Source organism: Streptomyces sp. NPDC050759 (assembly GCF_044456945.1).
Classification (GTDB): domain Bacteria; phylum Actinomycetota; class Actinomycetes; order Streptomycetales; family Streptomycetaceae; genus Streptomyces.
On sequence record NZ_JBITGI010000003.1, the window covers coordinates 696,539 to 754,209 of the forward strand.

Sequence of the window (57,671 nt, forward strand, 5' to 3'; positions counted from 1 at the left end):
CACGGCCACGCCCCGCCCCACAGGCGTGAAGGTCTTGTCCATGACGAGCGGGCCGCCCTTGCGCTGCGGCTTGCTCCAGCGGGCCGCGGCCGGGTGGCGCTTCTGCTCGTTCCATGCGTGCGCGACCGCTTCGAGGCCTCGGTCCTGGGCGTGCGGACCACCGGCCTGGAACGCCATCATGAAGGGCTGGCCGGTGGTGTGCTGGACGGCGTGCGCGATCTCGAAGCTCGCCGCGTTCAGCCGGGCGAGGATCTCGGCCGCGACGCCGGCCCGGGTGTCGGGGCTTGCACGGCGCCATGTCGCCGCGGCGGCCCTGGCCGTCGCGACGGCCACCTCGGGTACCAGGGCCGGGTAGCTGACGCCGAGCGGGAAGCCGTAGGGCGAGATCTCGGTCGCGGGAACAGTGCCGGTGGCGGGGTGCCCTTCGAGGCGGAAGGGGTGGTCGAGGAGGTCGCGGAAGGCGGCCTCGCCCAGGTCGGGCGCCCCGGCTCCGTACGCGGAGGCGCTGGGGGTTTCGGGGTACGGCGTCCAGTAGCCGCGGTCGGCGGCACGGGCCACCGCCTGGTCGAGCAGTTCCGCGTGGCGGACGAAGAAGTCGGGGTGTTGGGCAGTGGTCACAAGGAGCTCCAGGCCGAACGTTCGGTAGGTGAGGGGGTGTGGTGCACCCAGGTTGACGTGAGGGAGAGGGGGGCGATCAGGCGTCGGCGAGCAGGATCGCGGGGCGTTCCACGCAGTCGGCCACATAGCGCAGGAACCCGCCGGCCACGGCGCCGTCGCAGACCCGGTGGTCGAAGCTGAAGGAGAGCTGCATGACCTTGCGGACGGCCAGCGCCCCGTCCACCACCCACGGCTTGTCCACGATGCGACCCGCTCCGAGCAGGGCGGCCTCGGGGTGGTTGATGATGGGCGTGGATCCGTCGACACCGAACACGCCGTAGTTGTTGAGGGTGAAGGTCCCACCCGTCAGACGATCGGGCGGCAGGCTTCCTGCCCGGGCGAGCTCGGTCAACCGGGACAGTTCGAGAGCCAGTTGTACGGTCGTCATGAGATGGGCATCGCGGACGACGGGGACGATCAGGCCGCGTTCGGTCTGGGCGGCGAAGCCGAGGTGCACCTCGTTGAAGCGGAGGATCTCCCGCCGATCGGTGTCCACCGTGGAGTTCAGCTCCGGGAAGCGTCTCAGTCCGGCGACGCAGATGCGCGCCAGCAAGGCCAGCAGCCCGATGCGGCGGCCGGGTTCGGCGGCCTCGAGTGTCTTCTTGGCCTGCAGCAGTCCGGTCGCGTCCACATCGACCCAGGTGGTGGCGTCGGGGATCTCGGTCCGGCTGCGGGAGAGCTTGTCCGCCACGGCGCGGCGCACTCCGCGCAGCGGGATGCGTTGCGGGCCGTCCGCTGCCGGCCGCTCCTGCGGCGCGAGGGCGAGGTCCGCCGACGGCTGGGCAGGAGCGACCGGTGCGATCTCGGGGTCCGTCGCCGCTCGCCGGACCTGCGCGAGGGCCTGCTCCACGTTTCGTCGCAGGACAACGCCTGCTGGACCGGAGGGCGCCACCGCGGCGAGATCGATCCCGTGCTCCCGCGCCATCCGCCGGACCAGGGGCGAGATCACCCGGGGAGCGTGCGGCCCGAAGGGCTGCGCCGCCTCGGTGCCCGTGCCGCCTCCTGTCGCGCCACCCGTGCGCCGGCGGCGGCGACGCGGTGCCGGGCCGTGGCCGGTGCCGTAGCCGATCAGAACATTGCCGGACCCGGCCTGTTCCTCCTCGCGGTATCGCTCCTCGGCGGCCGAGCCCCCAGCCGTGCCCTCGGCCTCGCCTGGGACTGCGGCGCCCACCGTGATCAGTGGTTCTCCCACGGCCAGCGCCGTGCCCGCCTCCGCATGCAGTCGCAGCACCGTGCCGGCGTACGGGACGGGCACCTCCACCGCGGCCTTGGCGGTCTCGACCTCGATGACGATCTGGTCGATCGTCACCGTGTCGCCGACCGCGACCTTCCACTCGACGATCTCGGCCTCGGTCAGGCCCTCGCCGAGGTCGGGCAGCCGGAACAACTGCTCCTGGAGCGTTGCGGTGGTCATGCGACCGCTCCCTTCAACAGGTGCCGGGTGTCCGGCTCGTCGTCGAGCTGGAGGCGGTCGACGGCGTCGAGGATCCGCTCGACGCCGGGCAGGTGCGCGTGCTCGAGCTTCGGGGGCGGATACGGAATGTCGAAGCCCGCGACCCTCAGGACAGGTGCGGCCAGCGAATGAAAGCAGCGTTCCTGTACCCGCGCGGCGATCTCCGCCCCGACCCCGGCGAAACCCTGGGCCTCCTGCACGACCAGGCAGCGCCCGGTCCGGCGGACGGATGCCGTCACCGTCTCGTCGTCGAAGGGCACCAGCGTCCGCAGGTCCACGACCTCGAGCTCGATGCCCTCGACCGCTGCGGCTTCGGCGGCGGCCAGGGCCACCGGAACCGACGGACCGTACGCGACGACCGTGGCGTCGCGGCCCTCCCGCCGGACCGCCGCCCGCCCGAACGGCTGCGCGGCGCGCTGCTGCAGGTCGGTGTCCTCCTTGGACCAGTACAGCTTCTTCGGCTCCAGGAAGACGACCGGGTCGGGGTCGGCCACGGCGTCGCGCAGCAGCCAGTACGCGTCCTCGGTCGTGGCCGGGGTGACGACCTTCAGACCCGGGGTGTGTGCGTAGTACGCCTCGCTGGAGTCGCAGTGGTGCTCGACACCGCCGATCCCACCCGCGTACGGGATGCGAATCACCATGGGCAGCGTGAGCCGCCCCCGGGTCCGGTTGCGCAGCTTGGCGACATGCGAGGCGATCTGCTCGAACGCCGGATACGCGAAGGCGTCGAACTGCATCTCCACCACGGGCCGGAAGCCGCCCATGGCCATGCCGACAGCCAGTCCGACGATGCCGGCCTCGGCCAGCGGGGTGTCGAAGCACCGTTGCTCACCGAAGTCGCGGGTCAGCCCGTCGGTGATCCGGAAGACGCCGCCGAGCCGGCCGACGTCCTCGCCGAAGACGAGCACCCGCTCGTCCTCGCGCAGCGCGTCACGCAGTGCGGTGTTCAGCGCCTGCGCCATCGTGACCTTGGCCATGGCCGTCAGCTCTCCTGGGTGTGAAGTACGGGGGAAGCGGCGTCCTCGGCCAGCTCGGCTGCCAACAGGGCGCGCTGCTCGCGCAGTTGAGGAGTCGGCTCGGCGTAGACGTGGTCGAAGAGTTCCAGCGGGTCGGCGACGGACTCCGTGTTCATGCCCGCGCGCAGCTCGGCGGCCCGGGCCTCCGCCTCCTCCCTCACCGCCGCGACGAACTCGTCGGTCAGTACGCCGCGGCCGCGCAGGTACGTCTCCAGGCGGTCGACGGGGTCGGCGGCCCGCCACTGCTCGACCTCGCCGTCCTCGCGGTAGCGGGTGGCGTCGTCGGCGTTGGTGTGCGCGTCCATGCGGTAGGTGTGCGCCTCGACGAGCACCGGACCGTGGCCCGCCCGGGCGTGCGCCACGGCCGCGGTCAGCACCGCCAGCACCGCCACCAGGTCGTTGCCGTCGACCTGCTCGGAGCGGACCCCGTGACCGATGCCCTTGTACGCGAGTGCGGGCGCCGCGGTCTGCCGGGCCAGCGGCACGGAGATCGCGTACTTGTTGTTCTGCACGAAGAACACGACCGGGGCACGGAAGACGGCGGCGAAGTTCAGCGCCTCGTGGAAGTCCCCCTCGCTGGTCGCGCCGTCGCCGGCGAGCGCCATGGCCACGCCGTCCCCGCCCGTGCGGCGCAGGGAGTCGGCCATGCCGGTCGCGTGCAGCACCTGGGTGGCCAGCGGGGTGCACTGGGGCGCGACCCGGGTGGCGGCGGGATCGTAACCGCAGTGCCAGTCGCCGCGCAGCAGCGTCAGCACCTCGACCGGGTCGATGCCGCGGGTCACCAGGGCGACGGAGTCGCGGTAGGTCGGGAACAGCCAGTCGTCGGGGCGCAGTGCCAACACCGCCCCGATCTGGCAGGCCTCCTGGCCCCGGCTGGACGGGTAGACGGCGAGGCGGCCCTGCTTGGTCAGGGCGGTCGCCTGGGTGTCGAACCGGCGGCCCAGGACCATCTGCCGCCAGGCCTCGAGCAGGGCCTCGACCGGGGGCTCGGCGTAGTCGGCCGGCCGCCTGGCGACGGGCGTGCCGTCCTCGGCCACGAACCGCACCGGCACGAGGGACGGCAAGAGGCCCTGGACCGTCTGGCGGAGGCTCTTCACGGACATCGGAGGGCACTCACTTTCTCTGGACACTTGACAGGAGAATGGTGGCCACCACGGAATATGTGTTCAATAGCTCCGCCGAACTGGCGATGAACTGCCGAACACCAGCGTCCGGGAGAACAAAGTGTCCGAGGAAAACTCGCCGTCGGCGGCAGTGGCCGGACGAACTGCCGTCCCGCTCGACGACATCGACCGGCAGATCCTGAGCCGGCTCCTCGAGGACGGCCGGATCTCGGTCCGCGCCCTCGCAGAGCAGGTACACATCTCCCGGGCGAACGCCTACACCCGCATCGGCCGGCTCGTGGCGGAGGACGTCATCACCGGCTTCACCGCGCAGCTCAACGCCCAGCGGGCGGGCCTCGGCACCAGCGCCTACGTCATGCTGGGAATCGAGCAGAACGCCTGGCGCGACATCTCCCGCGAGCTGTGCAAGATCCCCTACGTGGAGCACGTCGCCCTCGTCACCGGCGACTTCGATGTCCTGGTGGTCGTGCGCACCCCGGACAACCTGGTGCTGCGCCAGGTCGTGCTGGAGAAGGTCCAGGGGATCCCCGGAGTGCGTTCCACCCGCACCTGGCTCGTCTTCGACGAGGTGCGGGGGCCCGGCGCCGTCTGGAGCGGCTGAACCCGACCGGCCCGGTCATACGTCGACCAGCGCGGCGGCGACACCGGGGTCCGGCACGGGAACCTCGTACCCACCCGGCACCGGCACCGCCGGGGTCGCGTGCCGCCTCGAGCGCACCACCCGGAACCGTCCGGTGACGAAGTGGGCGCCCGCCCCCGGCAGTTCGGCGTGAGCCGAGGACGGGTCGGCGGGCAGGTCGTCGAGGTTCTCCACCAGATGCACACCGGCGTCCAGCGCCGCCGTCTCGGCCGCCGCCAGCACCAGCGGGTCGGTGGAGTGCACCGAGGCGTACAGCGCGCCATGCCGCGCCACCGTACGGCGCAGGATCGCCAGGCTGTGCGAAGCCGAGTCGGTGCCCACCAGGAAGGAGACCGGCCCGGGCCACTCGCGCGTGTAGACCTGCTCGTCCGAGGCGCGCAGCCGCACCAGCAGCGGGCTGCGCAGGTCGGCACGCGCGTGGTCGGGATGGGCCACGCGACCGGAGGCGTGCAGGACGGGGCCGTAGCGGGCGGCCTCCGCCAGGACGTCACGCACCTCGCCGAAGGGGATCGCACCCAGCACCCTCGCGGCGCGTGCGGGATGCCCGAGCAGCCGGTCCACGGCGTCGCCGAGGTCGGCGCCGAGGTCCCGCAGCGTCTTGTGCCCCTCGTCGGTGCTGAAGCCCGACTCCGGCACCAGGATGTTCTGCGGCGTGGTGCGCGCCATTCCGTTGCACCGGCACAGGGAGAGGCCGAGCCCCCTGACCAGACCCCGGTAGTCGTCGGTCGAGTCCACGACCACCGTGTTCAGCCCGGTCCGGTGGGCGAACACGACGGCCTGGCGGGCGTGTTGCTCCAGCCAGTCGGCGAAGCGCGCGCAGCCCGTGAAGTCGACGATGCGCACTGCCGGGTCCGTGGCCAGCCGCCGGTGCACCTGCCGTTCCGGTTCAGCCACGGCCAGCGTGACGAGATCCGGGGAGTGGCCGGCCTCCGCGAGCACCTGCCGGGCGACCCGCACGGTGATCGCCAGCGGCAGCACCGAGCGTGGGTGCGGAGCCACGACGACCGGGTTGCCGGTCACCAGGCTGGCGAACAGGCCCGGAAGGCCGTTCCACAGCGGGAAGTCCGAACAGCCGACGAGCAGCGACACCCCGCGGGGCGCCAGGACCGAGGTGCCCCGCAGCGGTTGCCCGCCGCCTTCGGCGCTCGCCCAGCGCAGCTCGGTCGGGACCCGTTCCGACTCGGCGAAGGCCTGGGCCACGGTCTCCAGGGCGCGGTCCTGGGCGCGCGGCCCGGCGGCGCGGAAGGCCGCCTGAAGGGGCTGACCGGTGGTGTGGTGCACCGCGAGGGCCAGTTCGTGGCTGCGGGTGTTGAGCCGGCGCAGAATCTCCACGGCGAGCCCGGCCCGCTGGTACAGCCCGGCCGCCCGCCAGCCGGCCGCGGCTCGCCCGGCCGCGGCAACCAGCTCCCTGGGATCACAGCGCGGGTAGTCGATGGCGAGATCGACCCCGTACGGCGACGACTCCGTTCGCGCGCGGCCGAGTTCGCCGGGCTGCCCCAGCTCGAACGGCCGCCCCAGCAGCGAGCGGAACACCTTCCCCGCGGTGCGGGTCGACCTCATGCCCGCGTCGGCCGCGTCCTTGTTGGTCGCCTCGGTGAAGGGGCGACGGCACTCACCGGCGTCGATCGCGCGCACGACGCTCTGCAGCAGCTCGCGGTGCCGCTCGTAGGGACCGGGGCCCATGGCCGTCAGCCTCTCCAGCTCACCGCGAGCGCGAGCAGGGCGTCGTTCTCCTCCGGCAGCCCGATCGTCACCCGGACGCCCTCGCCCGGAAACGGGCGGACCACGACCTTCCCGTCGGCGCAGTGCCTGGCGAAGTCCGCGCTGCGCTCGCCGAACGGCAGCCAGACGAAGTTGGACTGGGAGTCGGGCACGTCGTGGCCCAGCTCCCGCAACCGTCCGGTGACACGGTCGCGTTCCGCGACGGTGCGGGCGGCCCGCCGGGTGACCTCCGCGCCCTCGCCGAGGGCGACGACGGCAGCTTGCTGGGCGAGCGCGCTGACGCTGAACGGCACCTGCGTGCGGCGCACGTGCGCGGCGATCCCGGGCGGCGCGACACAGTAGCCGACGCGCAGGCCGGCCAGTCCGTACGCCTTCGAGAAGGTCCGCAGCACCGCCACGTTCGGCCGGTCTCCGAGCAGCGCGAGGCCGTCGGGGACCAGGTCCGGATCGGCGTACTCCCGGTACGCCTCATCTACGACGATCAGCACGTCCCGGGGCACCCGGTCCGCGAAGTCGGTCAGGGCCCGCGCGCCGACCGCCGTGGAGGTCGGGTTGTTGGGGTTGCACACGAAGACCAGCCGGGTCCGGGCGGTGATCGCCGCGGTCATGGCGTCCAGGTCGAGGGTGTGGTCGCGCAGGGGCACGCGGACGGCCGTACCCCCCGCCACCGAGGTGAGGATCGGGTAGGCCTCGAACGACCGCCAGCCGAAGACGACCTCGTCACCCGGCCCGACGACCGTGTGCAGCAACTGCCCGCACACCTCGGAGGATCCGGCGCCCACCGCGATCCGGTCCGGCTCGACGCCATGGTGCGCGGCCAGGGCCTCGACGAGCGAGGCGGCATGCAGATCGGGGTACCGCGACACACCGCCGGCGGCCTCCGCGAGGGTTGCGGCCACGCCGGGCAGCAGCCCGTGCGGGGATTCGTTGCTGGCCAGCACGATGGCCCCGGGCAGTTTGCGGCCCGGGACGTAGGCGGGCAGCTGGGACAGGGACGCACGGACACGCACCATGCTGGTCTCGCTTCTGCAGCGCTGAGACCCGAGGCCTGGCCGTCGGGCACTTGACAGGGGAATCGTGAAGAAGGGACGAGAAGTACTCAACTGTTTGACGAATTCGCCTACAAATCGCCGAAACAGGACAGCTCTTCGGCAAACCGTCTTCCGGTGAGTCCCTCCGGTCCCCCGCTACGAGACGAACAGCGCGCCCCGCGTCGAGCACCGGGTCAGCGCCTTGATCACAGGCCGGACACAGCGTGCCGCCGAGGCTCCCGCCGTGGGTGAGTTGCCAGCAGACTGCTCGCCGCGTGGAGCGTGCGATGTCCGCCTACCGTCCCGTTCCGATCGAGGGAGACCATGCACAGCACCCGTACCCGCCTCCGCCACGGAGCCCTGGCAGCCGGCGCGGCGGTCCTCGCGCTGCTCGCCGCCGGATGCTCGAAGGCGTCCACGGGCGCCCGGGCCGGTGGCTGTCGCGCCGATGCCCACTGGCCGGAACGAGAACAGACCGCATGGCTGCGCACCGCGGTGACCTTCCGCGAGACGGCCGACGGGGACAACGCGTCGTACGAAAAGGCGTCGGCCGTCATTCGGGCACAGCCGACGGGTGATGTCCGGCCGCTGTGCCAACCACTGGCCGTGCAGGTCGAGTTCTGGGCCCTCACCGCCCCCGCGGCGGGATCGGAGACGTCGTTCGCACGCCGCCACCGGCGGGACTCTCTGGCGGCGGAGCTTCGGCAGGTCGACGTATTCCACACCGGCGGTCGTCGACGGGATCGTGTACATGGGCAGCAACGGCTGGCACCTGTGGGCCGTGGACGCGGTCACCGGCGAGGAACGCTGGAAGCAGGAGACCGGAGCCGCGCGCCAGTCGTCGCCGGCGGTGGCGGACGGGACCGTGTACATCGGCAGCGAGGACATGTCGCTCTGGGCGGTGGACGCGGCCACCGGTGAGGAACGCTGGCGGCTGGAAACCGGCGGGGCGATCAGCTCGACGCCCGTGGTCGCAGACGGGACCGTGTACGTCGGCAGCACGGACGGCTTCCTGTATGCGATTCACACCTGATCCTGTTACTCGAACCGCACCTGGGTCGTGCCGCCGTCAAGGAATCGCGCAGCATTGACCGGGCTGTCGACCCGACGGTCTGACCGGGGACAGGCCCGGACGCGCCGGGGGCCGCGCACGACCAGCAAGCAGCTTCGTTCGCGCACCGTCGGCCGGGGAAGGGGGTTTGCGTCCTCGCCGACCACACCGGGCAGCCGTCGAGCACGAGCGTCGCAGCCGCATCGCCGAGGTGCGTGGCCACCTGCCGCCGCGTCAGCTGACAGACCGCATCAGGAATCAGTGCACCTCTCGAATTCGCCGACTTCCCTTGCACAGTCGGGCTGCCTTCCCCCTGAGCCGCCTACTGGCGGCGTAATCAACGATGATAGTGAACGTGAAGTGAACTTCGCCGACACTACTTATGGGTAGCGTTCCCGAACGATCGGTCGGCTGTAATTCTCGGAACGGACGCCGTCCCCGTGTCGAGGAGAACGAGAAATGAGCCTTACTGGTCCACCCGGGATGTCCGGCGGTCGTACTGCAGGCGATGCCGAGGCCCCTGTGAGGGAGTGCGCCGAGGTCCGGTTTCTCTCCGCGGAGGATGTGGAATCCCTCGTGACGCTCGAAGAAGGCAAATGGGATGAGGATCAGGCCGCTTCCGCGACGGAGCTCGCTGCCCGTATCCAGGCGTACCCGCAGCTCTGTGTCGGTGCCTTTACCGCCGACGGTGTGGCGCTGGCCTCGCTCTTCATGAAACCGATCACGGTCGGGGAGATGCGCGCGTCAGCCACCTGGTCCGACTGTGCCGAGGTGCGGACCGCAGACCAGGCAGGTGCACGGTCACTGTTCGGTATAAGTCTGAGCAGCATCGACGCGACTGCCGTGATGGCCATATTTGAGTTCTTCTGGCCTTACGCGCTGAAGAGCGGATGGCGTGACATCTATCTCGGCTCGCCCATGCCGGGCCTTCGGGGCTGGAAGATGTCAAATCCGGAAGGGGCGCCGGCTTCGTATATGCACGAGAAGCGTCATGGGATGCCGCGCGACCCGCAACTGCGCTACTACTACAACAAAGGTTTCAAGGAAATCCTGGAATGCAAGCCCGGGTACTTTCCCCACCCAGCCTCACTCGACCACGGCGCGTTGCTCCGCGGACGTATCCCATTGGCCGTCGCCGCCCCGCTGTGGCGCCTCGTCCCCCTGCCCTGGCTCCAATTGATGCGTAAAACCCTTTTCCGGCTCGTATAGCGGCTGGGGACAACAGTTCAGGTCAGAAGACAGGAAAAGTGAACGTGAACGAGGCTGACTGCCGTACCGGGACGACCGCGGATGCCGTGGTCATCGGGGCGGGGATGGCGGGACTGCTGGCCGCGGCCGTCCTGAGCGGATCCGGCCGTACCGTCACCGTCCTGGAACGTGACACCGTCACCCCGGTCCCCGCACCGCGCGACGGTGTCCCTCAGGGCCGCCAGCCGCACGTGCTCCTGCAGCGGGGACTGCGCGAGATCGAGGAGCTGCTTCCGGGGCTGCGTCAGCAGTTGATCGCCGCAGGCGGGGTGCCACTGGACACGGGCAACCTCGCCTGGCTCGGCGAACGCGGATGGGCCCCCTTCGGCACCCCTGCCTTCGAGCTGGTCTCGGCCACCCGCCCGCTGGTCGAGCATCTGGTGCGGGAAAGGGTGACCGCACTTCCCGGGGTCGCACTGCTGGGCGGCGCCCGCGTCCGCGGTCTGAACCGCCCCGCGAGCGGCACGGGATGGCTCGTCGAGCGCCATGATGCCCCGGCCGTCAGGACGGACCTCGTCGTGGACGCGTCCGGGCGTGGATCCCGGATGCCTCAGTGGCTGGCACGACAAGGGCTCGGTGAGGTGCCTGCCACCTCGGTCGACGCCGGATTCGGCTACGCGGGACGCGCCTACGCCGCACCACCTGGCCATCTCGGCCGTGTCGCGGGCGTTGTCCTGTTGCCCACGGCGGGCTGCCCGGCCGGGGGAGTGGCCCTACCCGTGGAGGGCGGACGCTGGTTGGTCGCCGCCGTGGGCGCCGCGGAGCACCGCCCGCCACGGGATCCCGAAGGCTTCGACGCCTTCCTGGCCCGTCTCCGGGACCCGGCCCTCGCCGATTTCACGGCAAGCGCCCGCCCACTGGGCGACATCGCCGTACACCGCCGCACCGGGAACCTGCGCCGGCATTACGACCGCATGGCATCGTGGCCCGACGGTCTCCTGGTCACGGGCGACAGCCTCTGCGCCTTCAACCCGGTGTACGGTCAGGGCATTTCCGTGGCGGCGACCCAGGCGCTGCTCCTGCGACGGGCGTTGGCCACCGCCAGGCCGGGGTGGGAGCACCGGCTTGTGCGACGACTCGCCCGCGCCGCCGACCTCCCCTGGGCCATCGCGACAGGAGAGGACCTGCGCCATACCGGCGGTGAACGCCGCTCGGGAGTGGACGCGCTGTTCGGCCGCTGGTCGGGCGAGGTCGACCGGCTCGCCGCGCACGGGGACGTCAGGGCCCAGCGCACCCTCGACAGCATCTACCATCTCGTCGGCTCACCGGCCCGGCTGTTCGACCCCGCACTGGTCGTCTCCGCTGTCAAAGCGCGCCTCATGGGTCTGCCTGCCCCCTCGCCTCGTCCGCCCCTCACCTCCTCGCTCGGCAGAGCAGGGGCTCTTCAGGAGAAGTCCGGATGAACGTCGCCGTGACCGGACTCGGTGCCACCACACCCCTGGGCGGGGATGTGCCCAGCACATGGTCCGCCCTGCTGGCAGGAGAGTCGGGGATCTCCCCTATCGGAGAGGACTGGGCGAAGACGCTCCCGGTGCGGATCGCGGCCCGGCTGCGGGTCGAGCCGACCGAGGTCCTGGACCGGGTGCAGGCCCGCCGACTGGACCGCTGTGAGCAGGTCGCCCTGATCGCCGCCCGTGAGGCCTGGGCCGACGCCGGGCGCCCCCAGGTGGACCCGGAGCGACTGGCCGTGGTGATCGGCACCGGCACGGGCGGAGTACTCACACTGCTCGGCCAGGACGACGTCCTGGAGCGCTCCGGCGCCCGCCGGGTGTCCCAGCGCGCAGTGACGATGCTGATGGCGAACGGGCCGGCAGCCGTGGTCAGCCTGGAACTCGGTGCCCGGGGCGGCGCCCACACGCCCGTCAGCGCCTGCGCCTCCGGCGCGGAGGCCATCGCCCTGGGCCTGGACCTGATCCGGCTCGGTCGCGCCGACGTGGTGATGGCGGGCGGCGCCGAGGCCTGCATCCATCCCCTGGTTCTCGCCGGCTTCGCTCAAGCCACGGCACACTCCACCCGCAACGACGATCCCGCGGGGGCCTCCCGGCCGTTCGACGCCACCAGGGACGGGTTCGTGATCGGAGAGGGGGCGGCCGTGGTCGTGCTGGAGCGCGCCGATTTCGCGGCCGCCCGTACCGCCGCGCCGTACGCCTTCCTGGCCGGCGCGGGTGTCACCTCCGACGCGCACCACCTGACGTCCGGACACGCCGACGGCCAGGTCCGCGCCATCCGCCGGGCACTCACCGACGCCGGCCTCGGCGCCGACGACATCGACGTCGTCCACGCCCACGCCACCTCCACGCCGCACGGTGACCTCACGGAGGCCGAGGCGATCGGCGACGCCATCGGCCTGCACGCCGTCGTCACCGCCACGAAGTCCATGACCGGCCACCTCTTCGGCGCCGCCGGTTCCCTCAACGCCCTGGCGGCGATCCTGGCTCTGCGAGACCAGGTTGTTCCACCGACGATCAACCTGCGGGAGCAGGATCCGCAGATCAAGCTGGACGTCGTCACCGGCGGCCCCCGCGCGGGCCGGGTCGGCGCGGCGCTCGCCAACTCCTTCGGCTTCGGAGGTCACAACGCCTGCCTCGTCTTCCTGGCCGGCGCCGGTGGGGGGCAGCGATGATGTCATCACCTACTCCTTCGTTGTCGGCCCGGAACGCGGGCCGCCCCGTGCCGTGGGTGGACCGTGGGGCTGCGGCGCACTGGCCGGCGATCCGGATCTGGCGTTTCGACACACTCGCGGAGATCGTCCCCGAGCTGCGCGTGACGCTCGTGGTGGGAGACCGGGAGCGCGGACAGACCCGGTTCAGAACCACGTCCCTGCCCGCATACCTCCGCGGGCTGGGCACGGACGAGGACAGTCTGCACGGGTCGTATTTGAAGGAGTTCGACCTCCTGCGGGCCGCTCCCGCGCTCCGGGACGATCTGTGTCCGCACGAGTTGTTCCCCCGCCGTTCCGTGACCTCCAGCAGCGCCTGGATCGGGCCGACCGGCGCGCGCACCGGCCTGCACCACGACCTGATGGACAACGTCGCCGTTCAGTTGGTGGGACGCAAACGGTTCCGGCTGCTGCCGCCGGGAAGCGTCCAGCGCGTCGGCGGCCGGTCACCGCGTTACGACAAGTGGGCGCGGCTGTCCCGGCTGACCGCCGACGAGGTGACGGAACAGGCCGCACATCGGGCCGCGGGCGGACCGGACGTACTCACGGTCGATCTCGACCCGGGCGATGTGCTGCACGTGCCGGCGGGGTGGTGGCACGAGGTGGTGAACCTCAGTCCGGGGGTGCTGCTGAGTGGCTTCCACGGTTTCCAGCCCGCGGTCGGCCTGCTGTGGATGAGAGAATCCGTCCGCCACGCCGCACACCGTCTGGGTGTCGTCGGCCGCGGGGGCTGCACCTGTCACCCCGAGCCCGTGTCGTAGGTGTCCGGCCAGACCGCTCGAGGCTGCCATGGCGTGGTGCGAGGTCCCGATGCGCATGCGGGGGCGTGTTCGGCGAAGGTGTTGGCGGGTGATCCTGCCAGTGGTCACGGGTCCGCACTGACACGTTCGTGCCGGTGGCTGCTTGGTGCTGAGCAACACCGCTGCTGACCTGGGGAGAAGCGATCGCGGCAGCGGGGTAGTTCCCTCCAGTTCCCTGGATTTGCAGCGAGCGTTGGCCAGACGCGGCACCCAGGGGTGGCACGGGGCTGAGCCGCGGCCCCGCCGAGGCCAAGCCCGAGAAGGAGCGCTGCCTCGGCGTAGCGGAATCGTACGGAATCGTACTCACAGGCCCACTCGCCGTGGGCGGTGCCAACGCAGCCCCTGCACAGCGTAAAACCGATCGGTTTCCAATTCGTCCATATCGAGTTAACCTCGCAGTATGACCACCGTAGCGAAGCCAAGTACCAGAGAGCGGCTGCTGGAGGCGGCGGCCACGCTCACCTACCGAGACGGTGTCGGCATCGGCATCGAAGCCCTGTGCAAGGCAGCCGGAGTGTCGAAGCGCTCCATGTACCAGCTGTTCGAGAGCAAGGACGAACTGCTGGCCGCCAGCCTGGAGGAACGCGCTTCCGCCTTCGTGGCCGGGCTCCTGCCCCCGGCGGACGACGGCCGTTCACCCCGCGAGCGGATCCTGTACGTCTTCGAGCAGTTGGAGTCGCAGTCGGGTGCGCCCGAGTTCCGAGGCTGCCGGTACCTGTCTGTCCAGGTTGAGCTCAAGGATCAGAGCCACCCCGCGAGCCGGGTGGCCCACCGGATCAAGGCGAACCTGACGGGTTTCCTCCGTGCCGAGGCCGAGAAAGGCGGCGCAAGTGATCCCGACCTGCTGGCCCGGCAGCTGATCCTGGTCTTCGACGGCGCCAGCGCCCGCGCGGGGATCGGTGCCGACAAACTGCCGGGGCTCATCGCGCCCACAGTGACAGCCCTGCTCGATACGGCAGGCATCCGCTGACGCATGGCGTTTCCGGAACGCTCCCTTGCTGTCCGGGGCTCAGGGAAAGCCCCATGACCGCAAGGGCGTTGCCGGGCATGCCGCAGGCGAAGCAGCTTGCGGTCTCCTCGCTGTCGGCGCCGAGCGACACCGGCGCCGAGCGACAAGTGCACGACCGCCCAGATCCTCGTCCAGCCGGCCCGGACGAGTTGGCCGATCAGGTCATCGCGCTGCGCCTCGGCGGCCGTTACGATCGCGTATCCCCGCATCTGTAGCAGGAGCCTTTCGGGGCTGGTTGTAGGCGCGAGCGCCGGAGGCCCGGCCTGGTCAGAATCCGCTGGTCGGCGCCAAGGCCACCGAGCCGACTGCCGCACGGCCTTTGTGCCCTGCAGGGATCGAGCCGGAGAGCGATACCGGGATGTGCCGACCGCCCCGGTTCATCGATCAGGAGATCGGCGCCCGCCTGGGGAAGTGGGCGCCGGCGCCCATGGCTTGCACCAGTCCGAAGGGCAAGCGGCTGCGGGTCTTCGCCCCCGCGGGCGAGGCAAGGGCACCATTCCCACGCCTCCACCTACAGTCAGCGCGGTGCCATGCGGATGGCGCCGTCGAGGCGGATGACCTCGCCGTTGAGCATGGGGTTCTCGACGATGTGTCGCACCAGGGCGGCGAACTCGGCCGGGGCGCCGAGACGCGCGGGGTGAGGGACCTGCCGCCCGAGGGAGTCACGGGCCTCCTGGGGCAGTCCTGCCATGAGCGGGGTGTCGAAGAGGCCGGGTGCGATGGAGACCACGCGGATGAGGTGCTGGGCAAGTTCCCGGGCTGCGGGGAGGGTGAGGGCGGCCACCCCGCCCTTGGACGCGGCGTAGGCGGCCTGGCCGATCTGGCCGTCGTAGGCGGCGACCGAAGAGGTGGCGACGAGGACACCGCGCTCGCCCTCCACGGGCTCGGACTCGGCGATGCGTTGGGCGGCGAGCCGGAATACGTTGAAGGTGCCGACGAGGTTGACTGCGACCACCCGGGCGAAGGTGTCCAGGTCCAGTGGTCCGCTGCGGGAGAGCATGCGGCCCGGCGTCGCGACGCCCGCGCAGCTGACCGTGACGCGCAGTGGGCCCGGTTCGCTCGCCGCGTCCACCGCGGCCTGCACGGCGTCGGGGTCGGTGACGTCGCAGGGCACGAAGCGGACGCGGGGGCCGACGTCCGCGAGCTCCTTGGTCACGGTGGCACCTGGTGAGGACGGCAGGTCGGCGATGACCACATGGGCGCCGGCGTGCAGCAGTGCGGTGGCGGTGGCGCGGCCGAGACCGCTGGCGCCGCCGGTGACGAGGGCGGCCGATCCGGTGGGTTTCATGCCTGGGGCTCCTTGGGCGCGGTGCGCAGGACGTGGTGGGAGGGTTCGGTGCGGGCGCGGACCAGGTGGCGGCTGATGACGAGGCGCTGGATCTGGTTGGTGCCTTCGAAGATCTGCATGACCTTGGCCTCGCGCATGTAGCGCTCGACGGGGAAGTCGCGGGTGTAGCCCGCGCCGCCGAAGACCTGGACGGCGTCGGTGGTGACCCGCATCGCCGCCTCGGTGGCGACTAGTTTGGCGATGCTGGCCTGGCGGCCGTACGGCAGTCCGGCGTCCTTGCGCCGGGCCGCCGCCAGCACGGTGGCCAGGGCGGAGTCCACGGATGCCTCCATGTCGGCCAGCAGAAACGCGACTCCCTGGTGACCGGCGATCGGCTGTCCGAAGGTCTCGCGCTGTTTCGCGTACGCGAGCGCGTCGTTGAGGGCGCCCTGGGCCAGGCCGACGGCGACGGCCGCGATGCCGAGCCGGCCCGCGTCCAGCCCGGCGAGAGCGATCGGCAGGCCCTGCCCCTCGTCGCCGAGACGCCGGCCCTCGGGGATGCGGACGTCGTCGAACCGCACGGTCGCCGTGGCCGATCCGGTCAGCCCCATCTTGCGTTCGGGCGGGTCGGCCGACAGCCCGGACGACTCGGCGGGAACGAGGAAACAGGAGACACCGCGGGTGCGGTGATCGGTGGTGCGGGCCATCACCTGGTAGAAGTCCGCGTGACCGCCGTGGGTCGTCCACGCCTTCTCGCCCCGCACGACGTAGGCGTCGCCGTCCCGCAGGGCACGGGTGCGCATCGCGGCCGGGTCGGAGCCGGCGTGCGACTCCGACAGGCAGTAGGTGCCGAGCAGTTCGCCGCCGAGCATGCCGGGCAGCCAGTTCCCGCGCTGCTCGTCGGTGCCGTACTCGGCGAGGGCGAAGCAGGACAGCGTGTGTACGCTCAGCCCGACTCCCACGCTCGCCCAGCGGGCCGAGATCCGACCTGGAGGTATACCTCGTAGGGCTGGCCGCCGCCTCCGTACTCCTCGGGGTAGGGGAGGCTGAGCAGCCCTGCCCGGCCGAGGGTCCGGAAGACGTCACGCGGGAAGCGTTCGGCGGCCTCGTCGGCGGCGGCCCGGGGCGCGAGGGCACCGTCGGCGATCTCCCGCGTCAGGTCGAGTAGCTCGGCCGCCTCCTCGCTGGGCAGCAGGCGGGACACATGCGCGGTCATGAGTTCGTCTCTCGGGTCGGGCCGGGCGGCGTCTGGCCGGTGGTCTGCGCGCGCTGTCGGCGCAGCAGGAAGCGCTGGATCTTCCCGCTGGGCGTCCTGGGCAGCTGGTCGGTGAAGTGCACCGCACGCGGGTAGGCGTGGGCGGCGAACTTCCGCTTGACGAGTTGCTGGAGTTCCGTCACCAGATCCGCGTCCGGCGTTGTCCCGGGGCGCGGCACGACGTACGCCTCCAGCACCTCTCCGCGCAGGGTGTCGGGCACCCCGATGACGGCCGCCTCCAGCACGGACTCGTGCTGTACGAGCACGCTCTCGACGTCGAAGGGGCCGATGCGGTATCCGGCCATGATGATCACGTCGTCGTCGCGGGAGGAGAAGAAGAAGCAGCCGTTCTCGTCCCTGAGCCCGGCGTCGCCCGTGAGGTACCAGCGGCCGTCGGCGGTGAAACGCTCGGCGGTCCTCTCCGGCGCGTCCACGTAGCCGGTGAACCACAGCAGCGGACTGTCGGGCACGCTGAGGGCCACTCGGCCGAGCGTGCCGGGTGGGGCGGGTTCGTCCCGCTCGTCGTACAGCACGTCGGCGGACCAGCCGGGCAGCGGCCGGCCCATCGAGCCGGGCGGTACCCGCGTGCGGACGGCGTCGGCCCAGCCGGCGGCGATGACCATGCCGTGCTCGGTCTGCCCGTAGTGGTCGAGTACGGCCACGCCGAGGGCCTGCTCGGACCAGGCGACGACCTCCGGGGTGAGCGGTTCCCCGGCGGAGGAGGCCCGCCGCAGCCGTAGCCCGTCGGGGACCGGGTCGGAAGCGGCGCGCAGGCTGCGGTAGACCGTCGGCGCGGCCGCGAAGTTGGTGACACCGAAAGCCTTCATGGCCTGCCAGGTCAGGGCGGGGCTGAAGCCGGCGTGCAGCAGCAGGCTGCGGCGTCCGGCCGCCAACGGGCCGAGGATCGCGTAGTAGAGGCCGTACGCCCATCCGGGGTCGGCGGCGTTCCAGAACACGTCGTCCTCGCGCACGTCGAGGCCGAACTCCAGGTACGCCTGGAACGACGCCAGCGCCCGGACGGGAACCGGGACGCCCTTGGGGGTGCCGGTGGTGCCCGAGGTGAACAACAGGACCAGCGGAGCATCCGCGCCCGTCGCGACCGGGCGGCCCCGCGGCTCGTCACCGGAGTACCGGGAGAGCAGTTCACCGAAGGACAGCTCCGCGCCCTCGGGGGCACTCCCGGCGACCATGGTCAGCCAGGGCTGGTCGGTGGGCATGTCCTCACCGGGCGCGAGCTTGCCCCGTTGGTCCGCGTCGACCACGACGGCCTTCGCTCCGCTCGCACCGAGCCGCAGGGCCACGGCGGACGGCGCGAAGGCGGTGAACAGCGGCACGTGAACGGCCCCGCGGCGCCAGATGCCCAGCAGGGCCACGACCAGATCGGCGGACTTGCCCATCAGGGTGGCGACCGCGTCGCCGGGCCCGACGCCCAGGTCGGCGAGTGCGGCGGCGAAACGGGCCGAGTCGCGGCGCAGGTCCCCGTAGGTGAGGTCGGTGGCCGACAGGTCCGCCTCGACCACCGTGAAGGCCACCGCGTCCGCGGGATGCCGGTCGCACAGCAGCTCCGCGGCACAGGCGTCCGGAGCACCGAAGAGGCCGAGCAACTCCCGCACCCGGTCTTCCGGCGGTCCGCCGGCGGTCGCGGTCACCACCGAAGTCGATCGTTCGTTCATGGTCACGTCATCCCTTCGCCGATTCCGCCGCTGCTCTGTGGCGGGGGTGTTACGGCGGTTTATGCTCCGCATCACGACGACGGCGCACTACCCCCGGAAAGGGGTACGGGTATGCACTCCCATCCCAACGCCCTTCTGCGGCCCGATGACGGCGACGCGCTCCGGCAGGTGCTCCGCCAGGTCCACGACCGCTCCGGCATTCCTGTCCTGTTCGGCGGACAGGTGGAGAACACACGGCTGAGCCTTTCGCAGTTCATCGGTGTGCGGACGGCGGGTCTGCGCGGGCTCAGGGTGCGCGCCGAGGCCGGTCTGGGCGGCAGGGTCCTCACCACGGGGCGGTCGGCCGGGGTGACCGACTACAGATCGGCCCGCTCGATCACGCACGACTACGACCGCCCCGTGCTGACGGAGGGGATCCGCTCCGTCGTCGCCGTCCCCGTCGTGGTGGCCGGTGCGGTGCGCATGGTGCTCTACGGCGCCAGTCGCGGCCCGGCCCCGCTCGGCGACCGGGCGACCGACGTGGTCGCCGACGCCTCCCGGCGACTGGCCGCCGAACTGGTCATCCGTGACGAGGTCGACCACCGTCTGCGACTGCTGGACGCCGCGCAGGTCAGCGCCGCCGACGAGCAACGGGGCGTGGCACCGGAAGAAATTCGCCAGGTTCACGCCGAGTTGCGGCGCATCGCCCAGCAGGTGCCCGACGATGACCTGCGCAGCCGGCTGCTCGACGCGGCTGGGCGGTTGGCCCGGCCGTCCGCCGCCCACGCTGCGCCGGACACGCCACTGGCGCCCCGGGAACTCGATGTTCTGGCGCAGGTGGCCCTGGGCTGCAGCAATGCCGAAGCCGGTCGCCGGCTGGCGCTGCTGCCCGAAACGGTCAAGTCGTATCTGCGCAGCGCGATGCGCAAGTTGGGAGCCGGCACCCGCTTCGAGGCGGTGGTCGCCGCACGTCGACAGGGTCTGCTTCCCTAGTCTTCCCGTGGGCAGGGTTGGGGCCTCGATCCGCCGCGGCCGTTGGTTGCTTGTCCACCCTTGCGGCGTCGACATGTCCAGCTCTGCCCTGAGCCTCCAGGCGTCTCGAAAAGGCGATGCGTCAGCGCAAGCCTGCGGCATCGAGCAGGATGGCCACCGTGGGAGCGATGAGCCCCGTCAGTCTGTCGGCGCCGATCCCCGCACGCGTGCCGGCGCCGTCGAAAACCACCATCAGCTGCCGGGCCAGTAGTTCAGGATCGCTCGCCCCACCCTGTTCGGCCTCGGCTCGGAAGAAGGCCGTCAGGTTCCCCTTGACCCGGTGAGCCACTCGGCTGGCGGGGTGGCTCTGATCGTTCACCTCGATCTGCACAGCCAGGTACGCACAGCCCTTGAACTCGGGCGCTCCCGCCTGCGATTCCAGCTGCTCGAAGACGTGCAGGATCCGCTCGCGGGCGGAACGCCGGTCGCCCGCTTCAGGCAGGAGACGGACAGCGTAGTAAGCGGCTCGTCGCTCAAGGCTCGCCGCCAGCAGATCATCTTTGCTCTTGAACAGCTGGTACATGGACCGCTTGGACACCCCAGCCGCCTTGCACAAGGCCTCGACACCCACACCGAGGCCGTCGCGGTAGGTGAGCGTGGACGCCGCCTGCAGCAGCCGCTCTCGCGGCGTCGGCTTCGCCTGTGTGGTCATGAGGCGAGGGTAGCCGGGATTTCCGAGAATGAAAACCGATCGGTTTACTCGTTGCGTCACGACGACACTCCGTCCGGCCTTCGCCGAGACCCCGCCGGTGCTACGAAGGTTCCGCACTCCCACGTGCACTGCCCACCGGTGGGCCCGTCTGGCCCTGCGGCGGCCGAACGTGACCGCACATCTACCCGAGTCCGGCCGATGGGGGCGCATGGGGATCAGTTCCTGCTTCGACTTGCGTGACGAAACCGATCGGTTTACGGTTGTCGGAAACCGATCGGTTTCCCATCTCCTTCCATTTTGGAGTACGTCATGACTGCACTCAAGGGCGCGAACGTCTTCGTCACCGGCGGCAGCCGGGGCATCGGCAAGGCGCTGGTGGAAGAGCTCTATGCGCGTGGGGCCGGCAAGGTGTACGCCACGGCCCGCGACCCGCGCAGCGTGACGCACCCCGACGCCGTCCCGGTGGCGCTGGAGGTCACCGACCCGGCCTCCGTGGCAGCGGCCGCCGCACGGGCGCAAGACGTCACCGTGCTGATCAACAACGCCGGCGCGTCGGTCGGCGCGTCCTTCCTCGACTCCCCGGTCGACGACGTACGCCGCGAGTTCGAGACCAACTTCTACGGCCCACTGCTGCTCGCCCGGGCCTTCGTGCCGGTCATCGAGCGCAACGGCGGCGGTCACCTCCTCAACGTGCACTCCGTGCTCTCCTGGCTGGCGCTCGGCGGCTCCTACAGCGCCTCCAAGGCGGCCCTGTGGTCGCAGACCAACTCCCTGCGCCTGGAGCTCCAGCCGCGCGGCATCGCTGTCACCGGACTGCATGTGGGATACGTGGACACCGACCTGGCGGCCGGCGTCGACGCACCCAAGTCGAACCCCCGCGACGTCGCCGCACTCGCCCTCGACGGCATCGAGACGGGCGCGTACGAGGTGCTCGCCGACGATGTCTCACGGGACGTCAAGGTGGGCCTGGCCGGGGACCTGGCCGACCTGTACACCCAGCTGGCCAAGTAGGCCGCGGACCACAGAGAGGGCCCTGGCCGCGTGCCATCCCTGCCTGCCTGCCTGCCCGACCGTATCCGCATCACCCGTGCGCAGTTCACGCAGAAGGAGACGGCGATTTGCCCGACCAGGCGTCACGTCCCACGCTTCACATTCCGGGGACGACCAGCCACATCATTGCCCCACGCGCAGGACGCCGCAGCCGCGAGGGGGCCCTGCGCTACCTCAAGGCGGGCACCGGCGCCCCTGTGGTCCTGCTCCACACTCTGCGGACGCAGGCCGAGCACTTCCGCCACCTCATTCCGATGGTCTCGCACCAGTACACCGTGTACGCCCTCGACCTGCCCGGGATGGGTTACTCCGAGATCGTGCCCGGCGCGTCGTATGAGGAGCCGGCGCTGCGTGCGGGAGTCGAGCGACTCCTGACCGAACTCGACCTCTACGACGTGACATTGGTGGGGGAGTCGTTGGGCGGGGTGCTCGCCCTGACCACCGCGGCCGATCTGCCGGAGCGGGTACGGCGCGTCATCGCGGTGAACCCGTACGACTACCGCGACGGAATCGCCCGCTCCAGTCTCCTCGCTCGCGTGGTGACCGGTGGGATCATCGCTCCTGGGGTGGGCCCGCTGATCGCTCAGCAGGAACCCAAGCCCGTCCTGCGCAGAATCCTGCAGGGCGGCGTGGGTGACGAGACTGCTTTTCGGGAGGACTACCTGGACGAGCTCCTCCAGTCAGGCAGGCGTCCCGGCTTCCCGGTCGTCGCCCGCGCTCTGTACCGGAACATGCCCAGCCTCATCGCGGCCCGCGCGCGCTATGCCGAGGTCAAGGCACCCGTCCACCTGGTCTACGGGGAGAACGACTGGTCCCGGCCCTCGGACCGGGAAGCCAACAAGAAGCTGCTGCCCGCCGCCGACTTCACACAGGTACCGGGAGCGGACCACTTCATCGCACTGGAGAGGCCGGAGACAGTGGCCGGCCTGCTGAACGCGATGGCATGACCGCGACGGCCTGTATGGAGCGCGCGGTCGACGGGACCCCTCCGATCATTGACCCGGACCACGGCGTGGTGCCCTACAGGGCCACCGGATGCGGCTCGGCCTGATCGTCCTCGCCGCCCCTCCCACTCGGCTTGACGATCCCCAACTTCCTCATCCTTGAACTGGCCCTGGCCTCAGGTCTCATGACCCGCACCCACGCAGCGTCAGCCCGCTGGTGCCGTTGGTCGCCAAGTTGCTGTGGAGATCAGCCCCGAACGCGCCGGCCCAGCGCGCGCTGAGCGCGTCCATACTCAACCTCGGAGTCAGTGTCCCGGTCTCACAGTGTCGGCCGTTGGCCGGGGATGGTGCGGTGTCGATGCCGGGCCGGCGGCGTGTGTACACAGCGCCGCCATGGTCGCCCCGGCCGGAGTGACGGCGGGCGAGTTCGCCGCCAAGGCCACACGTGGCTGAACGTCATGACCGGCGCCTTCCAGGGCTTCGCCGCGGTCATCGACGGCGGGGACTACACCGTCGAAGGGCAAAAGAGCCTCCACTGCTCCGACCTCGGACCCTCCTGGCCGCGAGTTCCGGCCGGGGCATCAGCACCGAGGTGGTCACCATGGTCCAGCGGCTTGTGCAACGCCAGATCAACACGGGCCATGGGGGCGAAGGCTTCACGCGCATCATCGAGAGCATCAAGCAGCCGGGTGGAGAAGTCGCTCGCGCGGACGGGCCGGGGGCCCAGGGGGCACTGCACCCGGGTGCCCCGTGACGCCCGTCCGCGCGAGGTCTTGCGGATACTGGTTGCATCTCTTACTCGCAGACACCCTCGCCGGCCGGAGGTGAACGGTGTGACGGCCGATCCCCGGAGATCGGCCGTCACACCGCCGGGCACGTACAGCGAAGCGCCCGTCACCAGCCAGTACCGAAGGTGTCGCAGCCTCGCGACTTCTCGATGGGCTCGATTTCAGGCGGAGGTACCAGTGACCGCGGTGCCGGACCTGGTCAGTGTGTACGTCAGTCGCGTCCCGCTCCAGAAGTAGAAGGTGAGGGTCACGGCGGCGCCGTCGGTGACATCGTCGAAGAACGCGGTCGGCAAGGTGATCGTGCCCGCGGTGTAGTCCGGCGTGAAGGCCACGTTGAACTGCTTGTACGTCGTCCAGGACTGCGGACCGGCGGGGCTGCCGTCGGCATAGACGGCTTCCATGGTCGCCAGCTTGTCGCCGTTGAACGCGGTGGGTATCACCAGCGAGGCGGTCGTACCCGTCGCGCTCGTCAGTACTGGCTTGTCATAGGTGATGACGTTGACGGCCCAAGGAATTCCTTCCGTGAACCGGAGGGACAGGACGGCATTCGTGCCGTACTCCTGCGGCGCGGTCAGCCGGCCGAGCGCCGTCGCTGCGATCGTCAGCGTGTTGCCGCTGACGGTGTAGTCCACGCCCCGGATCAGGGGGCGGGTGCCGACATCGATCCTCACCAGCCTGGTGCCGTTGAGGTTCAGCGTGATCGTCGCGTCCGTCGGGGTCCTGCCCTTGGGCACGAAGAGCTGATCGGTGGAGGCGGTGCCGGAGCGCCCGGTCCAGCTCGAACGTATCTGCGCATAGAGGCTCGGGTCGTTCCATTGCATGGTGCGGCGGTTGAAGCGACTGCCGTTGTCCCACAGCATCGTGGTCAAGCCCCGGTATCGCGCGTAGTGGCCGAGATACTCGAGGTACTTGAGCGTCTCTCCCTCTTCGACCGTGCCGGGGCCGGAGTCCCAGCCGAGCAGCCCGTACTCACCGACGACGGCCGGGATCCCGTTGGCCACGAAGGCCTTGTGGACCAGGTCGAACGTGTCGGTCAGGTCCTGCTGGGTGGCCGCGTTGAAGGTCGTGTAGCCGGCGAGGTTCACGCTGAAGGGCCAGAAACTGTAGTAGTGGACCGAGGCCACGAGATTCGGGTCGTCGAGCGCGGCGAAGGTGGCGACCAGGCTGTCGATCTTGGCCTGATCCGGGGTGTCCCCCAAGGTCGGCATGACAAGCAGCCGGTTGGTATTGCCTCCGCCGGTCGCGCGCACAACGGAGTGGAAGGTCGTGTTGAGCTCGTTCATCAGAACGGCGTTCTGCTCGTCGCCTGAACTGCCGGTGAAGAAGGGCTCGTTGACGCTTTCGAAAAGCAGTCGGCGCGACTCGTCCCGGAAGGTGGCCGCGATCTGCTGCCAGGTTGCCGTGTACTGGGCCAGAACCGCGTCATGCTGGGCCGGCATGTTCAGTACCCACTGCCACGCGTCACCGTGCATATTGATCAGGACGTAAAAACCATCGGCCAAGGCCCAGTCGACCACCTCCTTGATCCTGGCCAGGAACATCGGGTCGAGGGTGTAGGCCGGAGCCGGGCCCTCGTGCTGGCCCCAGGTCACCGGGATCCGGATGCTCCTGAAGCCCTGCGCCTTCAGCCTGTGGAAGAACGCCCGGGTCACCCGCGGGTTGCCCCACGCCGTCTCGTCGGCGCCGATGGCCTCGAAGGTGTTGCCCAGATTCCAGCCCGGCTGCATGGCGGCGACCACGTCCAGCGCGGACGCCGACGCGGCGGATCCAGCGGACCGGGCAGCGGCCTGGGCGGCCGATGGGGTGGACAACGCCGCGACGGCGAGGGCCGCGGAGGATGTCATGGCCTGGCGGCGAGTAAAACCGGCTGAACTCGGCATAGAGCTCTCCATTGAGTCGAAAGGCCTGCCCTCATGTCGGCGGCGTCAACCCAAAGTCGAAGCGCTTCGACACGTTGCGGGAGCGTAGCGCAGCCTGGCGACGGAGAGAATGGGCTGATCCGCATGGAAACGGCATCGAGTCCGAAAGGCCTTGCGTCGAAGCGCTTCCCCAATGGTCGTCAGACGCGGTGTCGCGCAGGCTCGTCGGGGTTCCCTGCTCATCTGACGCTGACGCCGACGGGATCGGCGGTCGCCCGGCGGAGGTGGCTCTCGTCGAACGCGGCATCCCTTTCGGCAACCGTTCCCCGAGGCCGGGTGGCACCATCATCCACTCCGATCACGGAGTGCGGTTCGGGTCCTGGGCGTTCACCCAGCGCGCGAGGGCCTCCGGGCTGCTGTCTTCGATGGGCTCCATCGGGGACTGTGTGGACAACGCGATGATGGAGGCCTTCTGGGCCCGGGTCCAGGTCGAACTACTCAACCGCGGACGGTGGCGGACCCGCCTTGCGATGTCCACCGCGCTCTTCGAGTACCTGGAAATCTTCCACAACCGACAGCGCAGGCACTCCGCGCTGGGCATGCTCTGCCCGGTGGAGCCCGTCGGCAGTGCCCGGACTGGGGGTTGGGCTGGGAGAGGGCGTGGAGCAGCTCTCAATTGTGCGCGGTCAGTTGGTCAACGGCGCGCACGAGGTGCTCGACGTCGGCGCAGCTGGGCCAGTTCGGTGGCGTACTTGGCTCGGAGCTCCTTCAGTTTGACGATGTGCTTGCGCAGGGGGATCTCGGAGTCCGGCGCCTGCCCGCGCGCCCTGACCCAGGCGTAGAAGTCGGAGGGCCAGACCCGGCGCGAAATCGTTCGTTGCCTCCAACGCTATGAGGGCCGGGAGGTCTTCCACCTGGTCGGACGGCGCGGGCAGCGGTCACCACTGGATCGTCCCTGGGACCGACGGCGGCGCCTCCCGTGCCGTGACCGTCTCGCGTGCCGACGCCCGGACGTCGGGGTGTGCGTGCCGGCGCAGGGTGCGGAGCCGGCCTCGCCACGGCTCCGTCCACCGAGAGCGGGTACCGCCGGAGACGGTGAGCCTGATGGCGAACAGTCCCTGGGCCAGGCCCGGTTCCGCACCCAGTGTGCGGGCGGACTCCCACCACGCGTCTGGCGCGGGGCCGCTGATCGCGCTGAGCCGCGAGCTGAGCCCTTCGGCGATGTCCCGGGCGAGCAGCGGACGTCCTTCGCAGTCGGCAGCCAATCGGCGCAGGCCCGACGACAGCGCGGTGGCGTCCTTGTCCAGTTCGAGGGCGTACAGCCGGAGTTCGGCGACGGGGCGCGCGAAATCCTCGCGCCCGGCGGCGGTGTCGGCGGCGCGCAGCAGCACGTCCGCCGTCGGCCGGCCCCCGCCCCGGTAGCGATGGTGGAGCAGGAGGTGGTGCAGCAGGCTCGCGGCCCGCTGCCGGGCCGGCCGGTCGCGTTCGGGCTCGGCGTCGGGCTGGTCCGCGTCTCCTGTGGCTTCCAGCATCGCCCGCAGGGCCCGAAGGTACGGGCCGTCGTCATCCGCCGCGAGCTCCACCAGCTCCTGCCCGGCCATCGCCCACATCGCCCGATCGGCAAGGTCCGTGGCGGCGGCCACCAGCATCTCGGCGATCTCCGGCTGCCACGGTGCCCATTCCGCCAGTGGTGGGAACAGCGCCGCAGCCGTTTCCGGTTCGAGCGGCTGGCAGGCGAGCAGCAGCAGCCGTGCGTACCTGGCCCGATGCTCCTCGTCCACCTCGGCCACGGCCGCCCGTGCCAGCTCCTGGCGGAGCTCCGTGCGTCCCTGCGCGGCCGACTCCAGCATGGGCCAACTGGCCGGCTCCGCCAGCATCCCCTGGGCAAACGCGACGCACACCGACTGCACGTCGTGGTGCTGCCCGGGCAGCTCGAACGCTTCCCGCAGCAGCGGCGCCGCCTGCGCCGGGGGCAGCATCGTCGCCGCGAGGCGCACCGCCTCCTTGCGACTGGTGACCTTCACCGTCCGCGGGTCCTTCGGCGTGAGCAGCCTGCGGAGCTCCGTGGCGAGCCGCGACGGCGCGACGTACTGCGCGGCCCGCGTCGCCGCGTAGACCGCGACCCGGGCGCGGTCGCCGCCCGCGTGCTCCAGCAGCAGCGGCAGCACCTCGTCGGGGCGGTCGGTCCACGGCAGTGCGCCGAGGGCCGCCTCCGCCAGCGGGACGTTCGACGATCCCGTGTAGCGGCGGACGACTTCCAGGCCCGCCTCCGGGATCACTGCCGCCGCCGAGAGAGCCTGGACGCGCACATGCACCGGCTGCCCCGCGTCGCCCGCCGTGCGCGCGAGCAGCTCCGCCGCCGCCCGCTGCTGGCGCGGCACCCAGCGGTGGGCCCGGTAGGTGGGTGGCGTCCAGTGGCTGCGGGCGGTCAGGAAGCGGCCGTATGGTGGGGTGTCCGCCAGCACCGGGTCGAGCAGGTCCGTACGCCGCCCCGTCAGGACTCTCAGAACGGACGGCAGGACGGCGGCGGACGGCTCCAGCCGCACGATCCGCTCCACCCGCTCGTCGCGCCCCTTCGGCTGCTCCAGCCAGAGGTCGACGGCGGTGCGGACGGACGCGTCGTTTCCGAACTGGACGGCCTGCCACAGGTACTCCTGGAGTTCGGCCATCCCCCACGCGCGCCGCCCGAGTGCTCGTACGAGTGCGAAGACGAGCGAGTAGTCGGCCTTGTCGGTGGCGGCCTCCAGCCACGGCCGTAGCGCCGCCAGCACCTCGTACTCCTGGCCGCGCCGCAGAACGATGTCGAGGCGGCCGACGTTCACGCCGCCGGTGTGGCCGGACAGCCGGGTGAGGGTGTCGAGGGCCCAGCCGATGAGCCGCGTGCCACCCGTGACGGCGTGCTCGCGCAGTACGGACAGGGCGAGCGTGCTGAGCGCGTGACGGGTGCTCCAGGAGGAGTCGCGGGCTTCGACGGCGTCGAGGGCGATTCGTCCGAGGTCCTCGGCGGCGTCCTCCGCGAACAGCGAAGGGCGCACCTCTGCCAGTGCGGAGAGGGCGGCGCTGCGGACCGGGTCCTGCTCATTGCGCAGCCGCAGCAGCGCACGCAGCAACCGGCTCACTTCCTGTGGGTCGCGGGAGCGTGCTGCGTTGCGGACGAGCAGTGGGTACGCCGTGGCGCGGTCGTCCGCGGCGGAGCGGCGGACGGCGGTGAGGAGGTCGTCACGGACCTCGTCCGGCGGCAGATAGGCGGCTGCCGTCAGTATCTGCGTCCAGTGCGCGCCCCTGCCGCGGGCCAGCGTCGCTGTCCGCCGAGCCTCGGCAGTGCGCCGTTCGTACGGCAGTACGTCGAGCAGGGCGGGGCTGAGGTCCGCGTGGGCGAGGTCCTTGCCCTCCATCGCCGCGTCGAACAGGGCGCCGCGGCGGGAGGGCGGCAGGCAGGCCAACAGCCGGGCGAGAGCGGCTGCGTTGTCGTTCCAGGCGCGGGCGAGGTCGGTGAGTTCCGCCGGGGCGTGGCGGACGAGGCGGCGCAGCACGGCGGGTTCGAGGTGGCCGCTGTTCAGCCGGGACCGCAGTTTCGGGCGTAGCAGCAGCCGCACCGTGCGGCCGGGATCCGCCTCGACCAGGAGGTGCAGCTTGCGGTCCACGGGCATCGGCAGCGTCTCGTAGCGCTCGACCACAGCCAGTACGCCGAGCGGATCCCGTTCGGCGAGGAGCGCGAGCGCGTCCGCGTGGGACGCCAGCCAGCCGTCCCGTACGACGGCGGGGAGGGTGTCGAGCTGCCGCTCCATCTCGGCGAGCAGCAGAGCGGGATGGCGGGCGGCGAGCAGCCGGTAGGAGCTCAGTCCGCGGAACAGGCGGGGCAGCAGCCGGGCGGCGGTCTTCGCCGTGCAGGCGGTGAGCAGTTCCGCGGCGGCCTCGGCGCCCCATCGCCGGTACGTCGGCTCGACCAGCGCCTCGGCGAGGTCCGTACGCCCCGCCACGGCGATGGCGTGCACGAGCTGCTGCCGTACGGCGGCGGGTGCGTCCTCGATGGCCTCGATCACGGTGGCGTCCGTGAGCCGCCCCTGCCGCAGCGCCCTGATCGCGGGGGCGCGGACGAGGCGGTCGGGGTCCGCGAGGCAGCCCTCCAGATACGCGTCGTGGCGCCCCATGTCCGCCACGGTGGCGGCGAGCCGCCGCCCGTGGACGCCGTGGGCGGCGAGCCCCGTCACAAGCTCGTCGACCGCCCCCATTGCCGCGGCGCGCCGGGCAGCGGAGGCCAGCTCACGCATGCGGTGCGGGTAGGAGAGCCGGTCGACGGCTGTGAGCAGGTGTTCGGCACGCTGGGACATGAGGGCGATTCTGCCTGGCGGGCGGGGATGGCGCCCTCGGATTTCGGCGGGGCGGGGGTCGTGGTGCGGCAGGCTGTGTGGCTGTCTGTGCGGGCTGTGTGGCGGTCTATGCAGGGGCTCGGTCAGCAACTCCGCCAGCCGGTCGTGTGCCAACGTGCGGCTTTCCGGGGACGGATGTCGTCGTGGCGGGCGCCAGACAGTCCGCGCAGGAGATCGCGGCGCTGCTGTGCGAAGCTGGCGTCAAGGTCCGACTGCACACCTGTGCAAGAGAGTTGGTGTTGAGAGGCGGTCCCGCCCCGCCGCACTGGCAGCCGGACGCACCGCTGGGCCGCTCCTGGGCGCTGTCGCAAGTCACCGGCCCCGCCTCACGACAGCCTCTATGAGCGGGGTCCTGGCTGTAGCTGTCCGACCGAGTGGAAGACCTTCCGGGCCGCGTAGCGCTTGAGGCAAGGGAGGATTTCGCGACGGGACTTGTCCTCCGTGACCGGCGCTCGTAATAGTCCGGAGCGCGTGGGGTCGACGGCCCCGCACGAGCGATCACCATCACCATCCGCGGAACATCCCCGCGGGGCCGCAGCGGCTGATCAAAACTACGGTCGACGTGCACGGGCACCTTCCCCCTGGGACCACCGCGAGACGATCCGGCGACCAACTGATCGGCCCGCCTCCACGTCCACGTCAGACGAGAAGTCGCATCCGGGAGACGCAACTCGCCCACAGATGCCAGCGCTGACTCCCATCGTCACCGGGCGGTCGCTCACCGAGGCTCACCCATGCCGGGCGGGAGCGGAAGCGGTTCAAAGCGACAGCTCGGTCGTGGAATCGGGAACGGGACATCCGAGAGACCATGACATCGCCGGGCAAGAAGGGCACTATGGTCGTGTCCCCGGCATGCTGTGGCTCGCCGGCATCGTGGTCGTACTGGGGCTGAGTTCCCTCGTGAGGGCGCAGGGCATGCTCGGCGGCCGGATCCTCTTCGCCCACCTGCTGGTCGTGGCGGTCGTGGTTCTGCTGCTGCGTCTCAGCCTCAGGGAGTCGGCCGAATGGACGGCCGCGGGCAGGGCCGCCGACGCGCGTCCCACAGCGGTCTCGGAAACCGCCGAGTTCAGCGGCGTCAGTGATCTCTTCCGGGCACCGACCGTCTACGCCCTGCTCGCCACCGGCCTCTACTACGCGACCTGGAACCTCGGTGCGAACACCCTCGGCCAGTTCGGCACCTTCATGTGGACCGCGCTCGCCAAGGGAGAGGTCGCTCAGTTCTCTCAGTTGACCCTTCTCGGACTACCGACAGGCTTCCTCGCCGGCCTGGTGTTCATGCGGGTCGTCGAGCGGCCCGCCAGGCATGCCTGGTTCGCCGCCGGCACCGCCCTCCTCGTCATCGCCTGGGCGCTACCCGCGATGCTCGGCCCCAGCAAGTTCACGCTGGTCGCTGTCATGCTCATCTCTGGCCTCGGCAACTCCTTCGCCGGCGAGTCCATCTACAAGGTCTGGTCGCAGGAACTGTTCCCCACCCTGCTGCGGGCCACCGCCCAGGGCGTGACGATGGCTTTCACCCGAGCCGTCGCCGGACTGGCCGCGCTGGGCACGCCGGCCTTCGCCCTGGGCCACACCCGGCTGTTCTTCGGCCTTCTTTTCGCCCTGATGCTGGTCGCAGCCCTCATCGGCCTGGCCTGGGTGCCGCGCCTGGCCAAGGTTCTGTCGACCGATGAGGCGATGGCACCGACCGCGCCCGCACTCGCCACACCCCGGAAGACGGCCGCGTGATCCACCACCCGCCATTACCAGGCGGCCCTGCCGCTTCCAGCGGTCGAAGTCGTTCAGCGTCTGGAACTGCACGACGTCCGGGACAAGGGCGTCGGTGGCGAACTGGTTGTCGACACGCACGTCGTGGTCCTTGCTGTAGTCGACGATCAGTGTCAGGTCGATGTCCGGGAAGCGGTCCCTGAAGGCGGCCTTGGTGCCGTCCCGCTGCGTCGGCGTGTCACCCCCGGCGTAGACGACGAGCTTCCCGCCTTCCGCGAGAGCGGCTCGGTTGAGCTCGGCCGGCGACCTGGTCTCCTCACGTCCTGCCGAGCGCGCTGACGTGGGGGAGGAGGCCGGGAGCGAGAGGTGCCGAAGGCCGCCGTGCCGAGGGCGGCAGCGGCGCCGATGGTGAGGACACGTCGCCTGCTGGGGAATCTGGGCATGCGAGGGAACGTCTCTGCAGGGGGTGGCGTGAAGGCCCCGGCGCGCCACGAGCGGTGATCATTCTGGTACGGCCCGCGTCGATGTCGCGTCCTCCGCACGGAGCGATGAGGTCCAGAAGATGTGGAAGTGGTGTACAGCCAAACGGTTGAACGCCACTTCGCCGTCCAAGCATGGGCGGCCTAATCCGGAGGAGGTGCCGTGGTGCGGCGCGGCACCAGCGTGGGCGAGAGTTTGACTTGCACCGATGTCTTCTGACGATCGGCGATCCGTTCGAGGAGGAGGCGCGCCGCGTTCCCGCCGATGTCGTGCCCTGCCTGGTCGACGCTCGTCAGCGAGATGGGGCCGAAGGAGGCGAAGGTCGTGTTGTCGTAGCCGGCCACCGAGATGTCACCGGGAACGGACAGCCCGGCTTCGGCCACGCCCTCCAGTACCCCCATGGCGACGATGTCCGCACCGGCGAAGACGGCCGTGGGCCGTCGCGGCCGAACCAGCAGCTGCCTGGCACCCTCGTAGCCGCCCTGCTGGGTGTATGTGGTCGAGACGACATCGATCTCCTCCGCGAGGCCGACGGCCCGCATGGCGCGCCGATAGCCGTCCGCGCGCTGGGCGTTGGGCATCTCCGCGATGCGTGTCGGGTCGGTTTCGTGGTGCTCGATGTGGGCGATCCGGCTGTGGCCGAGCTCGACGAGGTGAGCGACGAGCATGGCCGCGCCTGCCACGTCGTCGTCCGTCACGGTGTCGTACACCGGGGAGTGCCCGTGCCGGCCGACGACCACGGTCGGAACGGCGGAGGCGATGCGTTCGAGATGGGCGCGCGGTGAGATGGGGGCGATCAGGATGAGCCCGTCCATCCCACGGTCGATCATGGCCTCTGTGACCCGCGCCTCCTCCTTCTCGCCGTTGCACCCCGGACCCAGGAATACCTGGTAGTCCGTGTCCGCGAGCCGCCCGGTGATCCCGTCGAGGATCTCGGGGAAGAAGGGGTTGCGGATGTCGGGCAGCATCACGCCGATGGTGTACGTCTGTCCGCGCAGGCCCCGAGCGCCCGCATGCGGCCGGTAGCCGAGCTCGTCGATTGCCCGGCGCACCTTCGCGCGCATCTCGGGGCTGGCGCCGTAGGCATTGCGCAGCACCTTGGACACAGCGGTCGTGGACACCTGGGCGTGACGCGCGACGTCGACGATCGTGACGCGGCGCTGTGGTGCTGGCGGCTCCATCCGGGCGCCCTCCGGTAGTGGGGAACGTTGCCGCAGAGTGTACGGACCAAGGCACGGATCAGTAGGGCGATGTCTCAGGTCGAGCTGCACTCATCGTCATAACAGAAGTGCAGCTTGCGCGGCATCTTGACGTCACGCAGGACGCTCTCTATGGTCTGGCAGCACCCTTTGGGAAACGTTACCCACAGACAGGGATCGGGTCTGCCGCCCCCGTACCCCGACCACATCACCACGTCATGACAGCCGACAGGCCGCCGTACGGCGTCAAGTAGACCGAAGCTTCGACAGCGCGTGTTGAATCGTTTCAAGGAAGAGGTCCGCCTGTGACCCTCGCCCCGCACGAGCAACTTCCGGACCACGACCGCATGACCCGCACGACGCCGGTGGCCAAGGGGCACCGTCCGCGCAACAACCCGCCCTGGTGGTTCGCGCTGCCCGCACTGCTGCTGTTCGCCTTCGTCGTCCTGGTGCCGAGCGTGCGCGGTGTGTACTACGCCTTCACCGACTGGAACGGCCTCGACCCCGCCTTCTCCTTCGTCGGCCTGGACAACTTCGCCGACATGTTCAGCGACGCCGACGCCAAGCAGGCCATCTGGCACACCCTGCTGATCGCCGTGTCGATCACGATCATCCAGAACGCGCTGGGCCTGGCGCTGGCTCTCGGAGTCAACGCGGCCATCAAGTCCCGCAACGTACTGCGGGTGTTCCTGTTCGCCCCGGCCGTGATCACCCCGATCGTGACCGCCTACCTGTGGCGGAACCTGCTCGGCCCGGACGGGGCCGTCAACAGCCTGCTGGGCGCCGTGGGACTGGATGGCTGGCAACAGGACTGGCTGGGCAGCCCGAGCCTCGCCCTGTGGTCCGTGGTCGCGGTCATCGTGTGGCAGTTCGCGGGCTACTCCATGGTCATTTTCCTGGCCGGCCTGCAGTCGGTGCCGAAGGAGATCCATGAGGCCGCGGCCATCGACGGAGCCGGACCCGCCCGGCGCTTCTGGTCGGTGACCCGACCGTTGCTGGCACCCGCGTTCACCGTCAACCTGATGCTGTCGATCATCGGCGGCATCAAACTCTTCGACCAGGTCTACGCGCTGACGGGCGGCGGGCCCGGGCATGCGACCGACACCATCTCGACGCTGATCTACAAAGACGCCTTCACGCTGGGCGAGTTCGGATACAGCATCGCCCTCGCGGTGGTTCTCACGATCATCGTCGCAGTCGTCTCCAGCGGTCAGTACCTGCTGCTGTCCCGCAACGAGAGGGCCGTGTCATGAACCGCTACCGTCCCCGCACGCTCGCCCTCGAACTGGCGATGATCGCCGCCGCGCTCTTCGTGGGTTTCCCCGTGTACGTCCTGGTCAACCTCGCGGTGCGGCCGACATCGGACACCTCCTCGCCCATCAGACCGACCTCCTCCCCGACCCTGGACAACTTCACCCAGGCATGGCAGCAGGGCGCGCTGGGCGGGGCGTTGGCCAACAGCCTGCTGGTGACGGTCTGCAGCGTCGCCGTCGTGCTCGCCGTTTCGTCGCTCGCCGCATATCCGCTGGCCCGCGTCACGGCACGCTGGTCGCGCGGCACGTATCTGCTGGTCCTGCTGGGCCTGATCCTGCCCTTCCAACTCGCCTCACTGCCGCTCTACCAGACCATGCGCGACATGGGGCTGCTCGGCACTCCTTGGGCCCTGGTCCTCTTCTACTCCGGTCTGCAGGTGCCGTTCACCGTCTTCCTCTACGTCGGTTTCCTGCGCGCCCTGCCCCGGGACTTCGAGGACGCCGCCCTGATCGACGGCTGCACCCCTCTGCAGGGCTTCCGGCACGTGGTGCTGCCGATGCTCAAGCCGGTCACCGTGACGGCCCTGGTGCTCAACACCGTCGCCGTCTGGAACGACTTCTTCACCCCGCTGCTGTACCTCAGCGGCAGCGCCCAGCAGACCATGCCGGTCGCGATCGCCGGCTTCGTCGGCCAGTACGTCACCGACTGGAACCTCATCTTCGCCGCGCTGGTGATCAGCATCCTGCCCGTCCTGCTCATCTACTTCCTGTTGCAGCGCAGCATCATCAACGGCTTCGCGGGAGGGCTGCGGGGATGACACACGACACCCGCCCGAGACCGACGGCCGTAGCCCCTTCCTCGAGGGAGACATCTTGACTTCCTCTCCCGCCTAAAGGCGGGGGGTTCCAGCGGTCGCCCGCTGGGGTTCCTGTTTCACCGACGACCGCCCCGTCCGGGAGGACTCCCGTTGAGGTCTTACACCGTCTCCACAGGCAGACACCGCCAGCCCGGCGGCCAGGATGTTGCGCGCCGCGTTCACGTCGCGGTCATGCACGGTGCCGCAGTCGCAGGTCCATTCGCGGAGGTTCAGCGGCAGTTTCCCGCGGACCGTGCCGCAGTTCCCGCACAGCTTGCTGCTGGGGAAGAAGCGGTCGATCACGACGAGTTCGCGCCCGTACCAGGCGCACTTGTACTCCAGCATGGAGCGCAGTTCCGTCCAGGCTGCGTCGGAGATGGCCCGCGCGAGCGTGCCGTTCTTCAGCAGGTTGCGGACACTCAGGTCCTCGATCACGACCGTTTGGTTCTCACGGACGAGTCGAGTCGACAGCTTGTGCAGGAAGTCGTGGCGCCGGTCGGCGATCCGCGCATGCACACGGGCGACCTTGCGGCGGGCTTTCTCGCGGTTCGCCGAGCCCTTCGCCTTGCGCGACAGCTCCCGCTGCGCTCGGGCCAGCCGCGCGCGATCCCGCCTCTCATGTTTCGGGTTGGCGATCTTCTCGCCGGTGGACAGTGTCACGAGGGAGGTGATCCCGGCATCCGGGCCGACGGCCGCTGTGGTGGCGGGGGCCGGGGCGATGGTGTCCTGGCACAGCAGGGACACGAACCAGCGCCCCGCCACGTCCCGGGACACGGTCACCGTCGTGGGCTCGGCACCTTCCGGCAGGGGACGCGACCAGCGGATGTCCAGGGGCTCCGTCATCTTGGCCAGAGTCAGATGTCCGTCGCGCCAGGTGAAGGCGCTGCGGGTGTACTCGGCCGACGCGCGCGACTTCTTCCGGGACTTGTAGCGCGGGTACTTCGCACGCTGGGCGAAGAAGTTCCCGAACGCCGTCTGCAGATGACGCAGCGCCTGCTGCAGCGGGACCGAGGACACCTCCGCCAGGAAGGCCAGGTCCTCGCTCTTCTTCCACTGCGTCAGCGCGGCCGAGGACTGCACGTCGGAGATGCGGCGCTGCTCGCCGTACCAGGCCCGGGTGCGCTCCTCCAGCGCCATGTTGCAGACGAGGCGGACGCAGCCGAACGTGCGCGACAGCTCAGCCGCCTGCACGCCGGTGGGGTAAAAGCGGTACTTGAACGCCCGCTTGACCTACTGCGTCACACCTCACACCGTATCAACCCGTATGCGAACGGCGGGTGTCGGCTGGACGGCGCACGGCGGTCCGCCCTGGCGGCGAACCCGCTTCCCCTGCCCTGCTCCGCAGGAGCTTCGTTTCTCCCCCGCAAGCGGGAGGTACCCCCACCCCGGCCTAAAGGCCGGGGTATCCACAAAGGACAGACCCGATGAAGACACGCACACCAGCGGTCCTGCTGGCCGCCGTGACAGCCACGGCACTCCTCGCCGCATGCAGCGGCGGAACCAAAGCGGGTGAGTCCGGCGGTGGTGGTTCCAAGACCCTGACGCTCGCCTCGGTCGACCAGGGCTCCATAGAGGACGTGGTCAAGGCGTTCGAGAAGGCCAACCCCGGTGTCAAGGTCCGCTACACCACCAGCGGCGCCGACCAGTACCAGCAGCAGATCCGCACCCAGCTCTCCTCCGGCACCGCACCCGATGTGATGTCCGTCTGGCCCGGCAACGGCAACCCGGCCGCCACGGTCGTCCTGGCCAAGCCCGGCTATCTGCGCGACCTCTCGGACCAGGCGTGGGCCGCCAAGATGCCCGACGCGATCAAGACCGTCGCCCAGTACGAGGGGAAGACGTACAACGCGATCTTCGGGCAGAACGGCATCGGCGCGGTCTACAACGAGCAGGCCATGGAGAAGGCGGGCCTCACCCCACCGGACACCTGGACGAAGCTGCTGGCCTTCTGCCGGGACGCGAAGGCCAAGGGCACTCCCGCCTTCGCCCTCGGCAACCAGGACAACTGGGTGACGCAACTGGCCCTGTACGCGATGGTCGCCACGACCGTCTACGGCGATGACCGCGACTTCGACAAGAAGATGCAGGCCGGTAAGGCCACCTTCGCGAAGTCGCAGTGGACCACCGCTCTGGACAAGTACATGACGATGGACAAGACCGGCTGCTTCCAGAAGAACCCGCTGGGCACGAACTACGAGGCAAGTCAGCAGCTCGCGGCAACCGGCAAGACGCTCGGCATCATCCAGGGCAACTGGGTGATCGCCCTGCTCAAGGGGAAGAACCCGCAGGGGACGTTCACCTTCAAGGCGCTGCCGGCCACTGACGACCCGTCGGCGACGCTCATTCCGGCTGCGGCGGGCGCCGGTTACGGAGTGAACGCCAAGACGAAGAACGAGGATCTTGCGCTGAAGTTCGTGAACTTCGTGATGTCGCCCGAGGGCATGACCCTGTTCGTCAAGAAGCAGGGCGGCCTGCCCGCACTCTCCGACACGGGCTATGCGGTCGACCCGTCCCTGACCGAACTCTCGACGTTCATCCAGGCGGACCGCACGGTGCCGTTCATGGACCAGCTGTGGCCCAACGCCAAGGTCCAGCAGACCATGCTCAGCGGGCTCCAGGAGATCTTCAGCGGCCAGTCCACGCCCGACAAGCTCCTCGGCGAGATGGACGCCGACTACAAAGCCGGAAGTTGAGCATCGCGCCGTCGGCCGCCCGCGGTGGCCGACGGCGTCTTCCGGCACGGCATCGAAACGTTCACATGGACGGAGGTTCTGGCATGCCCGAAATACCCAGCTTCGAGCTGAGCCGTAGACAGGTGGTCGGCACCATGGCCGTCTCCGCAGCAGGACTGGCCGGGCTCCCCGTGCAGGCGGCCCACGCCGATGAGGAGGGCGACCGACACGGAGCGCGGGTCACCGGCCTCGCCGTCGACGGTCGCGAAGATGGGCCTCTCGGTGTCGACGACCCTGCCCCGCGGCTGAGTTGGCGGGTTGTCGGCGCCGGTGCCGGGTGGACGCAGTCCGCCTACCAGGTCCGCGCGGCGCGCACGGAGAGGGATCTCGACCGGGGCCGGCTGCTGTGGGACAGCGGCAAGGTCCGCTCTTCGGCCCAGACCGATGTGGCCTGGCGAGGCCCCGCGCCGGCCTCGCGCGACCGGGTGGTCTGGCAGGTACGGGTCTGGAGCATCGACGGCGACACGACACCGTGGAGCCGGTCCGCCGCCTGGGAGATGGGGCTCCTCAAGCGCTCGGACTGGGGCGAGGCCCGCTGGATCGAGTACCCGGGCCGCGGCGTCGACCAGCCGCTGCCCGTGTTCGCCCGCGCCTTTCGCACCGGCGGAGGGGTCGCCAGGGCGAGGCTGTACCTGTCAGGCGTCGGACTGCACGTGGCCCGGCTCAACGACAGGCCGGTCACCGACGAGGTCCTCGCCCCTGGCAATTCCAACTACCAGCTCTCCACCGAGTACCGGGTCTACGACGTCACACGCCTCGTCCGCTCCGGCGACAACACCCTGGGCGTCGAACTGGGCCACGGCACGGCGCTGGTGACCCGTTCCGTCACGAATCCCGGCACCGGCCGCACCGCCCCGTACAGCTGGTGGCAGAGCCAGTTCAAGGGCAACGGCACCCTGACCGCGGCGGCCCAACCGGGCGCCACCACGGTCCAGGTGAGCAGCGTGGCCAACTACCACGTCGGCGGCACCGTCAACATCGACACCGGCGACGGCGGCAAGCGCCTGGAGTCGTGCACCATCACCGCGATCGGCAGCGCCGACATCAGCTTCCAACCCGGGCTCGGCTCGGCGCACGAGAGCGGGGTCACCGTCACCGCCTCCGGCAACTCCCTCGCGAGCACCGACCCGAGCGCGGGCGCCGCCGTCACGCCGCGTCTGATCGCCCGCCTGGAACTCACCAAGGCCGACGGGACGGTCCAGACCGTCGTCAGCGACGGCTCGTGGCGGACGGCCCTCGGCCCGACCACCACGGCCAACTGGTACTCCGGCTCCGACTACGACGCCCGCCGCGAGCAGCCCGCCTGGACCGCTCCCGGCGCGGACCTCGGCGCGACGGCCAAGCGGCGCGACGGCACGCCCATGGGCTGGACCGACGCCGGAATCGCCCCACCGCCCAACCTGACCACCGAACTGGTCTGGCGGGTGGCCGAACCGCTCAAGGTCGCCGACCGGCTCCGTCCGGTCGGCGTCACCCAGCCCCAACCTGGCGTCTGGGTCTTCGACTTCGGGCAGAACTTCGCCGGCTGGCCGCTGCTCCAGCTCGACGGCCCGCTCCCGGCCGGGGCGACCGTCAAGCTGCAGCCCGCCGAGTCGCTCAACGCCGACGGCACCGTCAACCAGGCGTCCATCATGGGCGGCGGCCCCGCCCGGGGCACCGCCGTGTTCGCCACCTACACGACGTACGGCGACGAGCGCGGCGAGCGCTGGCACCCACAGTTCCATTACTTCGGCATGCAGTGGCTCCAGGTGACCGGCCTGCCCGAGGGCTACGTACCGACCCCGGACACGGTGACCGGCCTGCAGATCCACGCGGACGTGCCGGAGGCCGGCTCCGTGCGCACCTCAGACGACCGGATCAACCGCATTCACCGCATGGCCCGTTACTCGATCATGAGCAACACCATGTCCACCTTCACGGACTGCCCCGGCCGCGAGAAGCTCGCCTACCCCGCCGATTACGTCCAGCCCTTCGGCTCCATCCACCGCACCTTCGGATACGCGGCCTACCTGCGCACCATGCAACGGCACTTGGCGGAGGGCCAGTCCAAGGCCGGCGACAACATCGGCAACGTGGCTCTCAAGGCCCCGGTCTACGACTGGGGCTACACCGGCCGGTTCGGCGACGAGATCAACTGGGGCAACGGCATCATCCTCGTGCCGTGGCTGGCGTACGAGACATACGGCGACACCCAGACGATGAGCCGCTACTACCCGCAGATGCAGGCCTTCCTGAACTACATCAGGACCAAGAAGGCCAGCACGGGAGCGGACGCCTACATCGTGAACGCCGCGCTGGCCGACTGGATCGCCAGCGAGAACACCTCGGGCCGCATCACCGGAACCTGGGGCTACCACCAGATCGCCGACCGCATGGCCCGGATGGCGGCGCTGATGGGGCGCGACGCCGACGCCTCCGAGTACCGCAACCTGGCCTCCAACATCAAGGACGCCTTCAACGACACCTTCTACCACCCGGAGCTCGGCCGCTACACCGCCGAGGGGAGCACCGGAGCGACCCAGGCCGCGCAGGCGCTCGCGCTCGACGAGGGCCTGGTACCCGACGGCGAACGCGGCAGGGTGCTCGACGCACTCGTCGAACTCGTCTACGCTCACCGGCCGTTCGGTGGAGGGCCGCACTTCAGCGGCGGCACCATCGGCCTCGCCCCGATCGTCCGAGCCCTGCACCAAGGCGGTCGCGACGATGTCCTGTGGGACGTCCTCCAGGAGGACACCCGTCCCAGCTACGGCTACTTGATGGCTCCCACAACCGCCAATCCGGGCGGCCTGACGACGGTTCCCGAGCAGTGGGACATGGGCAACTCCGAGAACCACATGATCCTGCTCCAGATCGAGGAGTGGTTCCACAGCGGCCTGGTCGGTATCCGCCGGGCGCCCGGCAGGGCCGGTTACCGCGAGCTCGTGATCGACCCTCGTCAGGTCGGCGGACTCACCCATGTCGAGGGCGGCTACCGCACTCCGCACGGGCTGGTGTCCGCGGAGTGGACCCGTAAGGACGGCAGGTTCCGGCTGGACGTCGAGATCCCGCCCAACACCACGGCGGAGGTCCGGGTGCCCACCGGCGGACGTCCGGCCCGAGTGGTTGGCGACGGCGCGGAGTTCCGTGGCGTGCGAGGCGACCGTGCCACCTACGCCGTGTCCTCGGGACGGTACACGTTCACGGCCCGCGAATCCGAGAGGAAGACGGTGTGAGCCATGAAGCGCACGCTCCAGACGGCGGCGACGACCGAACGGGAGTCCGACGTCGTACCGTGCTCGCCGCAACGGTCGGCGCCGTGTCGGTAGGGGCCGGCGCCATGGGAGGCGGAACGAGTGCGGCGGCGCAGGCGCCGCGTCACGCGGAGGGCGGCGCGGTGCTGGGGCTGACCGTGGAACACCGCACCGATCCGCTGGGTGTGGACGCCGCCCGGCCGCGTTTCGGCTGGCGCATGCGGTCCGTCGGCCGGGGGCGAAGCCAGGGCGCGTACCAGATCCTGGTCGCCGGCTCGCCGGACAAGCTCACCACAGCCCGTGCCGACGTCTGGAACAGCGGCCGCGTCAGCTCGTCCGACTCGGTGGCCGTCCGCTACACGGGCAAGGCCCTGCGGCCTTCAACCCGCTACCACTGGAGCGTCACCGTGTGGGACACCGAGGGCCGCCCGGTCGGCACCGCACCCCCCGCCTCCTTCGAGACCGGCCTGATGACCACCGACGGCGTCGCCGGATGGGACGGCGCACAGTGGATCGGGATGAAGGGAAAGCCCCCCGACTCGCCCGGCGCCCCCATGCTGCGGACCGAAGCAGCCCTGAGGAGCCGTTCCCGGGTCCGCGAGGCACGCCTGTACGTCTCCGCCCTCGGCGTCTACAACGCGTACGTCAACGGACGCCACGTCACCGTTCCGCAGGACGGCGGCAGCACGATCGAACTGCTGCCCCCGGGCTGGACCAACTACGACGTGCGCGTCAACTACATGGCCTACGACGTCACGGACCTGGTGACCCGGGAGCGAGCCGTCACACTCGCCGCCGTCCTCGGCAACGGCTGGTACAACAGCCGTGCCTCCGACGGCAGCACCTACTACTCCAGCGACGGCAACGCCCTGGCCCTCAAGGCCAAGTTGCTGATCCGGTACGCCGACGGCTCGTCGCAGACCGTCGTCACCGAGCCGGACGGAAGCTGGAAGGCCACGGATACCGGCCCCTACCGGGCCGACGACATCTACGACGGCCAGACCTTTGACGCCCGCAAGGAGCTGCCGGGCTGGACGGCGTCCGGCTTCGACGTCTCCGCCTGGTCGGACGTGACACGAGTCGCCGTGGAGGAGAAGTACCCGGACGTGCAGCTCCTCGCCTACCCAGGCGAGACCGCGCGTTTCATGCCCCGCTGGGACCGCCGACCGCAGTCGATCACCGTCGCCAGCGGCGTGACCGGACAAGACGGCAGCCCCAACGGCAGGGGTCGCATCGTCGTGGACCCGGCCCGGACGGTGACCGACCCCGTGAAGGCGGCCTCCGCCTCGGTCACGATCGGCACCGGTGAGACCGCCGTCTTCGACCTCGGCCAGAACATGGTCGGCGTGGCCCGCTACAGCCTGCGCGGACCGGCCGGAGCCAAGGTCGAGTTCCGGTTCGGCGAGATGCTCAACGACGACAGCGCCGGCGCGGACGGCCCCGAGGGCTCCGTCTACCGGGCCAACCTCCGCAGCGCCAAGGCCACCAGCACGTACATCCTCAAGGGCGACCGGCGCGGGGAGACTCATCAGGACTCCCTGACCTTCTACGGCTTCCGGTACGTGTCCGTCACCGCCACGCAGACCGTCACCATCACCGGCCTGACCGGAAAGGTCGCCACCTCCGCGATCCGCGAGACCGGCACCGTCACCACCAACGATCCCGACATCAACCAGTTGGCGAGCAACATCCGTTGGGGCCAGCGCGGCAACTACCTCTGGGTGCCCACCGACTGCCCCCAGCGCGACGAACGCCTCGGCTGGACCGGCGACACTCAGGTCTTCGCCACCACCGCCCTCTACAACGCGGACGCCGGTGCCTTCCTGAGCCACTTCCAGGACACCGTCGTCGACTCCGCCCTCATCTACGGCGCGGACAAAGCGCAGTTCACCGGGGTCGCACCCGGCGGACGGTACAACTTTCCCGGCGGGGGCAGCGGTTGGGCGGATGCCGGCGTCATCGTGCCGTGGACCGTGTGGCAGATGACCGGCGACGCGACCATCGTCGACGACAGCTGGCCGGCGATGACCCGCTACCTGGACTGGATCCAGGACCAGACCGGCGACACCTACGCCGGACAGGGCTCCCTCACCGGCGACTGGCTGGGGTTGCAGAAGACCAGCGCCCAGCTCATGAGCGATGTCTACTACGGCTATGTCGCCCGGTTGATGGCGCAGATGGCCCGCGCGACCGGCCGGACGGCGGAAAGAGAAGCGTACGAGCGGCTCTTCGGGCGCATCAGACAGGCATTCATCACCAAGTACCTGAGCACCGAGGGCGGCGGGGCCACGGTCAAGTCCAGCCTGGGCGACGCCTCCCCGATCGAACCGGGTTCCGACCCCAACCAGAAGACGGAGGACAACAGTCAGACAGCACTGCTGTGGGTCCTCAAGCTCGGGTTCTACGAGACCGAGGCTCAACGCCGCGCGCTGGTAGGGCACTTGGCGGACAACATCGGCAATGACGCGGCCTACAAGGCGGCGCACCCGAACAGCAGCCGGGTCCGGTACGCCGAGAACACCCTGTCCGTCGGCTTCCTCGGCGTGAACGTCCTCGCGCCCGTACTCACCGACGAGGGCCGCCCGGATCTGGCGTACCAGCTGTTGCACCAGGATGCGATGCCGTCCTGGCTCTTTTCCGTCAAGAACGGTGCCACCACCGTCTGGGAGCGCTGGAACTCCTACGCCGAGGACGTCGGCTTCGGCCCGGTCGGTATGAACTCGTTCAACCACTACGCCTATGGCGCGATCATGGAGTGGATGTACGCCTACATGGCCGGCATCGCTCGCGACCCGGACAGCCCCGGCTTCAAGCGCTTCCTGCTCCAACCCCACATCGACCCGACCGGCCGGATCACCCAGGTGTCGGGCTTGTACGAGTCGCCGTACGGCGTGATCAAGAGCGAATGGAAGCTGGAGGACGGCGGCAGGGAGCTTGTGTACGACGTGGACGTGCCCGCGAACAGCGAGGCCGTACTGCGACTTCCGGCGGCGTCGGCCGAGTCCGTCCGCGAGGGACGGACACCGCTGGCACGAGCGGAGGGCGTGCGCTTCATGGACCACACCGACGGCGAGTACGTCTGTCGGCTGACGTCCGGTCGGTACCACATCACCACCACGCTCCGGTGAAGGGCTGCCCCTGAGAGGGCGTCAAGTCCCCTCCCGCCACGTGTGAGACGAGGTCCAGCGCCACGAGGTGAAAGGGAGCAAGACACGTTTACGGAAGTCCGGAGCGCAATCGCTGCGCTCTTTGAAGAGGGAGGTCTGATGGTCGACTCGGAAATGAACCGCAGAGCGATGATCGGCAGTTCGCTGTCCATCATGGCCGCGATGAGCATGCCCTTCCCAGCACATGCGCGGTCCGCCGGGAGCACGGTCGTGGCACCGACCCGCTACGGCAGGGTCCGCGGGAAGCATGAGGACGGCATCGCCAAGTTCCTCGGCGTGCCCTACGCCACGCCACCGCTCGGCGAACTCCGGTTCAAAGCTCCGAAGCCGCCCACGAGGTGGTCCGGCGTACGCGAAGCGGTGAGCTTCCCCAACCCGGCATTCCAGGTGGCGGGCGGCGAGATGGGGCCAGGCGGCAACGGCCGGATGCCGGCTCCCTCCGAAGACTGCCTCTACCTCAACATCTGGACCCCGGCCGCCGACCGCAGGCGACGGCCGGTGATGTTCTACAACCACGGCGGCGGCTACATGATCGGTTCCGGCTCAGCCACCGGGCAGGACGGGACCCATCTGGCGCAGCTCTATGACGTGGTGGTGGTCGAGTCCAATCACCGGCTTGGGTTGCTGGGCTACCTGTTCCTGGGCGATCTCGCCGACGGTGACTACGCGGCCAACCAGGGAATGCTGGACATTCTCGCCGCGCTGCGCTGGACCAGGGAGAACATCGAGAACTTCGGCGGCGACCCCGACAACATCATGGTCTGGGGTGAGAGTGGCGGCGGGGCCAAGACCGCGGCCGTCCACACCATGCCGGCCGCCTCGCGGCTGTTCCACAAGGCCTCGATCGAAAGCGCCGCGCCACTGCGCTTCCCCACCCGCTACGGTGCCACCGCCCGGGCCAGACGCACGCTGGAGTTACTGGGACTGACCACGGCGGACATTCCCCGGCTCCACGACATCCCGGCCGCGAGACTACTGGAGATCCAGCAGTCCGAAGCCGCGAACGGCGCTCCGCCGTGGGGCGACCCCGGCCCGCTCCCCGGCTTCGGCGCCTTCGTCGACGGCACCGTCATCCCGCGCCACCCCTTCGCCGACGGCCCCGCGCCCTTCTCGGCCGACAAGCCGCTGATGTGCGGAACCTGCCGCGACGAAACGGTGTTCTTCAGTCTTTTCGGGCCGCCCGACATCTTCAGCATCGATGAGGCCGGACTGCGCAGCAGGCTCAGTGGCACCTATCAGGGCGCCGAGCTCGACGAGATCATCCGGACCTTCCGGGTGTCGCGGCCCGGCGCGACGCCGGCACAGCTCTACTTCGCGATCACCACCTCGCCCATCTGGCGCGACGCAATCAAGATCGCGGAGGTAAAAAGGGCGCAGCACGCCGCGCCCGTGTTCATGTATCAGCTCGCCTACCCCAGCCCGACCCTGGTGCCCGGCACCGATTTCCCCATCGGCTCACCGCACGCGTCGGACATCAACCTCAAGTTCGCCAACACCGACAAGAATCTCGACTACATCCTCAACAAGGATCAGTCGCCGGGGCGGCTGGCAACCGCACAACACATGAGCGAACTGTGGGCCGGCTTCGCTCACACGGGCCGCCCCACGGCGGCGGGCGTGCCGAGATGGCCCGCCTACACCCTGACCGACCGTGCCACGATGTGGCTCGACGCCAGGTGCCGGGTCGTCAACGACCCGGACCGGAGCGAAAGACTGTTCTGGGAGAACCAGGCCTGAGCTCGGCGTCCGGCGTCGCCGGTCACTCGGCCTGCTGAGCTCCCTGGAAACCCGGGGGCGCGTAACACGGCCGTTCTTCAACATGATCCAGCGCGGGACCCCGGGCGTTCACGCCCGGGAGGAAGCGCTTCTTGACACTGCTCTGACCCGCACGGGTCTGCGCTCACCGGCGTCCCACTCGGCTGACCGCTGCCCGGCACCATGGTCGGAGCTGGTCGCGTCGGTTGCCGACCGCTCCCGGGAGGGGAGAGGGGCACGCCGTCGGACAGATGACACTCAGGGCGCGCCGACCAGCTACATGGGACGATCGGCTCGGTGGATGGTGGCTTCGGCACGCGAGGAGACCGCAGTGCGCGTTCCAGTCATCGGTGATCGACGCATCCCTGCCGGGTACCTCGACACCGAGGCAACGGTGTGCGGCCCATGCCTCGGGACGGGGCGCGGCGTTGACTGATCGGAAACCCGAGGGTTCCGGCGCGGCGAGGACACTGCGTTCGGCGCGGTTCGTCGCCGCGGGCAGCGTCGTCCGGCCGGCGCGCCGCGGTGGTCCATGTCCGCGGCCCGGGGCGGGTGTGAGCTGTGGGGCGTGAATTGTTGCTCGGTGTCGACGCGGGACACACCGTGACCAAGGCCGTGCTGTTCGACGCCACCGGCCGAGCGGTGGCGCGGGGCAGCGGCACTCTGCCGCTGGAAACCCCTCGGCCTCACTGGGTCGAGCGGGACATGGACGAGGTGTGGCGGACGGCGTTCCAGGCCATCGCCGCCTGTCTCGCCGAAGCGGGACCGGACGCGGGGCGGGCCGTCGCCGCGGTGGGACTGGCCGGGCACGGCGACGGCCTGTACGCCGTCGACGAGCGGGGTCGGCCGGCCCGGGCCGGGATCGTGGCAATGGACACGCGCGCGGAACCGGTGCTGGAGGAGTGGCGGGGCACTCCGGTCTGGTCCCGCGCCCTTGAGCTGTCGGGCACGGTGCCCTTCGCGGGTTCCCCGGCCGCCCTGCTGGCCTGGCTCGCCCGCCACGAGCCGGGAGTGCTTCGGCAGGCCCGTTGGATGCTGTCCTGCAAGGACTGGCTGCGCCTGAGACTGACAGGCGCGGTGGCCACCGATCCCACGGACGCCAGTGCCTCCTTCACCGACATGCGGCGCGGCGGATACTCGCCGGAGCTGCTCGACCTGTACGGCCTCGGCGCGCTCGCCGGCCTGCTGCCGCCCGTGCTGCCCTGTGACGCGGTGAGCGGAACCGTCACCCCCGAGGCAGCGGCGCTCACCGGGCTCACCGCCGGCACGCCCGTCGTCACGGGCGCCCATGACGTCGATGCCGCCGCGCTCGGGATCGGCGGCACGACCCCGGGCGAACTCTCCCTGATCGCCGGGTCGTTCAGCATCAACCAGGTGGTCAGCGAGCGCCCGGTCGTCGATCCGCGCTGGCAGGTCCGTCACTTCGTCCGACCGGGCCAGTGGATGACCATGTCCACCTCACCCGCGTCGGTGGCGAACCTGGAGTGGTTCCTGAGGGTCACCGGCGCACCGACCGACCAGCGGTACGGCATCCACGAGGCGATCGGCCGAGAGGTCGAGGCGTGCCTGGACGGCCCGTCGCAGGTGTTGTTCCACCCGTTCGTCTACGGCTCTCCGCACCCGCATCCCGCGTCCGGGACGTTCCTCGGCCTTCGCGGTTGGCACGGCCGCGGCCACCTGCTGCGGGCCCTGATGGAGGGCGTGGTCCTCAATCACCGCTGGCACGTCGACGCGCTCTGCTCGAAGCTGCCGGTCACCGCGGCGGCGGCCCGGCTGACCGGCGGCGCCGCCCACAGCGCGGTGTGGAGCCAGATGTTCGCCGACGCCCTGCGGCGGCCGGTCGTGGTGACCGACGTGCAGGAGAGCGCCGCCCGGGGAGCGGCCCTGCTCGCCGCCACCGCCGTCGGAATGCTCGACGACGTGACGGACCTGCGCGCCACCCCCGCCGTACTCAGGCGCCACGAACCCCGCCCCGACCGGGTCGCCGTACTCGACGAGGCGTATGCGGTGTACCGGGAGGCGACGGAGGCTCTCGGCCCGGTCTGGGCCCGACTGGACGCGCCCGAGGCTCCGGAGTGAGTGCTGGACGGGCTGGCGACATGAGGGATCGACGGGCATCCAGGCGCTGCCGCTACAGGGGGGTCGGCGCGCCGTCGTAGCGGTACGGCGGCTGGGCTCCCGCGCGGGTGCAGGTGTCGGCCGCGATGTCCACGGCGTACGACAGCAACCGGGCAAGCTCGCCGCCGGCGAGGTGGTCGACGCCTTCGCGGCTGAGTCGGCCGGTGTGGTGCAGATGGGCGAGCACTCCGGCGGTGAAGGCATCGCCCGCTCCCACCGTGTCGACGACCCGGACAGCCGGGGCCGGCACATGGACGCGGGCGTCGCGGCCGATGGCCCAGGCGCCCTGGGAGCCGAACGTGATCAGGACGAGTCCCGCCCCTGACGCGAGCCAGCGTTCGGCCACCGCCTCGTACGACTCACCGGGGTGGAGCCAGGCCACGTCCTCGTCGCTCGCCTTCACCACGTCGGCGAGCGCCACCCACTCGGCGAATCGCCGGAGACAGGCGGCGCGGTCGGTGACCAGGCCCGGCCGCACGTTGGGGTCGAGAGAGACCAGCCGCCGGCCCGCCTCGCGGCGAATCAGTCCGTCGAGCGTGGAGGCCAGGGGGTCGAGCAGCAGACCCAGCGACCCGAGGTGCAGAGCCGTCCGCGCGGGCAGCGCGCCGCCGTCCGGGAGAGCAGTGAGGTGTTCAGGGAGCAGGCCGCGGTCGGCGGTGCCGTTCGCGTGGAAGGAGTAGGCGGCCGACCCGTCCTCGCGCAGCTGCACGGCGGCGAGAGTGGTGGGGTCGGACGCGGGCAGCACATGGGTGAGCCGGGTGCCGGATGCCGCGAGGTGTGCGCGCAGGAGATCGCCGAAGTGGTCGTCGGAGATGCGCGCGAGCAGTGCCGTGGGGACTCGGAGCCGGCCGAGACCGGCGGCGACGTTGAGGCAGGAGCCGCCCGGGCGTGGCTGGAAGGCCGTGGCGCCATCGGCCGTGCGGGCGGGAGTGAGGTCCACCAGCGGCTCTCCGGCGACGACGACGGCAGGGTGGTCTGCGAGTTCCGGTCTGGCGCTCATGTGGGTTCCTCGGGGACGGCGGCGGCAAGGTCGAGAGCTTGGGCTGGGCTGTCGAGCTGGACTGTTCGGTGGACTCCGGTAGCCCCGTGGAGACCGCTTGACGATAAGTCCGAAGAGATTTTCTCGCAAGATGTGTTAACAACGGCGCAGTCTCCTGATAATAATTCGGCCAACGAAACGCGCCCGACTCCCCAAGGACGCATCCCCACCCCCCGCTCGACCCGCCGCGCCTCAGTCGAGGTCCCGGCGAACCTGTACGAGAGGTCCCCCGTCACATGGCATCGACCAGATACGCCCTCATAGCCGGCGCCGCCGCCACCGCCCTGCTCGCCACCGCCTGCTCCGGAGCCGGAGCCGGCGGGTCCTCGGGCGGAGGGAAGAGCATCAACGTCCTGATGGTCGGCAACCCGCAGATGGAGGACATCGCGAAGCTGACCAAGAGCACCTTCACGAAGGACACCGGCATCAAGGTGAACTTCACGGTCCTTCCCGAGAACGAGCTGCGCGACAAGGTCACCCAGGACATCGCCACCCAGGCCGGCCAGTACGACGTCGCCACCATCGGCGCCTACGAGGTGCCCATCTGGGAGAAGAACGGCTGGCTGCACGACTTGGGCTCGTACGCCGACAAGGACAAGACCTTCGACAAGGCCGACCTGCTCAAGCCGATGGTCCAGTCGCTCACCGGCTCGGACGGCAAGCTCTACGCCCTTCCGTTCTACGGCGAGTCCTCGATGCTCATGTACAACAAGGACGTCATGAAGGCGAAGGGCGTCACCGTGCCCGAGCACCCGACCTGGCAGCAGATCGCCGACATCGCGGCCAAGGTCGACGGTGCCGAGCCGGGCATGAAGGGCATCTGCCTGCGCGGTCTGGCCGGCTGGGGCGAGCTGGGGGCTCCGCTGACGTCCATGGTCAACACCTTCGGCGGCACCTGGTTCACCAAGGACTGGAAGGCGCAGGTCAACAGCGGCGGCTTCAAGGAGGCCACGAAGTTCTACGTCGACCTGGTCCGAGAGCACGGTGAGGCCGGCGCCCCGCAGGCCGGGTTCACCGAGTGCCTGAACGCGCTGAGCCAGAAGAAGGTCGCCATGTGGTACGACGCGACCAGCGCGGCCGGCTCACTGGAGGACCCGAGCGCCAGCAAGATCGCCGGACATGTCGGCTACGCCTACGCGCCGACCGTCAAGACGGACAGCAGCGGTTGGCTGTGGGCCTGGTCGTGGGCCATGCCCAAGACCACGAAGAACGCCGACGCCGCCTCGAAGTTCATGCTGTGGGCCTCCAGCAAGAAGTACGAGAACCTCGTCGGCGAGAAGCTCGGCTGGGCGCGTGTCCCGGCCGGCAAGCGGGCCAGCACGTACGAGATCCCTCAGTACAAGAAGGCCGCCGCCTCCTTCGGTGACATCACCCTGAAGTCCATCGAGGGCGCCGACCCGGCGAACCCGGGTGTCCAGCCCCGGCCGACCGTGGGCATCCAGTACGTGGCCATCCCCGAGTTCCAGGACCTGGGCACCAAGGTCACCCAGGAGATCTCCGCCGCCATCGCCGGCAAGACCAGCGTGGACAAGGCGCTCGACGACGGCCAGAAGCTGGCCGAGGACGTCGCCAAGACCTACCAGAAGTGACCTTCAGCGCCCGGCCGGTCGCGTGCCGGCCGGGCGCCGCTCCCCGCGACCCCGGCCTTCACCGGCGGAGGAACCATCCATGACCACGCTCACCGCACCCCCCAAGACGGCACCACCACCCGTCCGTACCCGGAACTCCTCGAGCGCGGCGGCCAAGTGGAAGCGCCGCATCCCGCTGCTGCCCGCGCTGATCTTCACCATCGTCGTCACGCAGCTGCCCTTCGTGGCCACGTTGATCATCTCCACGTTCCAGTGGAACATCCTCAAGCCGGGGGAGAGGCACTTCGTCGGCCTCTCCAACTTCTCGTTCGTCTTCACCGACGAGCGGCTGCGCACGGCCGTGCTCAACACCGTCGTGCTCACCGCGTCCGTGGTGGTCATCAGCGTGATCCTCGGACTCGGGCTGGCGATGCTCCTCGACCGCCGCTTCGCCGGCCGCGGCCTTGCGCGCACGCTGCTCATCGCGCCCTTTCTCGTGATGCCGGTCGCGGCGGCGCTGCTGTGGAAGCACGCCATCTACAACCCCGACTACGGCCTGCTCAACGGCACCCTCAACGCCGTCTACCGGCTCTTCGGCGCGGACAACGGCCCCACGGTCGACTGGATCTCCTCCTACCCCATGCCGGCTGTCGTGGTGTCGCTGGTCTGGCAATGGACCCCGTTCATGATGCTGATCCTCCTGGCCGGCCTGCAGGCACAGCCAGGCGACGTGCTGGAGGCGGCCCGCATGGACGGCGCCTCCGCGCTGCAGACCTTCCGCCACATCACGCTGCCGCACCTGCGCCAGTACATCGAGCTGGGTGTCCTGCTCGGCACGATCTACGTAGTGCAGACCTTCGACGCGGTCTTCACCATCACCCAGGGCGGCCCCGGCTCCCAGACCACCAACCTGCCCTACGAGATCTACCTGACCATGTTCCGCAAGTACGAGTACGGCGAGGCAGCCGCCGCCGGTGTCATCGTCGTTCTCGGCGCGTTCGTCATCGCGACCTTCGCGCTGCGCACCATCGCGTCGCTGTTCCGCGAGGAGGCATCCCGATGACCACCGCTCACGCAGCAGTCGCCGCGCCCGGGGCGAGGCTCACAAAGCTCTTCCGCCGCAAGCAGGACCAGGGCGGTGAGCCCCGGCTTTCACCCCTGTGGACCTTCGTCGCCTGGCTGACCACCCTGGCGTTCTTCGCGCCGGTGGCCTGGATGGTCCTCACCTCCTTCCACCAGGAGGCCGACGCGGCCACCAATCCGCCCACCCCCTTCGCCGCCGTCACCTTTGACCAGTACAAACTCCTGTTCAGCCGGGACATCACCCCCTTCCTCCTCAACTCGGCCATGGCCAGCATTCTTTCGACGCTGCTCGTGCTCGCCCTGGCGGTGCCGGCGGCCTACGCGCTGTCCATCAAGCCGGTCGAGAAGTGGACCGACGTGATGTTCTTCTTCCTGTCCACCAAGTTCCTCCCGGCCATCGCGGCTCTCCTGCCGGTGTACCTGATCGTCAAGGACGCCGGGATGCTGGACAACGTGTGGACGCTGATCGTCCTCTACACCGCCATGAACCTGCCGATCGCGGTGTGGATGATGCGCTCCTTCCTCGCCGAAGTCCCCAAGGAGATCCTGGAGGCGGCCGAGGTCGACGGAGCCGGCCTGCTCACCGTGCTGTGGCGGGTCGTCGCACCCGTCGCCATGCCCGGACTCGCCGCCACCTCGCTGATCTGCTTCATCTTCAGCTGGAACGAGTTCATGTTCGCCGTGAACCTCACCGCGACGCAGGCATCCACCGCGCCCGTCTTCCTGGTCGGGTTCATCACCAACGAGGGCCTGTTCCTGGCCCGGCTGTGCGCGGCGGCCACCCTGGTCTCCCTGCCGGTCCTCATCGCCGGTTTCGCCGCCCAGGACAAGCTCGTCCGCGGCCTCTCCCTGGGAGCGGTGAAGTGAGGGCGGCCGTCATCACCCGGCCCGGCAGCGTCGAAATCGCCACCGTCGACGACCCCGCTCCCGGCCCGCGCGAGGTCGTCGTCGAGGTCGCGGCGACCGGACTGTGCGGCACCGACCTGCACATCCTCCAGGGGGAGTTCGCCCCGAAGCTGCCCATCATCCCCGGCCACGAGTTCGCCGGCGAGATCGTGGCCCGCGGCAGCGAGGTCACCGAACTCGCGCTCGGCGACCGGGTCGCCGTGGACCCGTCGCTGTACTGCTTCGAGTGCCACTACTGCCGCCGCGGCCACAACAACCTCTGCGAACGCTGGGCCGCCATCGGCGTCACCCACCCGGGCGCCGCCGCCGAGTACGCCGTGGCGCCCGCCGCCAACTGCGTACGACTGCCCGACCACGTGGACGTCCAGGACGCGGCCCTGATCGAGCCGCTGTCCTGCGCGGTGCGCGGCTACGACGTCCTGCGCAGCCGCCTCGCCTCCCGCGTGCTCGTCTACGGCGCCGGAACCATGGGCCTGATGATGCTCCAGCTCGCCAAGGCCACCGGCGCCGCGAGCGTCGACGTCGTCGACCTCAACGCCGAACGCCTGGCAACGGCATGGCAGTTGGGCTGCTCCGCCGGTGCCGCGTCCGCAGACGAGATCGACCCGCCGCATCACGGATGGGATCTGGTCGTCGACGCCACCGGCAACGCGAAAGCCATCCAGGACGCCCTCGGCCGGGTGGGCAAAGGCGGCACATACCTGCAGTTCGGGGTCGCCGACTACGCCGCCCGGGCCACCATCGAGCCGTACAGGATCTACAACCAGGAGATCACGATCACCGGCTCCATGGCCGTGCTGCACAGCTTCGAACGCGCCGCGGACCTCTTCGCCACCGGTGTCATCGACCCGCGCGTCTTCATCAGCGACCGCCTCCCGCTCGCGGCGTTCCCGGACGCCGTCGCCCGCTTCCAGGCAGGCATCGGCCGCAAGATCCAGATCCAGCCCGGCCTCGCCACCGCGTGAACGCCTGAACCGAACGGAATCCCCCCCATGACCGAGCAGATCCGCCGCGTCCTCGTCCGCTCCCTCGACGACATCACCCTCGAGGAGGTGCCCGCCCCCGTACCCGGGGACGACGAGCTCCTGCTGCGCACCACCGTCGTCGGCGTGTGCGGCTCCGACACCCATGCGGCGGCCGGCCACCACCCCTTCATCGACCTGCCCTACCGCCCCGGCCACGAGGCGGTCGGTGTCGTGGCAGTGGCAGGAAAGGGAGCTGAGGACTTCGCCCCCGGCGACCGGGTGATCATCGAGCCCAACCTCTACTGCGGCCGCTGCCCCCAGTGCCGCTCCGGCCGCTACAACATCTGCCAGGAACTGAAGGTGTTCGGCTGCCAGACACCCGGCGCCATGGCCGACCTGTTCACCATCCCGGCCGACCGAGTCCACCGGGTCCCCGACGGCATGACCGACATCGAGGCCGCACTCGTCGAACCCCTGGCCACCCCCGTGCACGCCGTGGCGAAGGCCGGCGATCTCACCGGACGGACGGTCGTCGTGCTCGGCGCCGGGCCCATCGGTCTCCTCGTCCTCGCCGCCGCCCGGCACGCGGGCGCCGCGAAGATCGCCGTCACCGACCTGCTGCCGGGCAAGCGGGACCGCGCCCTGCGTCTGGGAGCCGACACGGCCCTGCCCGCCGACGCCACCGACCTCGCCGGCCAGGCCCACGCGGCGCTCGGCGGACCGGCCGACGTGGTCTTCGACTGCGTGGCGCGCGAACAGTCCATCGCCCAGGCCACCGACCTGGTCACCAAGGGCGGCACGATCATCGTCGTCGGCGTCGGAGCCGCGGGGCCCACCCCGGTCCGCCTCGACCTGGTGCAGGACCGGGAGATCCGCATCGAGGGCACCCTGATGTACACCGGCGACGACTACCGCACCGCGATGTCCCTGATCGCGTCCGGCGCCGTCGACACCGCCGAGATCGTCACCGCCACCTACCCGCTTCAGGACGCCGCCAAGGCGTTCGCCGCGTCCGTCGACCCGGAGCAGGTCAAGGTACTGGTGACGGTGGACGGCCCCTAGCGGAGGGCCACGCGGGCGGAGACGCGGAGATGGACACAGACACCTACGTCGTACGGAGCAGCCGCCGCACGGGTGGCCCGAGGGCCGCGAGCCGGACGGGCCCCGCCCCGCACCGGCCCGTGTGGGAAACTGCGATACCGGAGCGAACGGGAAGGAGGGGCGCCGTGACCGCCCGAACGCGACTGTCACAGGCGGCCGTCGAGGAGCGGCGCCAGGCCGTCCTGCGGTATGTCGCCGACCACGGCGAGACCCGCATCGACGACCTCGCCCGGCACTTCGACGTCAGCCTGATGACCATGCACCGGGATCTCGACGACCTCACCGGGCGTCATCTGCTGCGCAAGGAACGCGGGCGGGCCGTCGCGTTCCCCGCCCTCACCATGGAGACCGCCACCCGCTTCCGTGAGAACAGCGCCCTCGCGGCCAAGAACGCGCTCTGCGCGGCCGCCGCAGGCCGGATCAGGCCGGGCAGCACGGTGCTCATGGAGGACTCGACCACCCTGTTCCCCCTGGTGCCGGCCCTGGCCGAGGTGGACCAGCTGCACGTCGTCACCAACTCCATCGGCCTCGCACAGCGCCTCGGATCCGCCGCCCCCGGGGCGAACGTCACCCTGCTGGGCGGCCACTACCGCGGCGACTTCAACTCCTGCACCGGGCCCACCGTCACCCGGGCCCTGTCCCGAATCCGGGCCGACCTCGCCCTGCTGTCCGCCACCGCCGTCCTGGAAGGACGCCTCTTCCACCCCCTGAACGACTACGTCGAGGTCAAGCTCGCCATGCTCGGCTCCGCCGAACAGGCGCTGCTCCTGGTGGACCACACGAAGTTCGGCAAGACCGCCACCTACGCGTACGGCACCGTGACCGACTACCACACCGTCATCACCGACACCGGAACCCCAGACACCGAACTCGCGGCCATACGCGACCTCGGAGTCCCCGTCGAGACGGTCGAACCCGAAGAGCCCTCCCTGTGATCCGCACCCTGTTCGAAACACCGAGTGCCTACCGCCCCAGCGATGCCGAGATGGCCGCGCCGGTGCCCCCGGTCCAGGCCGTCCTGTTCGACTTCAGCAACACCCTCTTCCAGATGATCGACCTGGAGACGTGGCTGCGCCGGGTCGGCTCCGCCGCCGGCCGTCTGGCTCTGCTGGACGAGCCCGGCGCGGTGGCCGGGATTTCCGACCAGTTGCGCGCCGCCTTCCGGCTGCCCTCCGTCGTAGCCCTACAGGAAGGCCGTGATCTCTCCTCCGCACAGCACCGCCGCGCCATGTGGGGATGGTGGGAGCAGGTGGACTTCCTGCGCGGCGCGGAGGAGGCGGCCTACCGGGAACTCACGGCCCCGGACGCCTGGGTTCCCTATCCCGACGCCGAACCGGTCCTGCGCGCCCTGCACCAGCGCGGACTGCGCGTCGGCATCGTCAGCGACTTCGCCTGGGACCTGCGCGTCCACCTCGTCCACCACGGGCTGGACGCCTTGATCGACACCTGCGTCATCTCGTACGAGCAGGGTCGCGAAAAGCCCGACCCGCAGCTGTTCCTCAAAGCCTGCGCCGACCTCGGCGCGGACCCCCGCGCCACCCTCATGGTCGGCGACAACCCGGTCCGCGACGGCGGCGCGGCCGCCTGCGGCCTGCGCACCTACATCCTGCCTGCGGAACACCGCACCGGTGAGCGCGGCCTGACGGATGTGCTGCGGCTCGTGGACTGACCGTGGTGATCCGCGGGCGTATGGGTACCCGCGCTGACGGATTGCTTGACGCCGTCGATGAAGGCATGGCGTATCTCCTCCTCGCGGCGGGCCCCCGAGCGGCGGGCGGCCTTGCAGCCCTCGGCGCGAGCGACCCCCACGTCGCGCACCAACCGAACCATGTGCGAAGGGGCGACCGGGAGGCGCCCTGCACGACTGGTACCTGGGATCCGACGACTGGGACTCCCCCCTCGGCGGCATCCAGATGCACGGCAAGTCCGACGCCGAGCAGATCCACGGCGAAGCGCCCCGCTGGGCCGGGGCCGTAGTCCCCGACATGCCCTTCGAGGTACTCGCCCACCAGGCGGTCGACTTCTGGCTGTGCGGAGACGACCTGCCCGTCGCCGAGAACCGCGTCACGCTCGACCGGGACGGCGGCATCCACCTGGCCCCGTGGCGGGGGAGACGCGAGCAGTAACGGCGACCCTTCCCGGTCACAGCACCAGCTCTGTGAGCCCTCTGCGTACCGACGACGCGGTCATGTCCCGCGCGGCTGACAGCACTGACCAAGAAGGGTACGGCTCCTTTCGAGGGAGCATGCTCCGTGACCGCGATGAAGTTGTCCTCAACTGCGCTGTCGGCGAGTAGGGCCGTTTTCGACCGTGCGGTGCAGCTCAGCGAGCACAACAAGTCCCTTGGCCTGAGGAAGGTTTACGCCACCCTCGCGAGGTCCGGGAGTAACTGGGGGAGGACCTGGTGACGCAGGAGGACGGCTCTGTCTCGGTGGCGCTGATCCAGGCCGAGTTCGACAAGCGGGGGTACGGGTGGGCGATCAGGACGCTGTCCTCTCTTGAGGAGGTGAACCGATCTCCTTCGCCACGTCCCACACACGTGCTCCGTCGTCGTAGCCCGCGGTGATGATCAGCGGTGGGCCCTGCGCCGGCCGGACCTGGCAGGCGGCGCGTACCCAGCCGTGGCCGCTGAGGAGGCCGGCGAGGCCCATGCCCAGGTCGCCGGCGCGCTCGCCGGTGGACGGGTCCCAGACGGCGGTGCCCGGTCCGTCACCGCCGGCGACGAGAAGCGTGCGGTCCCCGGCCTCCGCCTGGCACAGGGCGTACACGGGCCCGACTCCGGCGGTGAACGCCCGTGCCTCCTCCCGTGCCTCCAGGTCCCACAGCCGGACGACCCCGTCCCAGCCGGAGGAGGCGAGCAGGGCGCGGTCGCCGCCGGACACCTCGCACAGGGCCCACACGGCGCGTTTGTGCGCGGCGAGCTCCAGTGCCGCCTGCCCGGACTCGGCGTGCCACACGGTCACCGCGCCGTTGCCGTGCCCGGCCGCGAGCAGCGTCCGCCCGCCCGTACGCACCTGGCACAGGGAGAAGATCCACCCCCTCCGGGGACCGGTGTCGACCGTGCGCACCAGTCGGCCGTCGCGCGGGTCCCAGACGCGTATCGCGCCGTCCCGGCCCGCCGAGGCCAGCAGGTCGCGCCCCGAGACCCGCACCGTGCACAGCCCGTACACCCAGCCGCGGTGACCGGGGAGGGAGGCCACGAGCGCGCCCCGGTTCTCCAGATCCCAGAGCCGGA

43 protein-coding genes and 4 pseudogenes (2 of these 47 running past the window's edge) are annotated in these 57,671 nt (G+C 70.2%); 29 read left to right on the plus strand and 18 right to left on the minus strand.

Annotated features, from left to right (window positions below; all coding sequences use genetic code 11):
* The 4 genes from paaN to pdhA form a co-directional block, all read right to left on the minus strand.
* A protein-coding gene (gene paaN, locus ACIBJB_RS13210) for a phenylacetic acid degradation protein PaaN (RefSeq protein ID WP_398929710.1) crosses the window boundary here: on the minus strand, positions 1-618 show its 5' portion. 1,089 nt of this gene lie to the left of the window's left edge; only the first 618 of its 1,707 coding nucleotides appear in the window; it begins with the start codon at positions 616-618; the stop codon falls past the left edge of the window.
* Between the two features lie 76 nt (positions 619-694).
* Positions 695-2,071 (minus strand): dihydrolipoamide acetyltransferase family protein, encoded by a 1,377-nt coding sequence (locus tag ACIBJB_RS13215; protein ID WP_398929712.1) that lies wholly within the window; start codon positions 2,069-2,071, stop codon positions 695-697.
* Complete coding sequence (locus ACIBJB_RS13220; protein ID WP_398929714.1) at positions 2,068-3,087, minus strand: alpha-ketoacid dehydrogenase subunit beta; 1,020 nt, start codon at positions 3,085-3,087, stop codon at positions 2,068-2,070. The genes ACIBJB_RS13215 and ACIBJB_RS13220 overlap by 4 nt, the downstream gene beginning before the upstream one ends.
* A 5-nt stretch (positions 3,088-3,092) precedes the next feature.
* The gene (gene pdhA / locus ACIBJB_RS13225) at positions 3,093-4,229 is read right to left on the minus strand and encodes a pyruvate dehydrogenase (acetyl-transferring) E1 component subunit alpha (RefSeq protein WP_398929716.1); all 1,137 of its coding nucleotides are present in this window, start codon (positions 4,227-4,229) and stop codon (positions 3,093-3,095) included.
* Between the two features lie 121 nt (positions 4,230-4,350).
* On the opposite strand from pdhA, the gene ACIBJB_RS13230 reads away from it, so the two are divergent.
* Positions 4,351-4,851, plus strand: coding sequence for an Lrp/AsnC family transcriptional regulator (locus tag ACIBJB_RS13230; RefSeq protein ID WP_398929718.1), 501 nt, complete (start codon positions 4,351-4,353; stop codon positions 4,849-4,851).
* A gap of 15 nt (positions 4,852-4,866) precedes the next feature.
* Here the strand turns inward: ACIBJB_RS13230 and ACIBJB_RS13235 are convergent, their stop codons facing one another.
* Positions 4,867-6,573, minus strand: a complete 1,707-nt coding sequence (locus tag ACIBJB_RS13235) for an aldehyde dehydrogenase family protein (protein WP_398929720.1) — start codon at positions 6,571-6,573, stop codon at positions 4,867-4,869.
* 5 nt (positions 6,574-6,578) lie between these two features.
* Positions 6,579-7,625 carry a histidinol-phosphate transaminase gene (gene hisC, locus ACIBJB_RS13240; RefSeq protein WP_398929722.1) on the minus strand — a complete coding sequence of 349 codons (1,047 nt, stop codon included), beginning with the start codon at positions 7,623-7,625 and terminating at the stop codon, positions 6,579-6,581.
* A 595-nt stretch (positions 7,626-8,220) separates the two neighbouring features.
* Here hisC and ACIBJB_RS13245 point away from each other — a divergent pair.
* The 7 genes from ACIBJB_RS13245 (at position 8,221) to ACIBJB_RS13275 (ending at position 14,625) form a co-directional block, all read left to right on the plus strand.
* Complete coding sequence (locus tag ACIBJB_RS13245; RefSeq protein ID WP_398929724.1) at positions 8,221-8,676, plus strand: PQQ-binding-like beta-propeller repeat protein; 456 nt, start codon at positions 8,221-8,223, stop codon at positions 8,674-8,676.
* A 594-nt stretch (positions 8,677-9,270) separates the two neighbouring features.
* Positions 9,271-9,903 (plus strand): hypothetical protein, encoded by a 633-nt coding sequence (locus ACIBJB_RS13250; protein ID WP_398929726.1) that lies wholly within the window; start codon positions 9,271-9,273, stop codon positions 9,901-9,903.
* A 44-nt stretch (positions 9,904-9,947) separates the two neighbouring features.
* Positions 9,948-11,345, plus strand: coding sequence for an FAD-dependent oxidoreductase (locus tag ACIBJB_RS13255; RefSeq protein WP_398929728.1), 1,398 nt, complete (start codon positions 9,948-9,950; stop codon positions 11,343-11,345).
* Positions 11,342-12,565 carry a beta-ketoacyl-[acyl-carrier-protein] synthase family protein gene (locus ACIBJB_RS13260; RefSeq protein ID WP_398929730.1) on the plus strand — a complete coding sequence of 408 codons (1,224 nt, stop codon included), beginning with the start codon at positions 11,342-11,344 and terminating at the stop codon, positions 12,563-12,565. Before ACIBJB_RS13255 ends, ACIBJB_RS13260 begins: the two co-directional genes overlap by 4 nt.
* Positions 12,565-13,362 (plus strand): cupin-like domain-containing protein, encoded by a 798-nt coding sequence (locus ACIBJB_RS13265; RefSeq protein WP_398929860.1) that lies wholly within the window; start codon positions 12,565-12,567, stop codon positions 13,360-13,362. The genes ACIBJB_RS13260 and ACIBJB_RS13265 overlap by 1 nt, the downstream gene beginning before the upstream one ends.
* Before the next feature lie 439 nt (positions 13,363-13,801).
* Positions 13,802-14,371, plus strand: a complete 570-nt coding sequence (locus tag ACIBJB_RS13270) for a TetR/AcrR family transcriptional regulator (protein WP_398929732.1) — start codon at positions 13,802-13,804, stop codon at positions 14,369-14,371.
* A 53-nt stretch (positions 14,372-14,424) separates the two neighbouring features.
* Entirely contained in the window at positions 14,425-14,625 is a 201-nt protein-coding gene (locus ACIBJB_RS13275; protein WP_398929734.1) for a hypothetical protein, read from the plus strand.
* Positions 14,626-14,927: 302 nt separating this feature from the next.
* Here the strand turns inward: ACIBJB_RS13275 and ACIBJB_RS13280 are convergent, their stop codons facing one another.
* From ACIBJB_RS13280 to ACIBJB_RS13290, 3 genes and pseudogenes are all read right to left on the minus strand, one after another.
* Complete coding sequence (locus ACIBJB_RS13280; RefSeq protein WP_398929736.1) at positions 14,928-15,698, minus strand: SDR family NAD(P)-dependent oxidoreductase; 771 nt, start codon at positions 15,696-15,698, stop codon at positions 14,928-14,930.
* Positions 15,695-16,893, minus strand: a pseudogene (locus tag ACIBJB_RS13285) (acyl-CoA dehydrogenase family protein). Before ACIBJB_RS13285 ends, ACIBJB_RS13280 begins: the two are co-directional and overlap by 4 nt.
* On the minus strand, positions 16,890-18,605 hold the full coding sequence (locus ACIBJB_RS13290) for an AMP-binding protein (protein ID WP_398929738.1): 1,716 nt from the start codon (positions 18,603-18,605) through the stop codon (positions 16,890-16,892). Before ACIBJB_RS13290 ends, ACIBJB_RS13285 begins: the two are co-directional and overlap by 4 nt.
* A 111-nt stretch (positions 18,606-18,716) precedes the next feature.
* Here ACIBJB_RS13290 and ACIBJB_RS13295 point away from each other — a divergent pair, with 111 nt between their 5' ends.
* A complete protein-coding gene (locus ACIBJB_RS13295) occupies positions 18,717-19,577 on the plus strand; it encodes a response regulator transcription factor (RefSeq protein WP_398929740.1) in 861 nt (286 codons plus the stop codon).
* A 121-nt stretch (positions 19,578-19,698) separates the two neighbouring features.
* Here ACIBJB_RS13295 and ACIBJB_RS13300 read toward each other — a convergent pair whose 3' ends face one another.
* Positions 19,699-20,268, minus strand: coding sequence for a TetR/AcrR family transcriptional regulator (locus ACIBJB_RS13300; RefSeq protein WP_398929742.1), 570 nt, complete (start codon positions 20,266-20,268; stop codon positions 19,699-19,701).
* Positions 20,269-20,577: 309 nt separating this feature from the next.
* On the opposite strand from ACIBJB_RS13300, the gene ACIBJB_RS13305 reads away from it, so the two are divergent.
* From ACIBJB_RS13305 to ACIBJB_RS13315, 3 genes are all read left to right on the plus strand, one after another.
* Positions 20,578-21,279 carry an SDR family oxidoreductase gene (locus ACIBJB_RS13305; protein ID WP_398929744.1) on the plus strand — a complete coding sequence of 234 codons (702 nt, stop codon included), beginning with the start codon at positions 20,578-20,580 and terminating at the stop codon, positions 21,277-21,279.
* Between the two features lie 107 nt (positions 21,280-21,386).
* Entirely contained in the window at positions 21,387-22,265 is an 879-nt protein-coding gene (locus tag ACIBJB_RS13310; RefSeq protein WP_398929747.1) for an alpha/beta fold hydrolase, read from the plus strand.
* Between the two features lie 598 nt (positions 22,266-22,863).
* Positions 22,864-23,016: a hypothetical protein gene (locus ACIBJB_RS13315; RefSeq protein WP_398929749.1), complete on the plus strand. Its 153-nt coding sequence runs from the start codon at positions 22,864-22,866 to the stop codon at positions 23,014-23,016.
* Positions 23,017-23,211: 195 nt separating this feature from the next.
* On the opposite strand, the gene ACIBJB_RS13320 is transcribed toward ACIBJB_RS13315, so the two are convergent.
* Positions 23,212-24,894 carry a cellulase family glycosylhydrolase gene (locus ACIBJB_RS13320; RefSeq protein ID WP_398929751.1) on the minus strand — a complete coding sequence of 561 codons (1,683 nt, stop codon included), beginning with the start codon at positions 24,892-24,894 and terminating at the stop codon, positions 23,212-23,214.
* A gap of 373 nt (positions 24,895-25,267) precedes the next feature.
* Complete coding sequence (locus tag ACIBJB_RS13325; RefSeq protein WP_398929864.1) at positions 25,268-25,411, minus strand: hypothetical protein; 144 nt, start codon at positions 25,409-25,411, stop codon at positions 25,268-25,270.
* Between ACIBJB_RS13325 and ACIBJB_RS13330 the strand changes: the two genes are divergently transcribed.
* Positions 25,371-25,751 carry an IS3 family transposase gene (locus tag ACIBJB_RS13330; RefSeq protein ID WP_398929862.1) on the plus strand — a complete coding sequence of 127 codons (381 nt, stop codon included), beginning with the start codon at positions 25,371-25,373 and terminating at the stop codon, positions 25,749-25,751. The two genes, ACIBJB_RS13325 and ACIBJB_RS13330, sit on opposite strands and share 41 nt — an antisense overlap.
* A 96-nt stretch (positions 25,752-25,847) precedes the next feature.
* Here the strand turns inward: ACIBJB_RS13330 and ACIBJB_RS13335 are convergent, their stop codons facing one another.
* Positions 25,848-29,240: a hypothetical protein gene (locus ACIBJB_RS13335; RefSeq protein ID WP_398929753.1), complete on the minus strand. Its 3,393-nt coding sequence runs from the start codon at positions 29,238-29,240 to the stop codon at positions 25,848-25,850.
* An 891-nt stretch (positions 29,241-30,131) separates the two neighbouring features.
* On the opposite strand from ACIBJB_RS13335, the gene ACIBJB_RS13340 reads away from it, so the two are divergent.
* On the plus strand, positions 30,132-31,004 hold the full coding sequence (locus ACIBJB_RS13340; protein WP_398929866.1) for a hypothetical protein: 873 nt from the start codon (positions 30,132-30,134) through the stop codon (positions 31,002-31,004).
* Positions 31,005-31,019: 15 nt separating this feature from the next.
* Here ACIBJB_RS13340 and ACIBJB_RS13345 read toward each other — a convergent pair.
* Positions 31,020-31,426, minus strand: a pseudogene (locus tag ACIBJB_RS13345) (ABC transporter substrate-binding protein); the annotation flags it as partial.
* A gap of 180 nt (positions 31,427-31,606) precedes the next feature.
* Entirely contained in the window at positions 31,607-32,644 is a 1,038-nt protein-coding gene (locus ACIBJB_RS13350; RefSeq protein ID WP_398929755.1) for a LacI family DNA-binding transcriptional regulator, read from the minus strand.
* A gap of 323 nt (positions 32,645-32,967) precedes the next feature.
* Here ACIBJB_RS13350 and ACIBJB_RS13355 point away from each other — a divergent pair, with 323 nt between their 5' ends.
* Positions 32,968-33,915, plus strand: coding sequence for a carbohydrate ABC transporter permease (locus ACIBJB_RS13355; RefSeq protein WP_398929757.1), 948 nt, complete (start codon positions 32,968-32,970; stop codon positions 33,913-33,915).
* On the plus strand, positions 33,912-34,733 hold the full coding sequence (locus tag ACIBJB_RS13360) for a carbohydrate ABC transporter permease (RefSeq protein ID WP_398929759.1): 822 nt from the start codon (positions 33,912-33,914) through the stop codon (positions 34,731-34,733). The genes ACIBJB_RS13355 and ACIBJB_RS13360 overlap by 4 nt, the downstream gene beginning before the upstream one ends.
* 72 nt (positions 34,734-34,805) lie before the next feature.
* On the opposite strand, the pseudogene ACIBJB_RS13365 reads toward ACIBJB_RS13360, so the two are convergent.
* Positions 34,806-36,002: pseudogene (locus ACIBJB_RS13365) on the minus strand (RNA-guided endonuclease InsQ/TnpB family protein); the annotation flags it as partial.
* Positions 36,003-36,196: 194 nt separating this feature from the next.
* Here ACIBJB_RS13365 and ACIBJB_RS13370 point away from each other — a divergent pair.
* The 5 genes from ACIBJB_RS13370 (at position 36,197) to ACIBJB_RS13390 (ending at position 47,735) form a co-directional block, all read left to right on the plus strand.
* A complete protein-coding gene (locus ACIBJB_RS13370; RefSeq protein WP_398929761.1) occupies positions 36,197-37,465 on the plus strand; it encodes an ABC transporter substrate-binding protein in 1,269 nt (422 codons plus the stop codon).
* An 83-nt stretch (positions 37,466-37,548) separates the two neighbouring features.
* A complete protein-coding gene (locus ACIBJB_RS13375) occupies positions 37,549-40,716 on the plus strand; it encodes a family 78 glycoside hydrolase catalytic domain (RefSeq protein ID WP_398929763.1) in 3,168 nt (1,055 codons plus the stop codon).
* Positions 40,717-40,820: 104 nt separating this feature from the next.
* Positions 40,821-43,862: a family 78 glycoside hydrolase catalytic domain gene (locus ACIBJB_RS13380; protein ID WP_398929765.1), complete on the plus strand. Its 3,042-nt coding sequence runs from the start codon at positions 40,821-40,823 to the stop codon at positions 43,860-43,862.
* A 42-nt stretch (positions 43,863-43,904) separates the two neighbouring features.
* Complete coding sequence (locus ACIBJB_RS13385) at positions 43,905-45,638, plus strand: carboxylesterase/lipase family protein (protein WP_398929767.1); 1,734 nt, start codon at positions 43,905-43,907, stop codon at positions 45,636-45,638.
* A 579-nt stretch (positions 45,639-46,217) separates the two neighbouring features.
* Positions 46,218-47,735, plus strand: coding sequence for an FGGY-family carbohydrate kinase (locus tag ACIBJB_RS13390; RefSeq protein ID WP_398929769.1), 1,518 nt, complete (start codon positions 46,218-46,220; stop codon positions 47,733-47,735).
* Positions 47,736-47,787: 52 nt separating this feature from the next.
* On the opposite strand, the gene ACIBJB_RS13395 is transcribed toward ACIBJB_RS13390, so the two are convergent.
* A complete protein-coding gene (locus tag ACIBJB_RS13395) occupies positions 47,788-48,774 on the minus strand; it encodes a carbohydrate kinase (protein WP_398929771.1) in 987 nt (328 codons plus the stop codon).
* 275 nt (positions 48,775-49,049) lie between these two features.
* Here ACIBJB_RS13395 and ACIBJB_RS13400 point away from each other — a divergent pair, with 275 nt between their 5' ends.
* The 8 genes and pseudogenes from ACIBJB_RS13400 to ACIBJB_RS13435 form a co-directional block, all read left to right on the plus strand.
* Positions 49,050-50,402, plus strand: a complete 1,353-nt coding sequence (locus ACIBJB_RS13400) for an ABC transporter substrate-binding protein (RefSeq protein WP_398929773.1) — start codon at positions 49,050-49,052, stop codon at positions 50,400-50,402.
* A 79-nt stretch (positions 50,403-50,481) separates the two neighbouring features.
* Positions 50,482-51,444 (plus strand): carbohydrate ABC transporter permease, encoded by a 963-nt coding sequence (locus ACIBJB_RS13405; RefSeq protein ID WP_398929775.1) that lies wholly within the window; start codon positions 50,482-50,484, stop codon positions 51,442-51,444.
* Positions 51,441-52,331 (plus strand): carbohydrate ABC transporter permease, encoded by an 891-nt coding sequence (locus ACIBJB_RS13410; RefSeq protein ID WP_398929777.1) that lies wholly within the window; start codon positions 51,441-51,443, stop codon positions 52,329-52,331. Before ACIBJB_RS13405 ends, ACIBJB_RS13410 begins: the two co-directional genes overlap by 4 nt.
* Positions 52,328-53,335: a zinc-dependent alcohol dehydrogenase family protein gene (locus tag ACIBJB_RS13415; protein WP_398929779.1), complete on the plus strand. Its 1,008-nt coding sequence runs from the start codon at positions 52,328-52,330 to the stop codon at positions 53,333-53,335. Before ACIBJB_RS13410 ends, ACIBJB_RS13415 begins: the two co-directional genes overlap by 4 nt.
* Positions 53,336-53,362: 27 nt before the next feature.
* Positions 53,363-54,397, plus strand: a complete 1,035-nt coding sequence (locus ACIBJB_RS13420; protein WP_398929781.1) for a zinc-binding dehydrogenase — start codon at positions 53,363-53,365, stop codon at positions 54,395-54,397.
* A gap of 164 nt (positions 54,398-54,561) precedes the next feature.
* On the plus strand, positions 54,562-55,371 hold the full coding sequence (locus tag ACIBJB_RS13425; RefSeq protein ID WP_398929783.1) for a DeoR/GlpR family DNA-binding transcription regulator: 810 nt from the start codon (positions 54,562-54,564) through the stop codon (positions 55,369-55,371).
* The gene (locus ACIBJB_RS13430) at positions 55,368-56,105 is read left to right on the plus strand and encodes an HAD family hydrolase (protein WP_398929785.1); all 738 of its coding nucleotides are present in this window, start codon (positions 55,368-55,370) and stop codon (positions 56,103-56,105) included. The genes ACIBJB_RS13425 and ACIBJB_RS13430 overlap by 4 nt, the downstream gene beginning before the upstream one ends.
* Positions 56,106-56,289: 184 nt before the next feature.
* Positions 56,290-56,535: pseudogene (locus tag ACIBJB_RS13435) on the plus strand (dehydrogenase); the annotation flags it as partial.
* A gap of 381 nt (positions 56,536-56,916) precedes the next feature.
* Here ACIBJB_RS13435 and ACIBJB_RS13440 read toward each other — a convergent pair.
* Positions 56,917-57,671, minus strand: the 3' portion of a protein-coding gene (locus tag ACIBJB_RS13440; RefSeq protein ID WP_398929787.1) for a WD40 repeat domain-containing protein. The gene runs 304 nt beyond the window's last position; only the last 755 of its 1,059 coding nucleotides appear in the window; the start codon falls outside the window, past its right edge; its stop codon occupies positions 56,917-56,919.

What these genes read in the sequence shown, in the direction of transcription:
- ACIBJB_RS13215 (WP_398929712.1), bottom strand. Translation starts at nt 2,071, where the DNA reads ATGACCACCGCAACGCTCCAGGAGCAGTTGTTCCGGCTGCCCGACCTC.
- ACIBJB_RS13220 (WP_398929714.1), bottom strand. Translation starts at nt 3,087, where the DNA reads ATGGCCAAGGTCACGATGGCGCAGGCGCTGAACACCGCACTGCGTGAC.
- pdhA (WP_398929716.1), bottom strand. Translation starts at nt 4,229, where the DNA reads ATGTCCGTGAAGAGCCTCCGCCAGACGGTCCAGGGCCTCTTGCCGTCC.
- ACIBJB_RS13235 (WP_398929720.1), bottom strand. Translation starts at nt 6,573, where the DNA reads ATGGGCCCCGGTCCCTACGAGCGGCACCGCGAGCTGCTGCAGAGCGTC.
- hisC (WP_398929722.1), bottom strand. Translation starts at nt 7,625, where the DNA reads ATGGTGCGTGTCCGTGCGTCCCTGTCCCAGCTGCCCGCCTACGTCCCG.
- ACIBJB_RS13245 (WP_398929724.1), top strand. Translation starts at nt 8,221, where the DNA reads ATGTCCGGCCGCTGTGCCAACCACTGGCCGTGCAGGTCGAGTTCTGGG.
- ACIBJB_RS13260 (WP_398929730.1), top strand. Translation starts at nt 11,342, where the DNA reads ATGAACGTCGCCGTGACCGGACTCGGTGCCACCACACCCCTGGGCGGG.
- ACIBJB_RS13265 (WP_398929860.1), top strand. Translation starts at nt 12,565, where the DNA reads ATGTCATCACCTACTCCTTCGTTGTCGGCCCGGAACGCGGGCCGCCCC.
- ACIBJB_RS13270 (WP_398929732.1), top strand. Translation starts at nt 13,802, where the DNA reads ATGACCACCGTAGCGAAGCCAAGTACCAGAGAGCGGCTGCTGGAGGCG.
- ACIBJB_RS13275 (WP_398929734.1), top strand. Translation starts at nt 14,425, where the DNA reads ATGACCGCAAGGGCGTTGCCGGGCATGCCGCAGGCGAAGCAGCTTGCG.
- ACIBJB_RS13280 (WP_398929736.1), bottom strand. Translation starts at nt 15,698, where the DNA reads ATGAAACCCACCGGATCGGCCGCCCTCGTCACCGGCGGCGCCAGCGGT.
- ACIBJB_RS13290 (WP_398929738.1), bottom strand. Translation starts at nt 18,605, where the DNA reads ATGAACGAACGATCGACTTCGGTGGTGACCGCGACCGCCGGCGGACCG.
- ACIBJB_RS13295 (WP_398929740.1), top strand. Translation starts at nt 18,717, where the DNA reads ATGCACTCCCATCCCAACGCCCTTCTGCGGCCCGATGACGGCGACGCG.
- ACIBJB_RS13300 (WP_398929742.1), bottom strand. Translation starts at nt 20,268, where the DNA reads ATGACCACACAGGCGAAGCCGACGCCGCGAGAGCGGCTGCTGCAGGCG.
- ACIBJB_RS13305 (WP_398929744.1), top strand. Translation starts at nt 20,578, where the DNA reads ATGACTGCACTCAAGGGCGCGAACGTCTTCGTCACCGGCGGCAGCCGG.
- ACIBJB_RS13315 (WP_398929749.1), top strand. Translation starts at nt 22,864, where the DNA reads ATGGTCCAGCGGCTTGTGCAACGCCAGATCAACACGGGCCATGGGGGC.
- ACIBJB_RS13320 (WP_398929751.1), bottom strand. Translation starts at nt 24,894, where the DNA reads ATGACATCCTCCGCGGCCCTCGCCGTCGCGGCGTTGTCCACCCCATCG.
- ACIBJB_RS13330 (WP_398929862.1), top strand. Translation starts at nt 25,371, where the DNA reads ATGGAGGCCTTCTGGGCCCGGGTCCAGGTCGAACTACTCAACCGCGGA.
- ACIBJB_RS13335 (WP_398929753.1), bottom strand. Translation starts at nt 29,240, where the DNA reads ATGTCCCAGCGTGCCGAACACCTGCTCACAGCCGTCGACCGGCTCTCC.
- ACIBJB_RS13340 (WP_398929866.1), top strand. Translation starts at nt 30,132, where the DNA reads ATGCTGTGGCTCGCCGGCATCGTGGTCGTACTGGGGCTGAGTTCCCTC.
- ACIBJB_RS13350 (WP_398929755.1), bottom strand. Translation starts at nt 32,644, where the DNA reads ATGGAGCCGCCAGCACCACAGCGCCGCGTCACGATCGTCGACGTCGCG.
- ACIBJB_RS13360 (WP_398929759.1), top strand. Translation starts at nt 33,912, where the DNA reads ATGAACCGCTACCGTCCCCGCACGCTCGCCCTCGAACTGGCGATGATC.
- ACIBJB_RS13370 (WP_398929761.1), top strand. Translation starts at nt 36,197, where the DNA reads ATGAAGACACGCACACCAGCGGTCCTGCTGGCCGCCGTGACAGCCACG.
- ACIBJB_RS13375 (WP_398929763.1), top strand. Translation starts at nt 37,549, where the DNA reads ATGCCCGAAATACCCAGCTTCGAGCTGAGCCGTAGACAGGTGGTCGGC.
- ACIBJB_RS13380 (WP_398929765.1), top strand. Translation starts at nt 40,821, where the DNA reads ATGGGAGGCGGAACGAGTGCGGCGGCGCAGGCGCCGCGTCACGCGGAG.
- ACIBJB_RS13395 (WP_398929771.1), bottom strand. Translation starts at nt 48,774, where the DNA reads ATGAGCGCCAGACCGGAACTCGCAGACCACCCTGCCGTCGTCGTCGCC.
- ACIBJB_RS13400 (WP_398929773.1), top strand. Translation starts at nt 49,050, where the DNA reads ATGGCATCGACCAGATACGCCCTCATAGCCGGCGCCGCCGCCACCGCC.
- ACIBJB_RS13405 (WP_398929775.1), top strand. Translation starts at nt 50,482, where the DNA reads ATGACCACGCTCACCGCACCCCCCAAGACGGCACCACCACCCGTCCGT.
- ACIBJB_RS13410 (WP_398929777.1), top strand. Translation starts at nt 51,441, where the DNA reads ATGACCACCGCTCACGCAGCAGTCGCCGCGCCCGGGGCGAGGCTCACA.
- ACIBJB_RS13420 (WP_398929781.1), top strand. Translation starts at nt 53,363, where the DNA reads ATGACCGAGCAGATCCGCCGCGTCCTCGTCCGCTCCCTCGACGACATC.